At 72.0% G+C, this 55,261-nt stretch carries 55 protein-coding genes and 1 tRNA gene (2 of these 56 cut by a window edge); 27 read left to right on the top strand and 29 right to left on the bottom strand.

What is annotated here, in order from left to right; translation table 11 throughout:
* The 4 genes from ASC77_RS04995 to ASC77_RS04980 all read left to right on the top strand — a co-directional run.
* Window positions 1-409, top strand: partial view of an ABC transporter substrate-binding protein gene (locus ASC77_RS04995; protein ID WP_056149360.1) — the 3' portion only. Its footprint begins 617 nt before the window's first position; 409 of the gene's 1,026 nt are visible here — the last part of the coding sequence; the start codon falls outside the window, past its left edge; it ends in the stop codon at window positions 407-409.
* Window positions 410-441: 32 nt separating this feature from the next.
* A complete protein-coding gene (locus tag ASC77_RS04990) occupies window positions 442-1,506 on the top strand; it encodes an ABC transporter substrate-binding protein (RefSeq protein ID WP_056149359.1) in 1,065 nt (354 codons plus the stop codon).
* Window positions 1,507-1,607: 101 nt separating this feature from the next.
* Entirely contained in the window at window positions 1,608-2,519 is a 912-nt protein-coding gene (locus ASC77_RS04985) for an MBL fold metallo-hydrolase (RefSeq protein WP_056149925.1), read from the top strand.
* 34 nt (window positions 2,520-2,553) lie between these two features.
* Window positions 2,554-2,991: a hypothetical protein gene (locus ASC77_RS04980; RefSeq protein ID WP_056149357.1), complete on the top strand. Its 438-nt coding sequence runs from the start codon at window positions 2,554-2,556 to the stop codon at window positions 2,989-2,991.
* Here ASC77_RS04980 and ASC77_RS04975 read toward each other — a convergent pair.
* Genes ASC77_RS04975 through ASC77_RS04960 form a run of 4 tightly spaced genes read right to left on the bottom strand, consistent with a single transcriptional unit; the run spans window position 2,988 to window position 7,006 of the window.
* Window positions 2,988-4,013, bottom strand: coding sequence for an ABC transporter substrate-binding protein (locus ASC77_RS04975; protein ID WP_056149355.1), 1,026 nt, complete (start codon window positions 4,011-4,013; stop codon window positions 2,988-2,990). The genes ASC77_RS04980 and ASC77_RS04975 overlap by 4 nt on opposite strands.
* Complete coding sequence (locus ASC77_RS04970; protein ID WP_082574452.1) at window positions 3,997-4,854, bottom strand: ABC transporter ATP-binding protein; 858 nt, start codon at window positions 4,852-4,854, stop codon at window positions 3,997-3,999. The genes ASC77_RS04975 and ASC77_RS04970 overlap by 17 nt, the downstream gene beginning before the upstream one ends.
* Complete coding sequence (locus ASC77_RS04965) at window positions 4,851-5,966, bottom strand: FecCD family ABC transporter permease (protein WP_082574451.1); 1,116 nt, start codon at window positions 5,964-5,966, stop codon at window positions 4,851-4,853. Before ASC77_RS04965 ends, ASC77_RS04970 begins: the two co-directional genes overlap by 4 nt.
* Window positions 5,963-7,006 (bottom strand): FecCD family ABC transporter permease, encoded by a 1,044-nt coding sequence (locus ASC77_RS04960; RefSeq protein WP_056149353.1) that lies wholly within the window; start codon window positions 7,004-7,006, stop codon window positions 5,963-5,965. Before ASC77_RS04960 ends, ASC77_RS04965 begins: the two co-directional genes overlap by 4 nt.
* A 111-nt stretch (window positions 7,007-7,117) precedes the next feature.
* Between ASC77_RS04960 and ASC77_RS04955 the strand changes: the two genes are divergently transcribed.
* Complete coding sequence (locus ASC77_RS04955) at window positions 7,118-8,722, top strand: serine/threonine-protein kinase (RefSeq protein WP_056149351.1); 1,605 nt, start codon at window positions 7,118-7,120, stop codon at window positions 8,720-8,722.
* A gap of 156 nt (window positions 8,723-8,878) precedes the next feature.
* Complete coding sequence (cimA, locus tag ASC77_RS04950; protein ID WP_056149349.1) at window positions 8,879-10,459, top strand: citramalate synthase; 1,581 nt, start codon at window positions 8,879-8,881, stop codon at window positions 10,457-10,459.
* Here cimA and ASC77_RS04945 read toward each other — a convergent pair.
* Window positions 10,428-11,042, bottom strand: coding sequence for a TetR/AcrR family transcriptional regulator (locus ASC77_RS04945; protein ID WP_056149347.1), 615 nt, complete (start codon window positions 11,040-11,042; stop codon window positions 10,428-10,430). The two genes, cimA and ASC77_RS04945, sit on opposite strands and share 32 nt — an antisense overlap.
* Window positions 11,043-11,117: 75 nt before the next feature.
* Here ASC77_RS04945 and ASC77_RS04940 point away from each other — a divergent pair, with 75 nt between their 5' ends.
* The 5 genes from ASC77_RS04940 to ASC77_RS04920 are packed head-to-tail and all read left to right on the top strand — an operon-like array spanning window position 11,118 to window position 14,434.
* Window positions 11,118-11,669 (top strand): NAD(P)H-dependent oxidoreductase, encoded by a 552-nt coding sequence (locus ASC77_RS04940; RefSeq protein WP_056149344.1) that lies wholly within the window; start codon window positions 11,118-11,120, stop codon window positions 11,667-11,669.
* Window positions 11,670-11,704: 35 nt separating this feature from the next.
* Entirely contained in the window at window positions 11,705-13,102 is a 1,398-nt protein-coding gene (locus ASC77_RS04935) for an amidase (RefSeq protein ID WP_056149343.1), read from the top strand.
* Window positions 13,103-13,132: 30 nt separating this feature from the next.
* Window positions 13,133-13,306 (top strand): hypothetical protein, encoded by a 174-nt coding sequence (locus ASC77_RS04930; protein WP_156390913.1) that lies wholly within the window; start codon window positions 13,133-13,135, stop codon window positions 13,304-13,306.
* Between the two features lie 52 nt (window positions 13,307-13,358).
* Window positions 13,359-14,015, top strand: coding sequence for an SDR family oxidoreductase (locus ASC77_RS04925; protein ID WP_056149339.1), 657 nt, complete (start codon window positions 13,359-13,361; stop codon window positions 14,013-14,015).
* Window positions 14,012-14,434 carry an MmcQ/YjbR family DNA-binding protein gene (locus ASC77_RS04920; protein ID WP_056149337.1) on the top strand — a complete coding sequence of 141 codons (423 nt, stop codon included), beginning with the start codon at window positions 14,012-14,014 and terminating at the stop codon, window positions 14,432-14,434. The genes ASC77_RS04925 and ASC77_RS04920 overlap by 4 nt, the downstream gene beginning before the upstream one ends.
* Before the next feature lie 126 nt (window positions 14,435-14,560).
* On the opposite strand, the gene ASC77_RS04915 is transcribed toward ASC77_RS04920, so the two are convergent.
* The 3 genes from ASC77_RS04915 to ASC77_RS04905 are packed head-to-tail and all read right to left on the bottom strand — an operon-like array spanning window position 14,561 to window position 16,480.
* The gene (locus tag ASC77_RS04915; RefSeq protein ID WP_056149335.1) at window positions 14,561-15,172 is read right to left on the bottom strand and encodes a cobalt transporter; all 612 of its coding nucleotides are present in this window, start codon (window positions 15,170-15,172) and stop codon (window positions 14,561-14,563) included.
* A complete protein-coding gene (locus ASC77_RS04910; protein WP_056149333.1) occupies window positions 15,169-15,861 on the bottom strand; it encodes an energy-coupling factor ABC transporter ATP-binding protein in 693 nt (230 codons plus the stop codon). Before ASC77_RS04910 ends, ASC77_RS04915 begins: the two co-directional genes overlap by 4 nt.
* Before the next feature lie 7 nt (window positions 15,862-15,868).
* Window positions 15,869-16,480, bottom strand: coding sequence for a biotin transporter BioY (locus ASC77_RS04905; protein WP_056149331.1), 612 nt, complete (start codon window positions 16,478-16,480; stop codon window positions 15,869-15,871).
* A gap of 115 nt (window positions 16,481-16,595) precedes the next feature.
* On the opposite strand from ASC77_RS04905, the gene ASC77_RS04900 reads away from it, so the two are divergent.
* Together ASC77_RS04900 and ASC77_RS04895 are read left to right on the top strand one after the other, a co-directional pair.
* Window positions 16,596-17,165: a TetR/AcrR family transcriptional regulator C-terminal domain-containing protein gene (locus ASC77_RS04900; protein WP_056149329.1), complete on the top strand. Its 570-nt coding sequence runs from the start codon at window positions 16,596-16,598 to the stop codon at window positions 17,163-17,165.
* Window positions 17,162-18,151, top strand: a complete 990-nt coding sequence (locus tag ASC77_RS04895; RefSeq protein ID WP_056149328.1) for an aldo/keto reductase — start codon at window positions 17,162-17,164, stop codon at window positions 18,149-18,151. The genes ASC77_RS04900 and ASC77_RS04895 overlap by 4 nt, the downstream gene beginning before the upstream one ends.
* A gap of 11 nt (window positions 18,152-18,162) precedes the next feature.
* Here the strand turns inward: ASC77_RS04895 and ASC77_RS04890 are convergent, their stop codons facing one another.
* Window positions 18,163-19,395 carry a calcium-binding protein gene (locus ASC77_RS04890; protein ID WP_056149326.1) on the bottom strand — a complete coding sequence of 411 codons (1,233 nt, stop codon included), beginning with the start codon at window positions 19,393-19,395 and terminating at the stop codon, window positions 18,163-18,165.
* A 92-nt stretch (window positions 19,396-19,487) separates the two neighbouring features.
* Window positions 19,488-20,174, bottom strand: a complete 687-nt coding sequence (locus tag ASC77_RS04885; protein WP_056149324.1) for a VOC family protein — start codon at window positions 20,172-20,174, stop codon at window positions 19,488-19,490.
* 68 nt (window positions 20,175-20,242) lie between these two features.
* On the opposite strand from ASC77_RS04885, the gene ASC77_RS04880 reads away from it, so the two are divergent.
* Window positions 20,243-20,689, top strand: coding sequence for an iron chaperone (locus ASC77_RS04880; protein WP_056149322.1), 447 nt, complete (start codon window positions 20,243-20,245; stop codon window positions 20,687-20,689).
* On the opposite strand, the gene ASC77_RS04875 is transcribed toward ASC77_RS04880, so the two are convergent.
* From ASC77_RS04875 to ASC77_RS04825, 11 genes are all read right to left on the bottom strand, one after another.
* On the bottom strand, window positions 20,670-21,251 hold the full coding sequence (locus tag ASC77_RS04875) for a dihydrofolate reductase family protein (RefSeq protein WP_056149320.1): 582 nt from the start codon (window positions 21,249-21,251) through the stop codon (window positions 20,670-20,672). The genes ASC77_RS04880 and ASC77_RS04875 overlap by 20 nt on opposite strands.
* A 14-nt stretch (window positions 21,252-21,265) precedes the next feature.
* A complete protein-coding gene (locus ASC77_RS04870; protein WP_156390912.1) occupies window positions 21,266-21,715 on the bottom strand; it encodes a hypothetical protein in 450 nt (149 codons plus the stop codon).
* A 61-nt stretch (window positions 21,716-21,776) separates the two neighbouring features.
* Complete coding sequence (locus ASC77_RS04865; protein ID WP_056149316.1) at window positions 21,777-22,046, bottom strand: DUF2087 domain-containing protein; 270 nt, start codon at window positions 22,044-22,046, stop codon at window positions 21,777-21,779.
* The gene (locus ASC77_RS04860; protein ID WP_056149314.1) at window positions 22,043-22,609 is read right to left on the bottom strand and encodes a M23 family metallopeptidase; all 567 of its coding nucleotides are present in this window, start codon (window positions 22,607-22,609) and stop codon (window positions 22,043-22,045) included. Before ASC77_RS04860 ends, ASC77_RS04865 begins: the two co-directional genes overlap by 4 nt.
* Window positions 22,610-22,613: 4 nt before the next feature.
* Complete coding sequence (locus tag ASC77_RS04855; RefSeq protein ID WP_056149312.1) at window positions 22,614-23,033, bottom strand: VOC family protein; 420 nt, start codon at window positions 23,031-23,033, stop codon at window positions 22,614-22,616.
* Window positions 23,030-25,225 (bottom strand): GNAT family N-acetyltransferase, encoded by a 2,196-nt coding sequence (locus ASC77_RS04850; RefSeq protein WP_056149310.1) that lies wholly within the window; start codon window positions 25,223-25,225, stop codon window positions 23,030-23,032. Before ASC77_RS04850 ends, ASC77_RS04855 begins: the two co-directional genes overlap by 4 nt.
* Window positions 25,222-26,478 carry a lysine N(6)-hydroxylase/L-ornithine N(5)-oxygenase family protein gene (locus ASC77_RS04845; protein WP_056149307.1) on the bottom strand — a complete coding sequence of 419 codons (1,257 nt, stop codon included), beginning with the start codon at window positions 26,476-26,478 and terminating at the stop codon, window positions 25,222-25,224. The genes ASC77_RS04850 and ASC77_RS04845 overlap by 4 nt, the downstream gene beginning before the upstream one ends.
* The gene (locus ASC77_RS04840; protein WP_235547448.1) at window positions 26,475-27,899 is read right to left on the bottom strand and encodes a pyridoxal phosphate-dependent decarboxylase family protein; all 1,425 of its coding nucleotides are present in this window, start codon (window positions 27,897-27,899) and stop codon (window positions 26,475-26,477) included. Before ASC77_RS04840 ends, ASC77_RS04845 begins: the two co-directional genes overlap by 4 nt.
* Before the next feature lie 162 nt (window positions 27,900-28,061).
* The gene (locus ASC77_RS04835) at window positions 28,062-28,919 is read right to left on the bottom strand and encodes a hypothetical protein (protein ID WP_056149305.1); all 858 of its coding nucleotides are present in this window, start codon (window positions 28,917-28,919) and stop codon (window positions 28,062-28,064) included.
* A 30-nt stretch (window positions 28,920-28,949) separates the two neighbouring features.
* Window positions 28,950-29,576, bottom strand: a complete 627-nt coding sequence (locus ASC77_RS04830; protein ID WP_056149303.1) for a hypothetical protein — start codon at window positions 29,574-29,576, stop codon at window positions 28,950-28,952.
* The gene (locus tag ASC77_RS04825; RefSeq protein ID WP_056149302.1) at window positions 29,573-30,103 is read right to left on the bottom strand and encodes a SigE family RNA polymerase sigma factor; all 531 of its coding nucleotides are present in this window, start codon (window positions 30,101-30,103) and stop codon (window positions 29,573-29,575) included. Before ASC77_RS04825 ends, ASC77_RS04830 begins: the two co-directional genes overlap by 4 nt.
* Window positions 30,104-30,187: 84 nt before the next feature.
* Here ASC77_RS04825 and ASC77_RS04820 point away from each other — a divergent pair, with 84 nt between their 5' ends.
* The 5 genes from ASC77_RS04820 to ASC77_RS04800 all read left to right on the top strand — a co-directional run bounded on the left by ASC77_RS04820 (window position 30,188) and on the right by ASC77_RS04800 (window position 34,317).
* Entirely contained in the window at window positions 30,188-30,943 is a 756-nt protein-coding gene (locus tag ASC77_RS04820) for a M15 family metallopeptidase (protein WP_162249789.1), read from the top strand.
* A gap of 24 nt (window positions 30,944-30,967) precedes the next feature.
* On the top strand, window positions 30,968-31,777 hold the full coding sequence (locus tag ASC77_RS04815) for a fumarylacetoacetate hydrolase family protein (RefSeq protein WP_056149299.1): 810 nt from the start codon (window positions 30,968-30,970) through the stop codon (window positions 31,775-31,777).
* Between the two features lie 20 nt (window positions 31,778-31,797).
* The gene (gltX, locus tag ASC77_RS04810; protein WP_056149297.1) at window positions 31,798-33,240 is read left to right on the top strand and encodes a glutamate--tRNA ligase; all 1,443 of its coding nucleotides are present in this window, start codon (window positions 31,798-31,800) and stop codon (window positions 33,238-33,240) included.
* Window position 33,241: 1 nt separating this feature from the next.
* Window positions 33,242-34,216 carry a CPBP family intramembrane glutamic endopeptidase gene (locus ASC77_RS04805; protein ID WP_056149295.1) on the top strand — a complete coding sequence of 325 codons (975 nt, stop codon included), beginning with the start codon at window positions 33,242-33,244 and terminating at the stop codon, window positions 34,214-34,216.
* A 29-nt stretch (window positions 34,217-34,245) separates the two neighbouring features.
* A tRNA-Gln gene (locus tag ASC77_RS04800) sits at window positions 34,246-34,317 on the top strand.
* Between the two features lie 258 nt (window positions 34,318-34,575).
* Here the strand turns inward: ASC77_RS04800 and ASC77_RS04790 are convergent.
* Window positions 34,576-35,199, bottom strand: a complete 624-nt coding sequence (locus tag ASC77_RS04790) for a TetR/AcrR family transcriptional regulator (RefSeq protein WP_162249788.1) — start codon at window positions 35,197-35,199, stop codon at window positions 34,576-34,578.
* Window positions 35,200-35,268: 69 nt separating this feature from the next.
* Here ASC77_RS04790 and ASC77_RS04785 point away from each other — a divergent pair, with 69 nt between their 5' ends.
* From ASC77_RS04785 to ASC77_RS04765, 5 genes are read left to right on the top strand one after another with little or no spacing between them, the layout of a single operon-like run.
* A complete protein-coding gene (locus ASC77_RS04785) occupies window positions 35,269-36,729 on the top strand; it encodes a purine-cytosine permease family protein (protein WP_082574447.1) in 1,461 nt (486 codons plus the stop codon).
* Entirely contained in the window at window positions 36,729-37,760 is a 1,032-nt protein-coding gene (locus ASC77_RS04780) for an agmatine/peptidylarginine deiminase (protein ID WP_200944887.1), read from the top strand. The genes ASC77_RS04785 and ASC77_RS04780 overlap by 1 nt, the downstream gene beginning before the upstream one ends.
* A complete protein-coding gene (locus ASC77_RS04775) occupies window positions 37,757-39,706 on the top strand; it encodes an amidase (protein WP_056149289.1) in 1,950 nt (649 codons plus the stop codon). The genes ASC77_RS04780 and ASC77_RS04775 overlap by 4 nt, the downstream gene beginning before the upstream one ends.
* Window positions 39,707-39,718: 12 nt before the next feature.
* A complete protein-coding gene (locus tag ASC77_RS04770; RefSeq protein WP_056149287.1) occupies window positions 39,719-41,062 on the top strand; it encodes a flavin monoamine oxidase family protein in 1,344 nt (447 codons plus the stop codon).
* 34 nt (window positions 41,063-41,096) lie between these two features.
* Window positions 41,097-42,461 carry an NAD-dependent succinate-semialdehyde dehydrogenase gene (locus ASC77_RS04765; RefSeq protein WP_056149285.1) on the top strand — a complete coding sequence of 455 codons (1,365 nt, stop codon included), beginning with the start codon at window positions 41,097-41,099 and terminating at the stop codon, window positions 42,459-42,461.
* A gap of 179 nt (window positions 42,462-42,640) precedes the next feature.
* Here ASC77_RS04765 and ASC77_RS04760 read toward each other — a convergent pair whose 3' ends face one another.
* The 3 genes from ASC77_RS04760 to gabT are packed head-to-tail and all read right to left on the bottom strand — an operon-like array spanning window position 42,641 to window position 46,810.
* Window positions 42,641-44,140: an NAD-dependent succinate-semialdehyde dehydrogenase gene (locus tag ASC77_RS04760; protein ID WP_056149283.1), complete on the bottom strand. Its 1,500-nt coding sequence runs from the start codon at window positions 44,138-44,140 to the stop codon at window positions 42,641-42,643.
* Window positions 44,141-44,162: 22 nt separating this feature from the next.
* The gene (locus tag ASC77_RS04755; RefSeq protein ID WP_056149282.1) at window positions 44,163-45,461 is read right to left on the bottom strand and encodes a Glu/Leu/Phe/Val family dehydrogenase; all 1,299 of its coding nucleotides are present in this window, start codon (window positions 45,459-45,461) and stop codon (window positions 44,163-44,165) included.
* The gene (gene gabT, locus ASC77_RS04750) at window positions 45,458-46,810 is read right to left on the bottom strand and encodes a 4-aminobutyrate--2-oxoglutarate transaminase (RefSeq protein WP_056149280.1); all 1,353 of its coding nucleotides are present in this window, start codon (window positions 46,808-46,810) and stop codon (window positions 45,458-45,460) included. The genes ASC77_RS04755 and gabT overlap by 4 nt, the downstream gene beginning before the upstream one ends.
* A gap of 114 nt (window positions 46,811-46,924) precedes the next feature.
* Here gabT and ASC77_RS04745 point away from each other — a divergent pair, with 114 nt between their 5' ends.
* Window positions 46,925-48,415: a PucR family transcriptional regulator gene (locus tag ASC77_RS04745; RefSeq protein WP_056149278.1), complete on the top strand. Its 1,491-nt coding sequence runs from the start codon at window positions 46,925-46,927 to the stop codon at window positions 48,413-48,415.
* 25 nt (window positions 48,416-48,440) lie between these two features.
* Here ASC77_RS04745 and ASC77_RS04740 read toward each other — a convergent pair whose 3' ends face one another.
* From ASC77_RS04740 to ASC77_RS04730, 3 genes are read right to left on the bottom strand one after another with little or no spacing between them, the layout of a single operon-like run.
* A complete protein-coding gene (locus ASC77_RS04740) occupies window positions 48,441-50,045 on the bottom strand; it encodes an amidohydrolase family protein (protein WP_268788399.1) in 1,605 nt (534 codons plus the stop codon).
* Entirely contained in the window at window positions 49,964-51,118 is a 1,155-nt protein-coding gene (locus tag ASC77_RS04735; protein ID WP_056149274.1) for a DUF1214 domain-containing protein, read from the bottom strand. The genes ASC77_RS04740 and ASC77_RS04735 overlap by 82 nt, the downstream gene beginning before the upstream one ends.
* A complete protein-coding gene (locus tag ASC77_RS04730; RefSeq protein WP_235547446.1) occupies window positions 51,115-51,624 on the bottom strand; it encodes a TetR/AcrR family transcriptional regulator in 510 nt (169 codons plus the stop codon). The genes ASC77_RS04735 and ASC77_RS04730 overlap by 4 nt, the downstream gene beginning before the upstream one ends.
* A 101-nt stretch (window positions 51,625-51,725) precedes the next feature.
* Between ASC77_RS04730 and ASC77_RS04725 the strand changes: the two genes are divergently transcribed.
* A complete protein-coding gene (locus ASC77_RS04725) occupies window positions 51,726-52,955 on the top strand; it encodes a sulfotransferase family protein (protein WP_056149914.1) in 1,230 nt (409 codons plus the stop codon).
* 3 nt (window positions 52,956-52,958) lie between these two features.
* Here ASC77_RS04725 and ASC77_RS04720 read toward each other — a convergent pair whose 3' ends face one another.
* On the bottom strand, window positions 52,959-54,038 hold the full coding sequence (locus ASC77_RS04720) for an LCP family protein (RefSeq protein WP_162249787.1): 1,080 nt from the start codon (window positions 54,036-54,038) through the stop codon (window positions 52,959-52,961).
* Between the two features lie 151 nt (window positions 54,039-54,189).
* On the opposite strand from ASC77_RS04720, the gene ASC77_RS04715 reads away from it, so the two are divergent.
* Window positions 54,190-55,261: the 5' portion of a DNA-3-methyladenine glycosylase 2 gene (locus tag ASC77_RS04715; protein ID WP_056149268.1), read on the top strand. The gene runs 434 nt beyond the window's last position; 1,072 of the gene's 1,506 nt are visible here — the first part of the coding sequence; its start codon is at window positions 54,190-54,192; its stop codon lies beyond the right edge, outside the window.

Genomic DNA, 55,261 nt, shown 5'->3' with positions numbered 1-55,261 from the left:
GGCGACGTTCTCCCAGGGCGCGCCGTACGACGGCATCCTCTACGTCTACCCGCCGGGGCTGAGCACCGACTTCCTGACCCAGCTGGGCTTCACGATGACGACCGGCTTCGAGGACTACGCGCCGAAGGGCTCGCAGGCCGAGATCTCGGCCGAGAACGTCGGCCTGATCGATGCTGACGTGATCGTCTTCGCGACCGAGGACGCAGAAGGCTTCGACGCCCTCCAGGACTTCGGCACCGTCTCGTCCCTGCCGGCGGTGGCGGAGAACCGCGCCGCCTACACCGACGGCACCCTCGCCGGCGCCCTCTACTTCGACACCCCGCTGAGCCGGGCCTACGTCCTCGAGCACCTCACGCCGCTGCTCGAGCAGGCCGCCGACGGCAAGGCACCCCGTTCCTTCCCGTCCTGACCATCTCGGACCACCCCCCACCTAGGAGCACGATGAACCCCACCCGCCGCCGTTTCCTCGCCGGCCTCTCCGTCCTGGCCGTCGCGCCCGTCCTCGCGGCGTGCGGCAGCGACAGCGAGGGCGGCACCGCCGGCGCCGGCAGCTCGAGCCCGTCCGCCTCCGGCGGCCCGGAGGAGGGCGCCTTCCCGGTCACGATCAAGCACAAGTACGGCGAGACCACGATCGAGAAGGCTCCCGAGCGGGTCGTGTGCCTCGGCCTCACCGACCAGGACACCCTGATGGCCCTGGGCGTCGTGCCGGTCGGGATCACGTACTGGTTCGGCGACGAGAAGCTCCAGGGCGTCTACCCCTGGGCCCAGGACCACCTCGGCGACGCCGAGCTGCCGACCGTGCTCAAGGACACCAACGGCGTCGAGCTCGAGAAGGTCGCCTCGCTGGCGCCCGACCTGATCGTCGGCGCCTACTCCGGGCTGACCGAGCAGGACTTCAAGAAGCTGCAGGGGCTGGGCGTCCCGGTCGTCGCGCAGAACGGCGACTACGCCGACTACGGCACGCCGTGGGACGAGGCCGCGCTGATGCTCGGCACCGCCATCGGCCAGCCGAAGGCCGCCCAGGCGCTCATCGACGGCGCGAAGAAGCAGATCGCCGACGGGGCCGCCGCGCACCCGGAGTTCAAGGGGCAGACCGCCGCCGTCGCGACGCCGTACGAGGGGCTCTTCCTCTACGGTCCCGAGGACCCGCGCTCGCGGCTGCTCACCGACCTCGGCTTCGACCTGCACTCGCTGATCACGGACGCCGACGACAGCGAGTTCGGCGTCTCGGTGAGCGCCGAGCGGACCTCCGACCTCGGCGACGTCGGCGTCGCGGTCTGGTTCGACCTCGCCTCCTTGAAGCAGGTCGACTCCCTCTTCCAGGCCACCACGGCGGGCAAGGAGGGGCGCTGGATGGACATCTCGGAGGCCGACGGCTCCTTCTACGTCGCCCACAGCTTCGTGACCCCGCTGAGCATCCCCTACACCCTCGAGCGGTACCTCCCGATGCTCGCGGCCGCGGCCGACGGGGACCCGAAGACCGAGGTGCCCAGCCCGGCCGCCTAGTCACCCAGGCTTGTCCGCCGTCGTCGCCACAACCTCAGCGGACAACACGCAGGAGCCCGGCACTCGTCACGGGGAGCCGGGCTCCTGTCATGCTCACCCCCATGCGCCTCAGGCTCGGTCGCCCCGACATCGGCAGGTACGCCGGCCGCTTCGACGTCCCGGCAGCAGGTGGGCCCCTGGGCGTGACGTTCCTGGGCGTCGCGAGCCTCCTGCTCGACGACGGCGAGACCCGGCTGATGACGGACGGCTTCTTCTCACGGCCCGGGTTGGCGAAGGTCGCGCTCGGCACGGTGGCGCCCGACGTCGACCGCATCGACGCCGTCCTGGCGCGGGTCGGCGTCGACCGGCTGGCGGCCGTCGTCCCGGTGCACTCGCACTTCGACCACGCGATGGACTCCGCGGTGGTGGCCGACCGCACCGGCGCCGACCTCGTCGGCGGCGAGTCCACGGCGTACGTCGGGCGCGGCCACGGCCTGCCCGAGGACCGGATCCGGGTGGCGACGCCCGGCCAGCCGATGTCGTACGGCGCGTTCACGCTGACGCTCGTCGAGTCGCACCACTGCCCGCCGGACCGCTTCCCGGGCGAGATCACCGAGCCCGTCGTACCGCCGGTGAGGGCCGGCGCCTACAAGTGCGGCGAGGCGTGGTCGATCCTGGTCGATCACGCGAGCGGCGCGACCGCGCTGCTCCAGGGGAGCGCGGGGTACGTCGAGGGCGCGCTGGCCGGTCGGCGTGCCGACGTCGCCTACCTCGGCATCGGCCAGCTCGGCGTGCAGAGCGAGCACTACATCCGCACCCACTGGGCCGAGACCGTCCAGACCGTCGGCGCGCGCCGGGTCGTGCTGACGCACTGGGACGACTTCTTCCGGCCCCTCGATCGCGACCTACGCGCGCTGCCCTACCTCGGCGACGACCTCGACCACACCATGCGGGTGCTCGACGAGCTCGCGGCCGGGTCGGGCGTCACCGTCCACTTCCCGACCGTGTGGCGGCGCGAGGACCCCTGGGCCTGATCGGCCGGAGGGCGGTGTGCCAGGATCCCGGACCATGAACTCCTGGCGTGACACCGCATCGGCTTCCGCGCAGGAGGACCTGGACGGGCTCCTCAACCTGGTGCTGCCGCTGGCCCAGGAGCTGCTCGGCAAGAACGGGCGGTTCTACCCCTTCGGCGCCTCGGTCTCGACCGGCGGGGAGGCATCGCTCACCGCGGCCGACGCGGGGCTGGGAGATCACCCGCAGCCGGACCGGGTCCTGGCCGGCGTGTACGACGGAGCCCGTGCCGCCGCGGCCGAGACCCGGGCGGCGGCGTTCGTCTCCGACGTCCTGGTCGGGGGCTCCGACGCCGTCCAGGTGGAGCTCGAGCACCGGGACGGCATCGCGCTGGTCGTGCTGGTGCCCTACCAGCCCGCCACGTTCAAGCGGGTCCCCGCCTTCCGGGAGATGAGCGTCGCGCCCGGGACACAGCGGGTCTGGACCGCAGGCTAGGACGCGACGTCCTGGTCGGAGCCCAGCCAGCCCGCGAGCTCCTTCATGTACGCCGTCTGCGACGGGTAGTCCATCGAGGACGTGTCCCAGGGGTGGACCTGGCCGGCCTGGTAGGCCTTCAGCCGCGCGAACGTCGGCTGCTCGCCGAGCTGCTCCATCGAGTAGGAGTTGCGGGTCGCGTTGAGGAAGATGTCCGGCTCGTAGCGGTCGGCGTTCTCCCAGCTGAGGATCTCCCAGTAGTAGTCCTTGCCGCCGATCTCCGTGAAGTTCACGCCGATGTCCTGGTAGTACTTCAGCGCTGGGTCGTCGGGCGCCTTCGCCACGTACAGACCGTCGCCGTCCGCGTAGATCGGCTCGACCGTGAGGCCGCTCTTGGCGGCCTCGGTCAGCTCGTCGGAGGCCTCCTCGAACGCAGCCTTGTCCTCGGCCACCCGGCTGCCCTCGCCGGTGTCGACGCCGAGCGAGGCGACGAGCTCCTCGTTGGTCTCGATGACGTCCTTCATCGAGCCGACCTGCGCCACGGCGACGACCGGCGCGATCTCCTTGATCTTCGCCAGCTGGGTCTTGTCCTTGAAGCCGTACATCTCGTCGGCGGTGTCGCCGGTGTACGACGTCGCGACGATGATGTCGGGCTTCGCGGCGGCCAGCTTCTCGAGGCTGATCTCGCCGTACGTCTCACCGACGACCTCGGTCTCGGACAGGTCGAGGTCGTCGAACATGGAGTCCTTCGCCGGGTCCATCCAGGTGAAGATCGCCACCGGGGTGATCCCGAAGTGCCACAGCGCCGCCGCCGCGTCGCCGTACGCCGCGATCCGCACCGGCGTCCGGTCCAGCTCGACGGTCTGGTCGAGGTCGTCGGTGTAGGACCACGGGCCCGAGCTCGGGGTGGCGCTGCTGCCGGCGGCGGGAGCGTCGCTCCCGTCGCTGCCGCACGCGGCGAGCACGAGGGCGGCGCCCAAGGCGATGCCGCCGGCCAGGAGGCGGCGGCCGGTGTGGCGGCGGGGGTCAGGAGTTCGGCGCATCGGCGAGCTCTTTCTGGTCGGTGGTGGGGAACGCCTCGACCGTGGCGGCCGAGGAGGTGGGGACGACGATCGGGAGGCCGGTGCGCGGGTCGGGCAGCACGTCGGCGTCGAGCCCGAAGGTCTCGAGCAGCAGGGCGGGGGTGAACACCTCGTGCGGCGTGCCCTCCGTGACGATCACGCCGTCCTTCATCACGACGATCACGTCGCTGTAGCGCGCGGCGAGGTTGAGGTCGTGGAGCACCATCACCACCGTCCGGCTCCGCTCGCGGTTGAGGCGGGTGACCAGGTCGAGGACCTCCACCTGGTGGGCCAGGTCGAGGTACGTCGTGGGCTCGTCGAGCAGGAGCAGGTCGGTGTCCTGCGCCAGGGTCATCGCGATCCAGGCGCGCTGGCGCTGGCCGCCCGAGAGCTGGTCGAGCGGTCGGTCCCGCAGCTCCGCGGTGTCGGTCATCGCCAGTGCCGCGTCGACGATCCGCTCGTCCTCGGGCGACCACTGGCTGAACCAGCGCTGGTGCGGGTGCCGGCCGCGACCGACCAGGTCGCGCACCAGCAGGCCGTCGGGGGCGATCGGGCTCTGCGGCAGCAGTGCCATCGTCTTGGCGACGTCGCGCGTGTGCAGCTCGTGCAGGGGAGTGCCGTCGAGGTGGACCGTGCCGCTCGTCGGCTTCAGCAGCCGCGCCATCGTGCGCAGCAGGGTCGACTTGCCGCACCCGTTGGGGCCGACGATCGTCGTGACCTTGCCGTCGGCGAGGGAGATCGAGAGGTCGCGGACGACCGGCTCGGCGCCGTACCCGACCGTGACGGCCTCGGTGCGCAGCCGGGACCCTGCTGAGGTGCTCATGCGGAGACCTTTCGGTTGTTTCGGAGCAGCAGCCAGATCAGGTACGGCGCGCCGATGGCGGCCGTGACCAGGCCGGCCGGGAGAGGGAAGGGGATGACCACGCGGGTCACGAAGTCGGCGCCGACGACCAGGCAGGCGCCGAGCACCATCGAGGCGAGCATCGGCGGGCGGGAGCCCGCGGTCAGCCGCAGCGCGATCTGCGGGACGACGAAGGCGACGAACTCGAGCGGCCCGACCGCCGACACCGAGACCGCGACCAGGCCGACGGCCGCGACCAGCGTCATCAGCTGGGTCAGCTGGAGGCGTACGCCGAGGCCGCGGGCTGAGTCGTCGCCGAGCTGGAGCGCGTTGAGCGAGCGGGCCAGCAGGATCGCGACCGGCACCAGGACCGCGAGGGTCCACAGCAGCGGCGTCGCCTGCTCCCAGCCGCGCCCGTTGAGGGAGCCGTTGAGCCAGACCTGGGCGCTCGCGGCGTCCTCGATCCGCGCCTTGACCAGCAGCCACGACGTACCCGCCGAGAGCGCGAAGCTCAGGCCGATGCCGATCAGGACCAGCCGCTGGCCGTCGATCCCGCGCCGCCACGACAGGGCGTAGAGGAGCGCCGCGGTGAGGAGCGCGCCGGCGAAGGCGGCGACCGGCAGTCCGACCGTCTGCAGGGTGCCGGCGACCAGGCCGCCGCCGTAGCCCGAGGCGCCGGAGAGCACGATGACGCCGACTGCGCCGAGGGCGGCACCCTCGGTGACGCCGAGGATGTCGGGGCTGGCGAGCGGGTTGCGCGCGAAGGTCTGCGTGAGGGCCCCGGCGAGGCCGAGGGCGGCGCCCACCAGGATCGCCACCAGCGTCTGCGGGAGTCGCAGCTCCCGGACGATGAACTGCTGGCTCGCGTCACCGCCGCCGAGCAGCGTGCGTACGACGTCGGTCACCGGGATCTCGAAGTCGCCCATCGAGAGGTCGAGGGCGACGAGGCCGGCGAGCACCACGAGGGCGCCGACCACGACCAGGCCGGCGCGCACCGGCACCAGCCAGGACGCCGGCCCGACCCGCAGCGGGGTGCTCAGGGTGGGGGAGAAGCGGCGTGGACGCGCCTCGTCGGTCGCTCGCAGGACGCTCATATCCGCACCATCCGGGTCCGGCGGACGAGGTAGATGAAGATCGGGCCGCCGACCATGGCCATCACGATGCCGACCTGGAGCTCGCCGGGCCGGACCACGACCCGCCCGATGATGTCGGCGACGATGACGAGCAGGCCGCCGATCAGGCCGGAGTAGGGGATCACCCAGCGGTAGTCGACGCCGCCGAAGTGACGGGCGACGTGGGGCACCACCAGGCCGACGAAGCCGACCGGGCCGCACGCCGCGGTCGCGGCTCCGGTCAGCATCATCACGCCGAGCACGCCGATGATCTTGTGCCGCATCGGGTGCAGCCCGAGCGAGGCGGCGACGTCGTCGCCGAGCTGGAGCAGGTTCAGGGTGGAGCCGCTCATCGCGGCCAGCACCAGCCCGGTGACGATGAAGGGCAGCACCTGCCAGAAGACGTCCATCCCGCGGCCGGAGACCGAGCCGACCGCCCAGAACCGGTAGGCGTCCAGGGTGTCGATGTCGCGCAGGACCACCACCTGGGTGAGGGAGATGAGCAGCGCGCTGACGGCCGTGCCGGCGAGGACCAACGAGACGGGGTCGGGCCCACCGCGGGTCGAGCCGATCGCGAAGACCGCGGCGGCCGCCAACCCGGCGCCGGCGAGCGAGAACCAGGCGTACCCGGTCAGGTCGTGCACGCCGAACACGTAGATCCCGATCACGACCGCGAACGCCGCTCCGGCCTCGACACCGAGCAGCCCGGGATCGGCCAGGGGGTTGCGGGTGTGGCCCTGCATCAGGGCGCCTGCGACGCCGAGCGCGATGCCCACCGCCAGGGCCAGCACCGTCCGAGGGATGCGGAGGTCGTGGACGATCGTGGACGCGTCCGAGCCGTCGGGATGGAACAGCACGCCGACGACCGTGCCCAGGGAGATCGGCCGGCTGCCGATCGCGAGGCTGGCCAGGCCCGCCGCCGCCAGCAGCAGGACCAGCACGACGAGGCCACGGACGGAGCCGCGACGCAGCGCCGGCGGCGGCGCGGTCGGGGCGGCCGGTCGCGGAGTGGTGGTGGACATGGGTTCCTTCGGGTTCGGCAGGTAAGCCTTACCTTACTTCGATCGAGGCACGTGGCGTCAGGGGGTGCTCACCTCCCGGGCAACCGGCTCGCTCACGGGTAGCCTCGGGCCGTGACGACGTCCCCCTCACCCGACGGCTCGACCGACCGGTCGACCATCGGCGGGTACACCCTGCTGACCAAGCTCGGCGAGGGCGGGATGGGTGTCGTGCACCTGGCCCGGCGCGGTGACGGCGAGCGGGTGGCGCTCAAGGTCCTCCGGCCGCACATCGTCGGGGACGACGAGGCCCGGCAGCGACTCGCACGCGAGGTCGCGTCGCTCCAGCGCGTCACCAGCCCCTGGGTCGCCGGGATCGTCGACGCCGACCCGTGGGCGCCGGTCCCGTACGTCGCCACCCGCTACGTTCCCGGGCTGTCCCTCCACGACCTGATCGTCGAGGACGGGGCGATCGAGGGCCCGGACCTCTACTGGTTCGCCGCGGGGCTCGCCGAGGGCATCACGTCCGTCCATGCCGTCGGCGTGCTGCACCGCGACGTGAAGCCGTCCAACGTCCTGATGGAGGGCCGCACCCCGATCCTCATCGACTTCGGGCTGGCGCGGGTCGCCGACGACCCCAAGCTCACCCACACCGGCTGGCTGCTCGGCACGCCGGGCTACCTCGCGCCGGAGATCCTGTACGGCGAGGACGCCACCGCCGCCTCCGACGTGCACTCCTGGGCGGCGACCGTCGCCTATGCCGGCCTCGGCCACCCGCCGTTCGGCCGGGGGCCGTCGATGGCGATCATGGACCGGGTCCGGCGCGGGCAGTTCGACCTCACCGGGCTGCCGGACGACCTGCGGCAGGTCGTCGCGTCGGCGCTCGACCCCGAGCCGCGCAACCGGCCGACCCTCGCCCAGATCCTGGCCTGGCTGCGGCCGCTGACCACCCGGCGCGATGCGCCGCCGGTCGCGCCGCCCGCCGCCGTCGAGCACGATCCCTACACGGTCCCGCTCGCCCTCGCCTCCCAGGCGGGCGCCGACGACGAGACCGACGTCTGGCCCGGGCACGACACCCCGGAGCCCTTCACGCTGGCGCTGCCGCCCGAGGGCGCGACGGAGCTCGCGCCGGTTGAGTGGTCCGCAGGCGAGTGGCAGGACCCGCCGGTGCCGCTGGCCGAGCGGCTCCGACGGGGCAGCCTGCTCGGCGCACTCTCGCTCGCGGCCGGAGCCGGCGCCGCGGCGTACCCCTGGCTGAGCGTCGCCCTCCTGCTGGTCCTGACCTGGCTGACCCGCAGCATCTCCCTGGCCGCCTCGGCGCACGGCCAGCGCCGCCAGTTCCGCGGGCGCAAGTGGTACGACGGGGTGCAGCTGCTCGTCGCCGCGCCCTGGCACCTGGTGCAGTCGATCCCCGGGGCGGTGCTGCTCGGGCTCTGGGCGCTCGGGCTGGCCTCCGCCGCGGCGCTGGTCTGCTACGCCATCGCGACCGGCGTCGAGGTGGCGCTCTTCGTCTGCGGCCTGGTGCTCGCCGCCTCGCTGTGGTGGGGACCGGGCGGCTCGCGGCTGCGCGGGCCGGTCGGCTGGGTGGTCAACCCGCTCGCCGCGAAGCCACGACGGTGGGTGGTCGCCTTGGTCGTGGTGCTGATCGGCGCCGGCGTCCTCGGCTTCCGCGCGGACGTCAGCGGCGCGAGCTGGAGCCCCGCGAACGGTCGTCCTCATGCCGAGATCCCTGGTCGGTGACGCGGTCGGCGTGGCACGATGGCGACGTGCATCACAGCATGATCATTATTTCCTAGCGCGTCGCCGCTCCCCGAAACGGGAAGCCCGACGCGCCCACCTCTCGTACTCCGAGAGGTTTTTTTGTGCTCCGAACCAGCCCACACGAGAGCGACACCGATGGACCTGCACGGCGACTTCCACGTCTACGACACCACCCTGCGCGACGGCGCCCAGCAGGAGGGGCTGAGCCTCTCCGTCGCCGACAAGCTGTCGATCGCGCGCCAGCTCGACGACCTCGGGGTCGGGTACATCGAGGGCGGCTGGCCGGGGGCCAACCCCAAGGACACCGAGTTCTTCCGGCGTGCGGTCGACGAGCTCGACCTGCGCAACGCCCGGCTGGCCGCGTTCGGCGCGACCCGGCGCGCCGGGGTGCGGGCCGCCGACGACCCGCTGGTCGCCGCGCTGCGCGACAGCGGTGCGAGCGTCGTGACGCTGGTGGCCAAGTCGCACGACCGGCACGTCGAGCTCGCCCTGCGGACCACGCTCGAGGAGAACCTCGCGATGATCCGCGACACCGTCACCCACCTGCGCGAGGAGGGGCAGACGGTCTTCCTCGACGCCGAGCACTTCTTCGACGGCTACCGCGCCAACCGCGACTACGCGCTCGAGGTGCTGCGCACGGCGTACGGCGCCGGCGCCGAGGTGATCGCGCTGTGCGACACCAACGGCGGGATGCTGCCCGGCTGGGTCGCCGACGTCGTCCACGACGTCCGCGAGCACGCCCAGGTGCGGGTCGGCATCCACTGCCACAACGACACGGGCTGCGCCGTCGCCAACACCCTGGCTGCGGTCGACGCCGGCGCGACGCACGTGCAGGGCACGATCAACGGCTACGGCGAGCGCACCGGCAACGCCGACCTGGTCTCCGTGGTCGCGAACCTCGAGCTCAAGCTGGACAGGCGGGTGCTGCCGCAGGGCCTGCTGGGCGAGGCCACCCGGATCGCGCACGCGGTCGCCGAGGTGACGAACTTCCCGCCCGCGTCGCGGCAGCCGTACGTCGGCAGCTCGGCGTTCACCCACAAGGCCGGCCTGCACGCGAGCGCGATCAAGGTGGACCCGGACCTCTACCAGCACATGGACCCGTCGGGCGTCGGCAACGACATGAGGCTGCTCGTCTCGGACATGGCGGGCCGGGCGTCGATCGAGCTGAAGGGCCGCGAGCTCGGCTTCGACCTGTCCGGAGACCGGGAGCTCGTCACCCGGATCACCGAGCGCGTCAAGGTGCTCGAGAACCGTGGCTACACGTTCGAGGCCGCCGACGCGTCGTTCGAGCTGCTGCTCGTCGAGGAGGTGGAGGGCGCCCGCCCGTCGTACTTCGAGGTCGAGTCGTGGCGCGTGATCACCGAGACCCGGCCCGGGGCCGACGCCGTCTCGGAGGCGACCGTGAAGCTCCGGGCCGACGGCGTCCGCTACGTGCAGACCGGCGAGGGCAACGGCCCGGTCAACGCCCTCGACCAGGCGCTGCGCGAGGCGATCGGCCTGGCCTACCCGGGCGTCGCGAAGTTCGAGCTGATCGACTACAAGGTCCGCATCCTCGACCAGGGGCACGGCACCGACGCCATCACGCGGGTGCTGATCGAGACCACCGACGGCGAGGCGTCCTGGGTCACGGTCGGCGTCGGCGCCAACGTGATCGAGGCGTCGTGGGGCGCGCTCGTGGACGGCGTCACGTTCGGGCTGCGGCGCCAGGAGGCGTGACGATGCGACCGACCAGGTCGACCCAGCCGTCGTAGAAGCGGTCGACCGGGAAGCCGTCCAGCGAGACCTGCTCGAGGATCGGCAGCTCGAGCGGGGCCAGGATCGCGACCGCGAGCAGGGGTACGTCGCCGCTGACCCCGAGCTGCGAGAGCAGGTAGCGCACGTGGGTGGCCGCGAACGAGTAGGCGCCCGACGCACGCGCTCCGGACCGGCCGGCCTCCCGGATCAGCTCGGCGTGCAGCAGGGTGGTCTCGAGCCGGGTGCGGCCGAACGCGAGCAGCCGGTCCCAGGCGTCGGCGCCGGGGCCGAGCGGCGGCGGGCCGCTCATCACCCGTGCCTGCCACTCGGTCTCCGAGTGGTCGAGCACCGCCGCCATCAGCCCCTCCCGGGACTCGAAGCGGCGGAAGAGGGTGCCCTTGCCGACGCCGGCCGCGCTCGCGACCGCGTCCATGGTGACGGCGTGCGCGCCGACCTGTTCGACGAGCTCCTTCGCCGCGTCGAGCAGCCGTTCCCGGTTGCGCGCGGCGTCGCGGCGCTCCTGCGGGGGAGCGCCGAGGAGCGGGAGCAGGTGTGGCTCGGACATCGTCGGCCGAGCCTAGTGAGCCAGGCCACCCCGCGCCTCGGAATAGAAAACGGACTGCGGTCCGTTTTGATCGTCATGACCAACACCAGCATCGCCGTCCTCGTCGGCAGCCTCCGCAGCGACTCCGTGAACCGCCAGCTCGCCGAGGTGCTGCGCGCGCAGGCCCCGCAGGACGTCACCATCGAGATCATCGACGGCCTGGGCGAGGTGCCCTTCTACAACCAGGACCTCGACACCCCGGACGACATCCCCGCGACCGCCGCCCGGCTGCGCGACCAGGTCTCCCGCGCCGACCGCGTGCTGGCCGTCACCCCGGAGTACAACGGCCGGATGCCCGCCGTCCTCAGCAACGCCATCGACTGGCTCTCGCGGCCGTACGGCGCGGGCGCGCTGGTCGGCAAGCCGTTCGGCGTCGTGGGCGTGACCCCCACGCCGTACGGCGGCCAGTGGGCGCACGCGGACGCCGTCCGCTCCGCCGGGATCGCCGGCGCGAAGGTCGTCGAGGACGTCACCGTCTCGCAGTCGGCCCTCGAGGTCGACGTGCTGACCGACCCCGACGTGCTCGCCCGGCTGACCAACGCCGTGCGCGTGCTCGTCGACTACGACGCCGAGCAGGCCGCCGCCTGATATCGGCGCCCCCGGCAGGGGGCTAGCGTCGGGTCGTGGCCGAACTCCATGACCTGACCGCGCTCGAGCAGGGCGACCTGGTGCGCCGCCGCGAGGTGTCGCCGCTCGAGCTCACCGAGCACTACCTCGAACGCGCCGACCGGCTCGACTCGGTCGGCGCGTTCGTCACGCTCACCCCCGAGCTGGCCCGCGAGCGTGCCGCCGGCCTCGTGCCCGGGGGCGAGGACGGGCCGCTCTTCGGCGTCCCCACCGCGATCAAGGACCTCAACCCGACCGCGGGCGTTCGCACCACCTTCGGCTCGGCGGCCTTCGCCGACTACGTGCCCGAGGTCTCCGACGGCGTCACCCTTTCCCTCGAGGCGGCGGGACTGGTCAGCCTCGGCAAGACGAACGCGCCCGAGTTCGGCTCGCCCTGCTACACCGAGCCCGACGTGGCGCCGCCGGCCGTGACGCCCTGGGACCGCACCCGGACGGCGGGCGGATCGTCCGGGGGAGCGGCCGCGGCCGTCGCCGCCGGACTGGTCCCGCTCGCCCAGGGCTCGGACGGTGGCGGCTCGATCCGGATCCCGGCCTCCTGCTGCGGCCTGGTCGGCCTGAAGCCGACGCGCGGGCGGATCAGTGGTCACCCCATGTACGGCGACCCGGTGGGTCTGGCCACGGCCGGGCCGATCACGCGGACCGTGGCCGACGCGGCGGCGATGCTCGACGTGCTCGCCGGTCGTCGGGTGGGAGATCCGTCCTGGGCGCCACCTCCCTCCGAGAGCTTCCTGGCGGCCAGCCGCCGCGATCCGGGGCGGCTGCGGATCGGTCGGTTCATCACACCGGTCATCACCGACACCCCCGTCGACCCGGAGTGCCAGGGCGCCTGGGAGGACGCCTCCCGCCTCCTGGAGTCGCTCGGTCACGAGGTCGAGGACGTGCCGGTCCCGCTGCCACGCGAGGCGGTCCCGGTCTTCGAGACCTGCTGGGCGGTGCTGACCGCGCTCTCCGTCGTACCGCCCGAGAAGGAGCACCTGCTCCGCCCGCTGACCCGCTGGCTCTCCGCGCAGGGCCGGGCGGTGAGCGGACCCGAGTTCGGGCTCGCCATCGGCGCGATGCGACGCTTCGCCGCCGACGCCCTGACCGCGCTCGCGCCGTACGACGCGGTGCTGACGCCGACGCTGGCGACCCCGCCGGTGCTGGTCGGTGCGATGCGCGACGACGCCGACCCGCAGGCCGACTTCGACGCGCAGAAGGCGTTCACGCCCTGGACCTCCGCCTGGAACGTGACGGGCATGCCGGCGGTCTCGCTGCCGCTGCACTGGACCCCGGAGGGACTCCCCGTCGGCGTGATGCTCGCGGCCCGGCCGGCCGAGGAGGAGCTGCTGCTGGCGCTGGCCGCGCAGGTCGAGGCCGCCGCCCCGTGGGCGGATCGGAGGCCACCAGGATGGTGACCAGCGCGGCACGGGTGCATCATGGATCTCGTGTCCAGCGCAGCGCGCCTGCTGTGCCTGGTCGGGTACCACGTCCCCGGCAAGAGATTCAGGCGCGAGTACAACGACGAGGGTCAGGTCGTCACGCTCGTGTGCCCGCGGTGCGGGAAGCGCAAGGACCCCGGCTCGGGCGCGGCCTGGAACACTCCCATCGACTTCCGCTGATGACGTCCTGCACCGCAGGCACGACCGATCGCGCGGGTGAGAGGGTGGACGCATGAGTCGTCCCGTGATCGTGGTCGTCGGAGCAGGACCGGGCGTGAGCGGCTCCGTGGCACGCCGCTTCGCGCGCGAGGGGTACGACGTCGGGCTGCTCGGCATCGACGAGCAGCAGCTCGTCGACCTGGCGAGCGAGCTCGAGGCGCTCGGCGCGGCCGTCGGCCGCACGGTGGTCGACGTGACGGACGTGGCGGAGACGACGGCGGCGATCCAGCGGTTCGGCGGGTTCGCCGACCGGATCGACGTGCTCCACTTCAACCCCAGTGCCTTCCGCGAGAGGCACCCGCTCGAGCTCACGGTCGACGAGCTCCTCGACGACGTCGCGCTCGGCGTCGGCGCGCTGCTGACGGCGGTCCAGGCCGCGCGACCGTTCATGTCCGCGGGCGGGCGGGTGACGGTGACCGGCAGCATGGCCGCCGACAAGCCGTGGCACCAGGCGGCGTCGCTCGGCGTGCAGAAGGCCGGCGTACGCAACCTCGTGCACAGCCTCGACACGACGTTGAAGGACGACGGGATCCGCGCCGTGTCGGTGACGGTCCGCGGCACGCTTGCGCGGGATGGCGCGTTCACCCCCGACCGGGTCGCCGAGGCGATCTGGGCCGCGGCCCACCAGGACGAGGCCGACTGGCGGAGCGAGGTGCCCTACTCGGGATGAGCCCCCGGTCACGCAGGGCCCGGGTCCAGGACGTGCACGACATCGCCCTCGCGATGCCGCACGCGGTCGCCTACGACCCGGACGCCGAGCGCCCCGTCTACCAGGTGGGCGGGAAGTCGTTCGTGTTCTTCCGCTCGCGCCGGCCCGACGCGTTCGACCCCGAGACAGGGGAGCGGTACGACGACGTCATCGTCTTCTGGGTCGCCGACGAGGTCGACAAGGAGGCGATGGTGCTCGACGAGTCCACGCCGTTCTTCACCACGCCGCACTTCGACGGCCACCCGTCCGTCCTGCTGCGCGGCAGCCGCATCGGCGAGCTGACCCGCGACGAGGTCGCCGAGGTGGTCCAGGACGCCTGGCTCGCCCGCGCGTCGAAGCGGCGCGCTGCCGACTGGCTCGCCCAGCATCCGCCACACTGACCCGCGTGTCCTCGCGCTGGCTGGCCCTCACGGCCCGGCTGACCGGGCAGCGGTGAGCAGGCAACCGTTCTTGGGCGAGGGCGGGGCCGTTTCGGTTGCTGGCTCACCGCCGGCCGGCTCGGCCGCTCAGTCGTCGCCGATGCCGCGCGCGTGCAGGGCGTCGCCGGTCTCGTGGGCCCGAGCGACGACCCGGATCACGAACGGCGTGAGGAACGCCCGGGGGTGCCGGATCCCGCGCGCCCGGGCGGCGTCGCGGGTCTCGAGCGCGAGGGCGACGGTGCCGGGCAGGGCCTGGATGGCCAGGCCGAAGGCGAGCGCGACCCGTTCGGGGTCGACCCCGACGTGGCGCAGAGGCGTGATCCAGCGGATGAAGGCGTCGAGCATCGCGTTGACCGGCGACGTCGAGCTGACCACGATCGCGGCCAGCGCCAGCGCGACCAGGTCGACGAGCGTCTCCGTCGCCTTCACCGGTCCGTAGAGCAGCCACTGCAGCGCTGCGAAGATCAGCGCACCGATGAGCACCGGGCGCAGCGACCGGAGCAGCAGCCGGAGGTCGATCCGAGCGATGAGCGCGGCGACCACGGCGACCGCCAGGAAGCCGAACGCCGCCGGCATGCTCCGCACCAGCACCACGGCCAGGCTGAAGATCGCGAGCCCGCCGACCTTCGCCCCGATCCACGCGCGGTGCAGGGGAGAGGTGCCGGGCTGGTAGACCCCGAAGAGGTACGACGGGTTCATGGCACCGTCGAGACGTAGTCGGCGATCGCGTCCTCGGCCGGACCGTCGAAGCGCACCCGCGCGTCCTCCACCACCAGCACCCGGTCGCAGCGCCGGGCGAGGTCGAGGTCGTGGGTCACCAGCAGCAGCTGCTGGGGGAGTCCGAGGAGCACCTCCGCCACCCGCCGCGTGTTCGCGAGGTCGAGGAGGGTGGTCGGCTCGTCGGTCACGAGGATCGAGGGCTCGGTGGCGAGCACGCCGGCCAGGGCCAGGAGCTGGCGCTGGCCGCCGGACAGGCTGTGCACGCTCAGCGTCGCCTGCGGCCCCAGGCCGAACCGGTCCAGCACCTCGAGTGCCCGAAGGTGCCGCTCCGCGGCGTTGCGGACCGACCGGCGCAGCGACAGCTCGACGTCCTCGACGCAGGTCGGCATGACCAGCTGCGCCGAGGGGTCGGTGAAGCAGAAGCCCACCCGCCGGCGTACGGCGGCACCCTCGCGCGCGACGTCGAGCCCGTCCACGAGCACCCGGCCGGACGTCGGCGTCACGAGGCCGTTGACCAGCCGGACGAGCGTCGACTTGCCGGAGCCGTTGGCGCCGATCAGGCCGATCCGCTGCTCGGTGAGGTCGAGTGTCGTCGGCTCGAGGATGACGACGTCGCCGTCAGGGCCCGGGGCGGTGACTCCCGCCGCCTCGAGCTCGATCCGTGGCATCGAGTGTTCAGCGCCGCCCGAGCAGGCGCGGGAAGGCGCGGTGCACCTCGGCGGCGACGACGGCGACGAAGAGCGACTTGATGATGTCGCCGACCCAGAACGGCGCGTCGAACTTGATCGCGTCGCTCCACGTGACGTCGAGGTAGATCTTCATGCCGACGATCCCGCAGACGTGGTTGAGCACGGTGCCGGCCATCGCGGCGACGAAGACGAAGACCGCGCGGGTGCGGTAGGCGCCGAAGACGTACTGGACGAGGAAGCCGGCCAGCGCGGCTGCGAACGGGAACGACCACAGGTAGCCCGCGGAGACGCCGGTGAACACCGCGAGCCCGCCGGTGTGGCCGGCGAAGACCGGCAGACCGATCGCGCCGAGCAGCAGGTAGAGGCTGACCGACAGGAAGCCGCGGACCGCGCCCAGCACGCAGCCGGCGAGCAGCACGCCGAAGGTCTGCAGGGTGATGTCGACGCCGGCGCCCCCGACAGGGATGCCGCCGATCACGGCGCAGGCGGCGATCAGTGCGGCGAAGGCGGCGATCAGCGCGAGGTCGGTCGCGCTGGAGCGCTGCCGCGGGGCTGAGGTCGTCTCGGGGGAGGCGGTGGGCGTCTCGGACATCGTCATGCTCGGTTCCTTCGGACGGACCTGAACGGTGTTCAGGTGAACGCCGTTCAGGTTAGGGTTCGGACCGACCCCGGTCAATCGTGACCGAGGAGTAGTTCGACGGGAAGGGTGTGACGTGCGCTACCACCGCGACGACATCGTCGACCGGGCGCTGGCCGTGCTCGACACCTACGGCCTCGCCGACCTGACCATGCGCCGGCTGGGCGGCGAGCTCGGCGTCCAGCCGAGCGCGCTCTACCACCACTTCCCCAACAAGCAGCAGCTGCTCGCGGCCGTCGCCGACGAGATCCTGACGCGCGGGCGTCGTACGCCGAGGCCGTCCGCGTGGGACGAGCGGGTCGAGGCCGTGTGCACCGAGCTCCGCGACGCGATGCTCGCCTACCGTGACGGGGCCGAGCTGGTCGCGACCGTCCGCTCCTTCGGGCTCGGCGCCGCCACGCCGTACGACGAGCTGGCGGCTGCCCTGGCCGACGGCGGCCTCGACGCGGACCTGGTGCCGACCGCCGCGCGCACCCTGCTGCACTTTGTGTTCGGCCATGCCGTCGACGAGCAGACCCACCTCCAGGCGGGGTCGGTCGGCGCCATCGACGATGCGCCCCGCGACGACTCCGACTTCGACCTGGGGCTCACGATCGTCGTCGACGGGATCCGGGTGCTGGAAGGGGGTCCTAGGGTGGTCAGATGACCACGCGCACCCTCGGGAACGACCTCACCGTCTCGCCCCTCGGCCTCGGCTGCATGGGCATCAGCCAGAGCTTCGGCCCGTCCCCGGACCGGCCCGTGATGATCGACTTCCTCCGTGAGGCGGTCGAGCACGGCGTCACGTTCTTCGACACCGCCGAGGTGTACGGCCCGTTCGTCAACGAGGAGGTCGTGGGCGAGGCGCTCGAGCCCGTGCGCGACCGGGTCGTCATCGCGACGAAGTTCGGCTTCGCCGTCCACGAGGGCGACCACGAGGGCGGCGTGAACAGCCGGCCGGACCACATCCGCGCCGCGGTCGACGGCTCGCTGCGGCGGCTGCGCACCGACGTCATCGACCTGCTCTACCAGCACCGGGTCGACCCCGACGTGCCGATCGAGGACGTCGCCGGCACCGTCAAGGAGCTCATCGGGGCGGGCAAGGTCCGTCACTTCGGGCTGTCCGAGGCCGGCCCGACCACCATCCGGCGGGCGCACGCCGTCCAGCCGGTCACGGCGCTCCAGAGCGAGTACTCCCTCTTCTGGCGCGAGCCCGAGGACTCGGTGCTCGCCACGGTCGAGGAGCTCGGCATCGGGTTCGTGCCGTTCAGCCCGCTCGGTCGCGGCCTGCTGACGGGCCAGGTCAGCGCCGGATCCACCTTCGGCGACGACGACGTCCGCTCCACGCTGCCGCGGTTCACCCCCGAGGCCCTCGCCACCAACCTCGAGCTCGTCGACAAGGTCACGGCGATCGCCGCCCGCCTCGGCGCCACGCCGGGCCAGGTCGCGCTGGCCTGGCTGCTCGCGCAGAAGCCGTGGATCGTGCCGATCCCGGGGACCCGGCGGATCGAGCGGCTCGACGAGAACCTCGGCGCCGCCGACCTCGACCTCGCCCCCGAGGACCTGGCCGACCTGACCGCTGCGTCCGACAGCGTCAAGGTCGAGGGGGACCGCTACCCCGAGGCCATGCAGGCGATGATCGACCGCAGCTGATCGTCCGCCCGTCAGTCGAAGTACGACGTGTCCGTCGGGTCGAAGGGCTTGTCCATGAAGGCGCTGGTCAGGCAGCCCTCGACGAGCCGCTCGACTCCTTCGACCCAGTCGATGCGTCCGTCGTGGTAACCGGGCTGCGCCTGGTCGTACCCGGAGTCCCCGTCGATCCGGTCGTTGCCCTTGTCGCCGACCAGCCAGTCGTCGCCCGGTCCGCCGAACAGCTCGTCCGGGGCGCCGTCCATGAGCCCCGCGGTGTCGTAGCTGTTGCCCCCGATGGCGCAGAAGATCGCGCCATAGACCTGGTCGTTGCCCGGGCCGCCCTCGACGTAGTCGCTCTGCGACCATCCTTCGAGCACGTCGGGGCCGTCCCCGCCGTACAGGCGGTCGTCGCCCCACTCGCCGTTGGCGTAGTCGAAGCCGGGGCCGAGGTAGACGCGGTCGTCGCCCCCGCCGGTGGCGACCGCATCGGGTCCCGGGCCGGTGCGGACCAGGTCGTCGCCACCCCCCGAGGTGATGCCGTCCCTGGTGTCGGTCCCGACGATGACGTCGCCGTACCTGCTGCCGTGCACGCAATGGAAACCGATCACCGTGTCCTGCCCCTGGCCGCGAGCTCTGCCCGCCTCGAGGTCGACGTGCACGGGGCGCCGGGCGTGGCGGTAGGTGAGGCAGGGTGCGTTCTCGGGATAGCCGTGAGGCTGTCGGGCCGAGACGGCGCGCAGGAAGTCCTTCCCAGGGCCTCCGGAGAACGAGCCTGATCCGCGAACGACGACGATGCGGTCTGCGCCAGGACCTCCGAGGGTGTCCACTGCCTCGATCATCCGGACCTGGTCGTCCCCGGGTCCGAGGTCGATCTCATCGGTGCTCCATGTCGCACGCGTGGCATCGACCCTGTCATCACCAGGTCCGGCGCACACCCGGTCGCGGGGTCCCAACCTGTCGATGACGTCGTCGCCCCCGAGGGACGCGATGACGTCGCGCCCGCGCGTTCCGTGGAGGTGATCGGCACCCGACGTGCCGATCAGGGTCGCCCGCCGGTTGCCGCAGAGCACCCTCACCGGTCCGGCACGCGCCGTGGTCGCTGTTCCCTCGGGTCCCGAGGTGGCGACGGCGGTCGACGGCAACCGGTCCCGTGACGCCCCTCGCTTCTTCGTGTCCTCCTCCGAGCACCCACCGAGGCCGGCCAGCACCGCGGCGAGCCCGGCGATCGACACCGTGAGGACACAGCCACGCGTCCGAACGCCCATGCCCGAGCCTCCTTCGTCAGAAGAGACCAATCACTCATGATCTCCCCGAGGCACGCGAGTGCTCCATAGCCCGTCCGGGCTGCGCGGGTTGGTCAGGCGCCGACATGCTCGTCGGTGCCTGACAGGTGGAGCTCGTTGCCGTCCGGGTCGGCGTACGTCGTGCCGTCGACGTGGGTCGCACCCAGGTCGAGGAGTCGGTCGACGTCGGTCACGGCAAGGACGGGGCGCAGGCGGTTGGCGCCGGTCTTGGCCCGGTCCTGCGGCCCGCCCCAGCTGATCTTGGAGCCGCCGCGGGGCGACTGGATCGCGGTCTCCTCACCTTCGTCCCAGACCAGCGGCCAGCCCAGGATCTCGTGCCAGAAGAGGCCGACGGCTCGGCTGCCGTCGCACGAGAGGCAGCCGATGACTCCCGTGTCGCGGAGGAAGCCGTTGTCGGGCCCGACGACGCAGAACTCGTTGCCCTCGGGGTCGGCGAGCACGACGTGGTCCTCTTCCGGGAGCTGACCGACGTCGAGGTGCCGGCCGCCGAGATCGAGCGCTCGCTCGACCGTCGCCTGCTGGTCCGCCAGCGACGAGCTGGTCAGGTCGAAGTGCATCTGGTTCGGGCGCACCTTCGGCTCCGGGTTCGGGACGAAGCGGATCTCGAACCCGGGATCCCCGTCCGGCAGCAGCGTGACGCCGTCCGGAGCGATATCTCGGCCCAGGACGCCGGCCCAGAACCGGGCGAGCCGGCCCGCATCGGCGGCGTCGAACTCCAGAGCCACGAACGCTGCGGTCATCGCTCGACGCTAGCGAAGCGGTCAGGAATCGAGAAGCGAGTTTCCGACCGCACTTCTAGCGTCGGAGCATGACCACTGACACGAAGACCACGAAGCAGACCGGGTTCACCGACGCCGAGAAGGCGGCCATGAAGGAGCGCGCCGCAGAGCTCAAGGCCGAGGGCAAGAAGGGCGCGAAGAAGGCCGACGACCTGCAGAACCAGCTCGACAAGATCGCCGAGATGGAGGACGCCGACCGGGTCCTGGCCGAGCGCATCCACGCGATCGTCACCGCCGTCGCGCCGGAGCTGGACGCCAAGACCTGGTACGGCATGCCGGCGTACGGCCGTGACGGCAAGGCGATCGTCTTCTTCAAGCCGGCGGCGAAGTTCGGCGCCCGCTACGCCACCCTGGGCTTCAACGACGGCGCCCGGTTGGACGACGGCACGATGTGGCCGACGGAGTACGCGATCACGACGCTCGACGACGCTGGCGCGACGAAGATCGAGGCTCTGATCAAGAAGGCTGCCGGCTGACGTCGTACGTCAGGAACGCCAACCCGTCCCCGATGACCCGGCAGTCGACCAGCCGCACCGGCACCGGGGACGTGGTCTCGCCGAAGAGCCGCAGACCGGCGCCCAGCACGGTCGGGAGCACGATCAGACGGATCTGGTCGACGAGGTCGTGCTCGAGCAGCACCTGCACCAGTTGCCGGCTCGCGTAGACGACGACCTCGCCGTCGACCTCGTCACGCAGTCTCTTGACCGCCTCGACCGGGTCGCCGTCGAGGACGGTCGTGTTGTCCCAGACCAGGTCGTGGTCGCTCGACGTCACGACGTACTTCGGCGCGGCGCGCAGCCGGTCGGCCCATGGCCCGGGTCGTTCCTGCCACCGCCGGGCGAACCAGTCGTAGCTGCGGCGGCCCATCAGGATCGCGGCGGTGGCCTCCGCCTCGGCGGCCTCGACCTCGGCCCAGGCGGCGCGGTCGGCCCCCATCGTCGAGTCGAACCAGCCGCCGCGGTCGAGTCCCTCCTCGCCGGTCGGGTCCTCGACCACGCCGTCGAGCGTCAGGTTGGTGTTGATCACGATCGTGCCCATGTCAGCCTCTTTCGTCAGGAGTTGGCTTGCACGGGTTGTGATCCCGAGGACTCCTGAGACTGATCGGTGCGCAGGGACCACCACGAGACAGCGAGCGCGGCGATACCGTCGAGGACCAGCACGAGGGCGGCAACGGTCGTGGGGGTCAGCAGATGGGGCTCGGTCGACGGCCCTTGCCAGCGTTGACGCTCGACGGTGATGAGGGTTCCGCAGGACCCGATCGCAAGCACGATGATCGCTCCGACGGCCGCGAGATGTCGCGGCGCTCGCAGCCAGGTCGCTGCCGCGAGCCAGACGACCGAGACAGCGAGGAACACGACGCCGAGAAGCGGCGCGAGGAGCAGCGTGCTGTCCCAGTCCGACGTGGCGATCACGAAGCTCGCGCCGCCCTGCACGTCCCGGAGGAACTGGTAGGTCACCCACTCGTCGTGCAGGCGCAGGCCTCCGAGGACGATCGCGAGCACGCCCCACATGACGGCACCGACCGCGTACGCCGTGAGCGCTGCCGGCCGGAAGCCACCCATGTCAGACCTCGAACTTCCCGCCGCTGCGCCAGTAGATGCCCGCCTCCCGGGTCAGGAAGTCGTTCTCGACCAGGTAGCGCCGCAGCGCAGCGTAGTCGTCGTGGAAGCGGCGCAGGACGAGATTGACCTCGGCCTCCTCGTAGCGCTGTCCGGGCTCGAACGACTGCGCGAGGTGGTCGAGCACGACGAGGAGCTTCGCGTGCTTGGACGGGATGGTGTGCAGGCGGCCGTCGGCGCCCAGGAAGTGGGACAGGACCCGCTCGTCGCTCACGACTTCTGGTGCGGGGTGAGTGCGAGCAGCGGCCGCGGCCAGGTTGCAGTGGACAGCCCACCGCCGACGGCGCGCTGCTCGAAGTGCAGGTGGCAGCCGTCGGGCGCGCCGCTGTCGTTGGCGCGGGCGAACAGGGTTCCGCGCCTCACGACCTGGCCCTCGCGCACGTAGACCTTGCGGGTGTGGCCGATGACCAGGTCCCAGCCCAGCTTGCGGTTGCGCAGCAGCAGCGGGTTCACGCCGTACGCCGGTCCGAGCGAGTCGTTCGACACGACCCGGAACGGGCGACCGGCGTACAACGGCGTGCCGCAGGGCATCGCGATGTCGAGGCCGTGGTGGAAGCCGCGGTCGCCGCTGCACCGGGAGTCGGGGGAGTAGTACGGCGCGCTGGTGCACCCGAACGGCACCATGATCCGGTGCGCGCCCTTGAACCAGGGCGACTCGTAGCGGGTCTTGTCGTTCGAGTAGAAGACCCACCGCGGATCGGCGTGCACGGCGGTCGTCAGCGAGCCGACGAGCACCAGGCCGAGCAGGGCGGCGAGCAGCAGGCGTCCGAGGCGCATCCCCCTACCCTAGGTCGAACTCGCCCGGCGCCAGGCTGCGCAGCACGCAGAACTCGTTGCCCTCCGGGTCCGCCAGGACCACCCACGACTCGTCGCCGCTCTGACCGACGTCGGCGCGGGTCGCCCCGAGGGCCTCGATCCGGGCGATCTCCTCGGCCTGGGTGCCGTCGACCGGCGAGACGTCGAAGTGCAGTCGGTTCTTGACCGTCTTCGCCTCGGGCACGCGAGCGAGGAAGATCGTCGGCGGCACCGGTCCACGGCGGACGGCGTCGAGCAGCTCGGCGTCCGGCCGGTCCGGGGGACCGATCTCGACCAGCCCGTCCTCCCGGTCGAGCACGGCATAGCCCAGCACGCCGCACCAGAAGTCGGCGAGCCGGTCCGGGTCGGCGCAGTCGATGCTGATCTCGGTCATCCGGGAGCTCATGCGATCGGATTATCCAGCGTCCCGGCGTAGATGAGCGACTGACTCTGGTCGGCGATGTCGACCATCTCCAGGGTGTTGCGCAGCTGGAGCCGGTTGAGGCAGCTGTGCCGGAAGGTCGGGCGGAAGAAGTCGTACGCCGCCGCCGCGTCCGCGAGCTCGGGATGGTCCGCGGCGTGCCGGCGCAGGCGACCGGCGACCTCGGCCCAGAACTCGCCCTCGTCGAGCACGCCGTCGACGTGCAGGATCGCGGCGAGGTGACGCAGCACCCCGTCGAACACGTCGGTGTGCAGCGCGAGCGCCTTCACGTCGGGTTCGACGTCGACGCGGATCCGCTCGACGTCGTCCGGCAGGTCGCGGTCGAGGGACATGACCGCGACCTCCTCGCCGATGTCCTTCATGACCGCGCGCACGGGCACCTGGTCGCGCAGCACCAGCACGAGGTTCTCGCCGTGCGGCATGAACGCCAGGTCGTGCGCGAGCAGGCAGTGCGCGACCGGCAGCAGGTAGGCGTCCAGGTAGCAGCGCACCCAGGCCCGCGCGTCCAGCGTCGAAGACTCGATCATCGCCGCGGCCAGCGAGCGGCCGCCGGCGTCGCGGTGCAGGAGCGCGGCCATCGTCGCGAGCCGCTCGCCGTCCGCGAGTGCCGGGACCGGACTCTCGCGCCAGAGCGCCGCGATCATCTTCTGGTACGCCGAGCGCCCGGCCAGCCGGTGGTAGGCGTCCCCGGTGTAGCCGACCGCCGCACGCTCGCGCAGCACGGTGAACCCGAGCGCCTGCAGGGTCGGGTCGGCGGCGACCAGCGCGTGCACCCAGTCGTTGATCGCCGGCGTCGCCGCCATGTAGCGCGGCGACAGGCCACGCATGAACCCCATGTTCTGGATCGACAGTGCCGTCTTCACGTACGGCGCGGTCGGGTCGGTCGTGTTGAAGAAGGTCCGGATCGACTGCTGGGCGCGGTAGTCGTCCGGCCCCTCGCCCAGGTGCACGAGGTCGCGTCGCGCCAGGTCCGGCGCGAACGTGATCGCGATCTTGTTGTGCCACTGCCACGGGTGCACCGGGATCAGCACGTACTCCTGCGGATCGAGGCCGTGGTCGACCAGCACCCGTTCGTCGTACGGCGTCGCCATGCCCTCGCCCAGCGACAGCCGGGTGTGCTCACGGCGCGCCGCGAGCCAGTGCAGGCGGACGGTGCTGCCGGTCTCGGGCGCGTACGCCGCGTAGTCGTCGGCGCCGAACCCGACCCGGCCGTTGTTGGCGACGAACCCCGGGTGCCCCTCGGTCATCGCCGCCTCGATCGCCTGGTAGTCGGCGGACAGCAGGTCCTCGGCGGTGACGGTCGAGTGCTGCAGCTTCCAGCACGTCGAGGCGAGGGTGGCGGCCAGCTCCTCCAGGTAGGTCGGCAGCAGCGCGTCGGGGATGCCGAGCACCTCGGCGAGCTCGGCCACGAGCTCCTGCACGTCGAGGTCGGCCGGCTCGTCCTTCAGGGTCCGGACCACCGATGCGGCGTCGACAGCCCAGTGGTCGAGCGCGAGGCGCTCGGCGGTGAAGGTGTACGTCGTGTCGCCGGCTGGGGTGGTGACGAGCCACGTGTCGCCGTCGGCGACGGGTGTGAGCAGCCGCTCGTGGGCGTACTCGCTGATCGCCTTGGTGACCAGGTGCCGCTGGGCAGCGGCGAGGTTCTCCGGAGTGAGGTGGTCGCTCTCGAGGACGGACAAGGTCGCCTCCTTGGTCGGCAGGGTGATCGTGCGCAGCTCGCGGAAGCCGAACTCCCGGTTGAGCGCGCGGATCCGCTCGTTGCGGGCGTCGGGCTCGACGACGACGCGGCGTACGGCGGGGTCGGCGAAGCAGTGCGCCAGCACGGCGGCGAACACCTGGCGGGTGAAGCCGTGGACGGGGGAGTCGGTCGGTGCGACGAGCACGTGCATGCCGAGGTCGCCGGGGCGCAGCTCGGGCAGGCCCGCGAGCTCCGAGTGCAGCGGGTCGTAGGTCTCGGCGAGGAAGGCTGGCGCTCCGTCGACACGGCCCAACCACGCGTGGTGGTGGGGGTTCTCCTCGATCAGCCGGTACTCCGAGGCCACGTCGGCGACGGTCGCGTCCTGCATCTCCCAGAAGACGCTGCGGGGGTGCGTCACCCAGGTGTGCAGCAGCGGCAGGTCGGCGTCCAGGTCGATCGGCTCGATGGTCGTCCTCATCGCGGCACCCCGAAGCTCTGCACGGCGATCCGCTTCTCGATCGGGTAGACCTCTCGCCCGGTCAGCGCGGCGATGATCACCGAGTTGCGGTAGGCGCCCATGCCCAGGTCGGGTGCGGCCAGCCCGTGCGTGTGCTCCTCGGCGTTCTGCACGAAGATCTCGCGGCCGGCGCGGTCGATCGTGTAGTCGCGGGCGACGTCGTAGCGACCTCGCTCGTCCCACCGGATCCGGTCGCGGACCGGGTCGAGGAAGTCCGGCACCTGCGCGGCGTACCCGGTCGCGAGCACGAGTCCCTCGGTGCGCAGCGTGAAGTCCTCGCCGGTCTCGTCGTGGTGGCAGGAGAGCTCGTAGGCCCCGTCGCGCGCCACCCCGGTGACGGTCGTGTTGGTGACGAGGGTGGTGTGCGGGCCGTCGCCCTGGACCCGGAGCTGGTAGTGCAGGTCGAAGATCTCGTCGACCAGGTCGCGGCTGATGCCCTTGTAGAGCGACCGCTGCTCGCGGGAGAGCCGCTCACGGGTGGCGGCCGGGAGGTCGTGGAAGTACGACGTGTACTCCGGCGACGTCATCTCCAGCGTGAGCTTCGTGTACTCCATCGGGAAGAAGCGCGGGCTGCGGGTCAGCCAGGTGAGGCGGTAGCCGTGGTCGGGGCACTCGAGGAGCAGGTCGCGGTAGATCTCGGCCGCGCTCTGGCCGCTGCCGACGATCGTGATCGACCCGAGCCGCTGCAGCTCGCGCTTGTGCAGCAGGTAGTCGGCGGAGTGGACCCCGACGCCCTGCAAGGGTTCCGGCGCGTACGGCGTCGTGCCGACGCCGAGCACGAGGCGGCGACCGAGGTGCTGCTCGCCGGTCGACGTGGTGACGACGTACGCCGTCCCGTTGTGTTCCACGGCCGTGACTGCCTGGCCGAAGCGGACGCTGTCGAGGCGCTCGGCGGCCCAGCGGCAGTAGTCGTCGTACTCGCGACGCAGCGGGTAGAACGATTCCCGGATGTAGAACGGGTAGAGGTTGCCGGTCTCCTTGAGATAGCTGAGGAAGGACCAGCGCGAGCTCGGGTCGGCCATCGTCACCAGGTCGGCGAGGAACGGGACCTGGAGCGTCGCGTCGTCGAGCATCATCCCCGGGTGCCAGGCCAGCTCGTCGCGGGCCTCGAGGAAGACGCCGTCGAGCTCGTCCAGCGGGTCGGTGAGGCAGGCGAGGCCGAGGTTGAAGGGGCCGAGGCCGATGCCGATGAAATCTCTCGTGCGGCCACTCATCGCGCCACCGCCGCACCGCGCAGCTCGGCGACGATCGCCAGGACGTCGTCGACCGTGGCCAGGGGGTTGAGCAAGGTGAGCTTCAACCAGCGGCGTCCGTCGACCCGGGTGGCGGCCACCATCGCGCGGCCGCTCTCGTAGAGCCGGGTGCGCAGGGCGGGCAGGAGCACGTCGGCCTGCTGCTCGGTGAGACCGGCGGGGCGCAGGACGACGGTGCTCAGCTGCGGGCGCGCGGCGAGCTCGATGTCGGGGTCGGCCTCGAGGACGCGACCCACCTCGGCGGCGAGGTCGACCACCCGGTCGACGTACGCCCCGATGGTGTCGGGCCCCATCACCCGCAGCGTGAGCCACAGCTTGAGCGCGTCGAAGCGACGGGTGGTCTGCAGGCTCTTGTCGACCTGGTTGGGGTGGCCGGTGCCGTGCGGGTCGTGCGGGTTGAGGTAGTCGGCGTGCCAGGTCACGTGGCCGAGGTGACGGGCGTCGCGGACGATCAGTGCACTCGCCGACACCGGCTGGAACCAGGTCTTGTGGAAGTCGACCGTCACCGAGTCGGCGCGCTCGATGCCGGCCAGCCAGGCGCGGCGCGTGGGGGAGACCAGCAGGCCGCCGCCGTACGCCGCGTCGACGTGCAGCCAGGTGCCGTAGCCCTCGCACAGCGCCGCGATCTCGGGCAGCGGGTCGATCGCGCCGAAGTCGGTCGTGCCTGCCGTGGCGACCACGGCCATCGGCGTCAGCCCCGCGTCGGCGGTCTCGGCGAGGGCACGGCTCAGGGCCCCGAGCTCCATCCGCCGGTCGCCGTCGGTGGCGACGGTGACGACCGCGGCGTCACCGAGCCCGAGCAGGCGTGCCGCCTTCTGCACGCTGAAGTGCCCGTCGCGGCTGGTGAGGATCCGCAGGTCCGTCGCCGCCGCGCCGAGTGAGAGCGCGTGGTCGCGGGCGAGCAGCAGGGCCTGGAGGTTGGACTGCGTGCCCCCGCTGGTGAAGATGCCGTCGGCGCCCGGCCCGAAGCCGATCCGGCCCGCGGTCCAGTCGACCAGGTGCCGCTCGACGAACGTGCCGCCGACGCTCTGGTCGTAGGTGTCCAGGCTCGGGTTGACCGCGCTCACGAACAGCTCGGCCAGCAGGGCGGGGATGACGACCGGGCAGTTGAGGTGGGCGGCGTACGACGGCTCGTGGAACCAGATCGTGTCGTCGAGCCAGAGCCGGCCCATCTCCTCGAGCGCGGCCCGCTGGTCTCCGAGCGGGCGGTCGAGGTCGACGTCGGTGACCGCCTTCGCGGCCGCCTCGGGGAGCACCCCGGTCGCGGGGCCGTCGACGCGGCGCAGGGTGTCGGCGAGGAAGTCCACGCCGAGCCGCATCGCCGCGACGTACTCCTCGACCTGGTCGGGGTGGAAGACGTGCTGGGCAGGGGGACGGGGCACCGTCGATCCTTCCGAGATTGGGATGTAGGTAAGGCTTACCTAACTCACTCTCGCGGTCGATCCGCAACCCGGAAGTCGCCATCTGGGACGTTTGTCACAGCACTCCGAGTCGGTGGTTGAGGTGCGAAAGGCCGCCAGGCCTGAGCCTCGAAACCACCACCCTCAGACGAGCAGCAGCCGTGCGCACTCCTCGATCAGGCGCGCTCGCAATGGCTCGCCCCGGGACGCGAACACCCGCTGGGCCTCGGCGTACTCGGCCTTGCCGGCTGCGGTCTCCACCCGGACGGGCGAGTAGCCCAGGTCCGCGAGGTCGTACGGCGCCGCGCGCATGTCGAGCTCGCGGATGTCGCGGGCCAGCTCGAAGCAGTCGGCGACCAGGTCGGAGCTGATCATCGGCGTCAGCCGGAAGGCATGCTTGTACAGGTCCATGCCGGCGTGGAGGCAGGCCGGCTGCTCGAGCTCGACCCGGTCGGCCGACGTCGGCGACAGGGTGTTGAGCGGCGCGGCCGCCGGGGTGAAGAAGCGGTAGGCGTCGAAGTGCGAGCAGGCGATCCGGTGCGACTCGACGACCTCGTCCGTGCCCGCGGGACCCAGCCGCAGCGGCCAGTCGGCGTGCCGGGTCTCGTCCTCCGAGAGCCGGTAGACCATCGCCCACTCGTGCATGCCGAAGCACCCGAAGTTCGCGGAACGACCGGCGGTCGCCCGCAGCAGGCGTGACAGGGCGAGAAGCAGGGGCTGCTGCGAGGCGACGTACGCCGCGTCGACGGCGGTCGAGCCTGCCGAGACGCCGTAGCCCTTGAGCTGTGCGTACTCGGGCGCGTCGGCCAGCGCGACGCCGTACCCCGGGTGCCAGCGGCGCAGCTGGGCCGGGCGCTGCGAGTAGTAGGTGAAGAGGAAGTCGTGGACCGGGTGCTTCACGCTCTCGGAGCGACGCGCCAGGTGGGGCGCGACGAAGGCGTCGACCCGCGCGGCGTGCGCGTCGGCCGACGCCTGCCACGACTCGCGCTCCAACACCCGCACAGCCGCCAAGGCTAGGCGAGGAGGAGCGGCTCAGCCCAACCCGTGACGGGCCCCCGGGCCGACGTGCACGCTCGCGAGGAAGTCGACCATCGAGGCCTCGTCCCAGCCGGCGCCCTTCGGGTACTGGATGCGCACCACACCGGACGGCTCGCCGGGCGTCGTGCGGGTGGCGAGGGTCGTGTAGCCCGAGTCGCCGGACACCCAGAAGCGCCGGCCGTCCCGGTCGACGACGCGACCGTCCGGAGGGTTGGCGTCGAAGAGGATCACGAGCTTGCCCACGAAGACGTCCGGGTCGCTCGACGTCGAGCCGTCGTCGGGCACGATCGTCACCGCCGTCGGCTGCTGCGCCTGCACCGACCAGCCGCGCGGCGTCAGGTCGAAGGTGTACGGCGTCGCCTCGAACGTCTTCGCCACCAGTTCGACGCCGGACGAGGCGATCACGGTGGGCGCGCCCGGCCCGTCGTCGTCGACGACGACACTCACGCCGACGGCCAGCACGGCCACCGAGGCCACGCCCACGAGGCCGGCGCGGAAGCGGCGACGGGTACGTCGGCGCGCGGCGCTCCGGGCGCGCGCCAGGTCGGCAGCGGGGTCCGTGGCGGGACGCTCGGTCGCGGCCACGGACTCGAGCGCGTGCTTGAGGTCGTCGGACGTCACGAGACCTCCAGGGTCAGCCGGTCGAGCGTGCCGAGGTGCTCGCGCAGGTGGGCCAGCGCCCGGGCGTTCTGCGACTTCACGGTGCCCGTGGAGCAGCCGAGGATCCGTGCGGTCTCGGCGACGTCGAGGTCGTGCCAGTGCCGGAGCACGACCACGGCGCGCTGCCGTGGTCCGAGCGAGGCGAGCGCGGCGCGCACCAGCTCGCGGGTCGCGAGGTCGGCGGTCGCGGTGGCCGGCTCGCTCGCCAGCGCGAGCGCGGGGTCGGCGACCACCGACTCGCGGCGCCGGTGGGCGCGGCGCGCCTCGTCGATGAAGACGTGCGTGAGGCTGCGTCGCGCGTACGCGAGCGCGCTGTCGGCACGTCGTACCCGGCCCCAGGCCAGGTAGAGACGGGTCAGGGTGGTCTGCACGACGTCCTCCGCGAAGGCCTCGTCCCCGGCGCACAGCAGGGCCGCCGTCCGCATCAGGTCCGTCCGGTGGGCGCGCGTGAACGCCACGAACTCACTCGATCGCTCGTCGTCGCGCACGCCACTCCTCTCACCCTGATGACGGGTCCTGCCAGCAGAAGGGTTGCATGCAACCTCGGGTCGCCGTGCACCCGTCAACGGGGCGTGAGGACGAGAACGGCGCTCTGCGCCCTGGCCATCTGGGTGGGGGCCGTCCTCGTGGTGACCGGCTGCGCCGCCCCGAGCCACGAGCGGTTGACCCACCAGCAGCCGACCCGCCCCGAGGCCGTGGCGCCGACCCCGGCGGCGATGACCGTCGGGGGGCCGGCGCGGGTCTTCGACCGCACGCAGCACTCGACGACCGATCCCGCCAGCATCTGGGTGGTCGTGAACAAGAAGCACCCGCTCCCGTCCGACTACCGGCCCGCGATCTCCCTGGTGCGCGGCTACCAGGTCGCGACGCCGGCAGCGGGCGAGCTCACCCGCCTGCTCGACGCCAGCGACGACGCCGACCTCGGCTTCAAGATCGCGAGCGCGTTCCGGTCCTACGACTACCAGGCCGGCGTCTACGCGAACGTCGTCACCAGCAGCGGCCAGGAGGCGGCCGACCAGGTCTCGGCGCGGCCCGGCCACAGCGAGCACCAGACCGGGCTCGCGGCGGACCTCGTGACCCCGGCCAACCCGGCCTGCGACTTCGAGGCCTGCTTCGCCCGGACGCCCGGCGGCCGGTGGCTCGCGCAGCACGCCTGGGAGTACGGCTTCATCTTGCGCTACCAGCCCGGCTCCACGGCCGTCACGGGCTACTCGCCGGAGCCCTGGCACCTCCGGTTCGTCGGCCGCGCGCTCGCCGCCGAGCTGCGGCGCACGCACGTCGCGACGCTCGAGGAGTTCTTCCACATCAGCGGCGGCGACTACCCGTAGTCCGGGGGTCGATAGGCTCGGTGGGTGCGCATCGCGAGATTCACCACGGGCGAGGACCCCATGTACGGCGTGGTCACCGGCGAGCTGGACGAGTTCGGGCAGCCGGACCCCGACAGCGTGGTCGTGGCCCTGGCCGGCGACCCCCTGTACGTCGGGGTCAAGCTGCTCGACCAGGAGCACAAGCTGGAGGACGTGCGCCTGCTGGCGCCGGTGCTCCCGCGGAGCAAGGTGGTGGGGATCGGCCGCAACTACGCGGCCCACGCCGCCGAGATGGGCAACGACGTCCCGACCGAGCCGCTGATGTTCCTCAAGCCCAACACCAGCGTGGTGGGCCCGGGCGACCCGATCTTCTACCCGAAGCAGACCAACAACCTCCACTTCGAGGGCGAGCTCGCCGTCGTCATCGGGCGGATCTGCCGCGACGTCCCGCCCGAGCAGGCGACCGACGTCATCCACGGCTACACGATCGCCAACGACGTCACGGCCCGCGACCTGCAGAAGAGCGACGTGCAGTTCACCCGGGCGAAGGGCTTCGACTCGTTCTGCCCGCTCGGCCCGTGGATCGAGACCGACCTGGACCCGCACGACTTCGCCGAGGGCCGCAGCATCCAGACGCACCTCAACGGCGACCTCCAGCAGGACGGGTCCACCAAGGACCTGATCTTCGACATCCCGACGCTGATCTCCCACATCACCAGCGTCATGACGTTGCTGCCCGGCGACGTCATCCTCACCGGCACCCCCGAGGGCGTCGGTCCCATGCAGGTCGGTGACGAGGTCGAGATCTCGATCGCCGGTCTCGGCACTCTCACGAACAAGGTGGCCCAGCGTTGAGCACCCCCGTACGCGTCCGGATGGCTCCGAGCCCGACCGGCTCCCCGCACGTCGGCCTGGTCCGCACCGCTCTCTTCAACTGGGCCTTCGCCCGCCACCACGGTGGCACCTTCGTCTTCCGCATCGAGGACACCGACAAGGAGCGCAGCACGCAGGAGTCGTACGACGCGATCCTGGACCTGATGCGCTGGCTCGGCCTCGACTGGGACGAGGGCCCGGAGGTCGGCGGCCCGTACGCGCCGTACCGCCAGAGCGAGCGCAGCGACCTCTACACGGACGCCCTCGCCAAGCTCGCCGCGTCGTCGTACACCTATGACTGCTTCTGCACGACCGAGGAGGTCGACGCGCGCCGCAAGGCGACCGGCTCCAAGGTGATGGGGTACGACGGCTTCTGCCGCGACCTCGACCCCGCGCAGCGCGCGGCGTGGGAGGCGGAGGGCCGCTCGTCGGTGGTCCGGTTCCGGATGCCCGAGGGCTCGATCACCTGGCAGGACCTGGTGCGTGGCGAGGTGACGTTCGAGACGCAGTACGTCCCCGACTTCGCGCTCTGCCGCGCCAATGGGGACCCGCTCTACACGCTGGTCAACCCGGTCGACGACGCCCTGATGCGGATCACGCACGTGCTGCGCGGTGAGGACCTGCTCTCGAGCACGCCGCGCCAGATCCCGCTGCACGCGGCGCTGATCGAGCTCGGCATCGGCACCGTGATGCCGGAGTTCGGCCACCTGCCGTTCGTGATGGGCGAGGGCAACAAGAAGCTCTCGAAGCGCGACCCCGAGGCGCACGCCCTGGCCTACCGCGACCAGGGCTTCCTGCCCGAGGGGCTGCTCAACTACCTGGCCCTGCTGGGCTGGGCCATCGCGGCGGACCGCGACGTCTTCTCGATGGAGGAGATGGTCGCCGCGTTCGAGATCGGTGACGTGAACCCCAACCCCGCGCGCTTCGACCTCAAGAAGGCCGACGCCATCAACTCGGCCCAGATGCGGCTGCTGTCGGTCGACGAGATCACCGACCGCGCGCTGCCGTTCCTCAAGGCGGCCGGTGTGGTCTCCGACCCGGTCAGCGACGCCGACGCGCAGCTGCTGGAGCAGGCGATGCCGCTGGTCGCCGAGCGCATCAACAAGCTCACCGAGGCCGTCGACATGCTGGGCTTCCTCTTCGTCGACGAGGCGGCGTTCGTCGTCGACCCGACCGATGCGGAGAAGCTGCTCAACGACGACGGCCGCGCCGTCGTGGCTCGTGCGATGAGCCGTCTCGAGACCCTCGAGAGCTGGTCGACCGCCGCGATCCAGGACGCCCTCCAGGCCGAGCTCGTGGACGGCATGGGACTGAAGCCGCGCAACGCGTTCGGTCCGGTGCGCGTCGCCGTGACGGGTCGCCGGATCTCCCCGCCGCTCTTCGAGTCGATGGAGCTGCTCGGCCGCGAGCGCTCGCTGGGTCGGCTCCAGAGCGCGCTCGGCTGACATGCCGGCGCTGCCAGGCCCCGGCCTGCCGTACCACCTCGTCCAACGGGGCGGCCGGCCCGGCGTGTGGCGGGTGTTCGCCGGCGTCTTCCTGCTGGTCGCGTCGTTCCTCGTCCTCGTGCCGTTCCTCGTCCAGCTGCCGTTCGCCGTCGGGTTCGCGGTGGCCGGCCGGGACGTCGGCGACCAGCTCGCCCGGATCACCGACTTCGATCACCCGACCCCCTTGGGGCTCGCGTACCTCAACCTCGCGCTCGCGGGCGCCATCCCCGTCGCCTGGCTGCTGACCCGGGCACTGCACGGCTTGCGTCCCGGTTGGCTCGCCTCGATCGCGCCGCGGATCCGGTGGCGCTGGCTGCTGGTCTGCTTCGGGCTCGCGTTCGTCGCCCTGTTCGCGACCCTGGTCGTCTCGGCGCTCGTGCCGTCCTCGGCGGACGACCCGCAGATGAGCGGGCACCTCAACGACTTCACCAGCACGACGCGGGACTACCTGCTCGTCATCCTGCTGCTCACGCCGCTGCAGGCCGCGGGGGAGGAGTACGCCTTCCGCGGCTACCTGACCCAGGCCTTCGGCAACCTCTTCGGCAACGTGCTCGGCGGGGCCTGGGCGGCCGTGTTCTTCCCGGCGCTGCTCTTCGCCCTCGCCCACGGGAGCCAGAGCGCCCCGGTCTTCTTCGACCGGTTCGCCTTCGGCATCGTCGCGGGACTGGCCGTGGTGCTCACCGGCGGGCTGGAGGCGGGCATCGCGATGCACGTCCTCAACAACTGGCTCGCGTTCGGCCTGGCGCTCGCCTTCAGCGACATGGCGTCGACGCTCAACCCCACTGGCGACAGCTGGTGGACCATCCCGGTGACGCTGACGCAGTCACTCGTCTACCTGGCCCTGGTCCTGCTCCTGGCCCGCAGGATGGGGGTCCGCACGACCACCGAAACGCCCGCTGGAGCAGGCGTTTTGGTCGGCTCCGGACCTCGCGTGTAAGGTTTCTTCTCGGCCCGGAGACGGGCCATTGGGATATGGTGTAATTGGCAACACGACTGGTTCTGGTCCAGTTATTCTAGGTTCGAGTCCTAGTATCCCAGCGGAGATCGCGGCCCCCGAGGTTGCTCGGAAGAGCCGCGATTTTGTGCGTCACGAAGGCTAACGCTAGAGTTTCGCAGGTTGCTCGGGAGGACATTCCAGAGCACACGCCCCCGTTGTGTAGCGGCCTAGCACGCCGCCCTCTCAAGGCGGTAGCGCCGGTTCGAATCCGGTCGGGCCTCGGCCAGCGGAGACGCTGGCCGAGGCCCTTGCTGCATTTCCCGGCAAGCCCGTCGCGGGCAACGCCCGCCTGCGGCCCCTCAGCCCAGGGTGCCGCGAGCCAGGCCGAGCTCGCTCTCGGTGACGAGGAAGACCAGTTCCTCGACCGAGGAGTAGTCGAGGGTCTCGCGCATCACGGTATGGACCGTGAGGCCGTCGACGACCGCCATGATCCGGGCCGCCGAGACGCGCGGGTCGGGGCAGTCGAAGTCGCCGTCGGCGGCGCCGCGGGCCAGGAGGCCTGCCAGGCGTCCGTTCCAGGCCGCGGTGAGCCGTCGTACCGCCTCGTTGAGGGCGGGCCGGCGCCGGCTGGCGTGCCAGGCATCCACCCACAGCGTGTTCATCCCGTCGCGCGCCTGGTCGACGAGGGCCGCGAGGTAGCCGCGCAGCGCGGCGACCGGCTCGGGTGCCAGCGCCGCGAAGGTCTCCTCGAGCTCGGCCTCGGCGGCGCCGCTGAACGCCTCGGCGAGGAGGTCGTCGACAGCGGGGAAGTAGTGGCTGACCAGGCTCCCGGTCACCCCGAGGTCATCGGCGACCCGGCGCAGGGTCACCTGGTCCAGTCCCTCGCTCAGCGCGATCCGGATCGCCGCCGCCACGATCTCGGCCCGGCGGTCCGCTGCTGACCGGCGGATCCGAACTTTCTGCTCGGTAACCCTTGACGTCACGTAGATCACATTATTGACTTCCTGCTCAACAAGCAATTGATCTGATGCTCAATAAGCACGGAGGCCACCATGGCAGCGGACGGAATGACAGGCGCCGACCAGTTCGGGCACATCGAGGCGCGTGGCATCGACTACGTGCCGGCGTCGGAGCGCCACGGCCGGCCCCGGGAGCTCTTCTGGGTCTGGGCGGCTGCGAACGTCAACTACCTCTACATCGTGCTGGGTGGGCTGCTCATGGTCCTCGGGCTCAACGTGTGGCAGGGCATGGCCGTGGTGCTGGTCGGCAACCTCTTCTGGGTCGCGATCGGCGTCCTCGCGACGAGTGGCCCGCCGGCCGGCGCCCCGAGCAGCGTGATCTCGCGCAGCATGTTCGGGGTCCGCGGCAACCGGGTCTACACCGGGCTCTTCAACTGGCCGTCGTTCATCGCCTACGAGGCGATCAACCTCTGCCTCGGTTCGCTGGCCGGCTTCGCCCTCGCCGACCACCTCGGACTCGCGACCGACCGGCCGACCAAGTTCCTCGTGGTGGTCGCGACCGCCGCGGTCACGCTCGTCATCAGCGTCTACGGTCACGCCACGATCCTGCGGATGAGCGGGGTGTTCACCGCCGTGCTCGCCGCGGCGATGGTGGTGCTCGGCGGGTACGTGGTCACCCAGGCGGACTGGGGCTACGTCGCCGACGCCTCGATCCGGCCGAGCGGCGGCATGCTCTGGGGCACGATGCTGCTCGGCATCACCGTGATCGCGTCGTCGCCGCTCTCGTGGGGCATCTCGGCCGACTACGCGCGCTACCTGCCGGCTGATGTCTCCAAGCCCGCCGTCGCGGCGTTCACCACGCTGGGCGGGTTCATCCCGGCGGTCGCCCTCGGCTGGATCGGCGTGCTCGCCGGGAGCCTGGTCGACATGAACGACCCGCAGACCAGCCTGGCCGAGGTGCTGCCCGGGTGGTTCTACCCCGTCTTCCTGCTGATGATCGTGCTCGGCTGCGTCACCAACAACATCTTGACGATGTACAGCTCGGGCCTCTGCCTCCAGGCCGTCGGCATCCGGCTGCCGCGCTCCATCACTGTCCTCTTCGACGGCGCCCTGGGCGTCGCGCTGGCCTGCTACGCGCTGTTCGTCTCCGACTTCACCTCGACGCTGAACAACATCCTCGAGCTCTCGGTGGCGCTGCTCGGGCCCTGCATCGCGATCTACCTCGCCGACATCACGCTGCGCCGCAACAGCTACGACGGCCGGCTGCTCCACGAAGAAACGCCGGACAGCCCGTTCTGGTTCCACGGTGGGGTGAACTGGGCCGGCTTCGCCGCGCTCGGTGCCGGCACCTTCGCCGCGTCCCTGTGGCTGAACACGACGTCGTACGTCGGTCCGCTCGCGGCTCGCTTCGACGGGGCCGACCTGTCGAGCCTGGTCGGCCCCGTGGTCGCGATCGGGGTGTACGTCATCCTGGTGAAGGTCCTCTATCCGGAGCACATCGTGCGACCGGTCCCGACCGTGGTCCCGGCGAAGCAGATGGCTGAGGTGGCGTGATGAGTGTCGACGGCCAGCAGTGGCGGATGCCCGCGGAGACCGCGGAGCAGGAGAAGGTCTGGATGGGCTTCCCCCCGGAGGACCTCTATGACGACGACCCCGAGGTGGCTCGGCAGACGTGGTCGGCCGTGGCCAACGCGGTCTCGGACTTCGAGCCGGTCACGATGCTCGTCGACCCCCGCGACCGGGACCGGGCGCGCCGCTACGTGAGCGACGCGGTCGAGCTGGTCGAGGTGGGCATGGACGACGCCTGGCTCCGTGACATCGGCCCGTCGTTCGTGCTGGACCAGGCCGGCAGCCTCGGCGCGGTCGACTGGGTCTTCAACGGCTGGGGCCAGCAGCCCTGGACCCGGTGGGACATGGACGCCCAGGTGGGACGGACGGTCGCCGACCTGTCCGGGGCCACCACCGTGACGAGCGCCCTGGTCAACGAGGGCGGCGGCTTCCAGGTCGACGGCAACGGCACGGTCCTCCTCACCGAGACTGTCCAGCTCGACCCCCTGCGCAACCCCGGCGCGACCAGGGCCGACGTCGAGGCCGAGCTGGCCCGCACGATCGGCGCCACGCACGCGGTCTGGCTGCCCCGCGGGCTCCACCGCGACGCCGGCCACTTCGGCACCAAGGGCCACGTGGACATGGTCGCTGCGATCTCGTCGCCGGGCCGGCTGCTGGTGCACGTGCAGGACGACGCCTCGCACCCGGACCATGCGATCACCCGCGAGATCCTCGCGGTGCTGCGCGAGGCGCGCGACGTGGACGGCAAGCCGTTCGAGATCGTCGAGCTGCCCGCACCCCGGACGCTGACCGACGACGAGGGGTGGGTCGACTACAGCTACATCAACCACCTGGTCGTCAACGGCGGCGTCATCGCGTGCGGCTACGACGACCCGAACGACACGGACGCCCGGGCGATCCTGGCGGAGGCCTACCCGGGCCGCGAGGTGGTCATGCTCGACGCCCGGCCGATCCTGGCCCGCGGCGGCGGCATCCACTGCATCACCCAGCAGCAGCCGAAGGCGGTGCGGTCGTGATCGACGTCGTCGAGGTGAGCATCGCCGACCTGGGCGCGGCGCTCGAGGCGGGGGAGACCACCAGCGTCGAGCTGGTCGCGGCCTACCTGAACCGGATCGCCGCCTACGACCGTGCCGGCATCGCGCTCAACTCCGTCCCGGTGCTCAACCCGTCGGTCTTCGCCGACGCCGCGGCCTCCGACGCCCGCCGGGCGCGGGGCGAGGCCAGGGGCCCGCTGGACGGCATCCCGTACACGGCCAAGGACAGCTACCAGGCCGAGGGCCTGACGGTCGCAGCGGGATCGCCCGCCTTCGCGGACCTGGTCGCCCAGCGCGACGCGTTCACCATCGAGCGGCTGCGGGCGGCCGGTGCCGTCCTGGTCGGCCTGACGAACATGCCTCCGATGGCCAACGGGGGCATGCAGCGCGGCGTCTACGGCCGGGCCGAGAGTCCCTACAACGCGGCGTACCTGACGTCCGCCTTCGGCTCCGGATCCTCCAACGGGTCCGGCACCTCGACGGCCGCCAGCTTCGCGGCCTTCGGTCTCGGCGAGGAGACCTGGTCCTCCGGCCGGGCGCCTGCCTCCAACAACGCGCTGGTCGCCTACACGCCGTCGCGCGGGGTGATCTCGATGCGTGGGAACTGGCCGCTGGTGCCGACCATGGACGTCGTCGTGCCGCACACCCGGACGGTGGACGACCTGCTCGCCGTGCTCGAGGTGGTCGTCGCCGACGACAGCGAGACCCGGGGCGACTTCTGGCGGGTGCAGCCGTGGGTGGAGCTGCCCGCCGCCTCCGAGGTGCGGCCGACGGACTACGCCGGGCTCCGCGACGGGGGAGCCCTGGCCGGCAAGCGGCTCGGTGTGCCCCGGATGTACATCGGCGCGGACGGCGGTGCCGATCGCCCGATCGAGACCGCCGACGAGGTCGTCGCGCTGTGGTCGTCGGCGCGCAAGCAGCTGGAGGCGCTGGGTGCCGAGGTCGTCGAGGTGGACTTCCCGGTGGTGTCGAACTACGAGAACGACCGACCCGGGACCCGGTCGATGGTCGATCGGGGACTGGTGCCGGCGGAGTTCGCCGAGCACGAGATCTGGGACCTGTCGATGCTGGCCTGGGACGACTTCCTCGAGGCCAACGGCGACCCTGCCCTGAACCACCTGGCGGACGTGGACGGGCCGGCGATCTTCCCGCAGCCCGACGGCGCGCTGCTCGACCAGTACGGCGAGCACGACTTCGACGTCGCCGACTACGTGACCCGGGCCCGGGCCGGTCTGCTGCCCCTGGCGGAGATCCCGACGATCGCCGAGGGGCTGCAGGGCCTGGAGGCCACGCGCCGCCTCGACTTCGAGGACTGGCTCGACGACCTGGGCCTGGACGCCGTCGTCTTCCCGGCCGTCGCCGACATCGGACCGGCGGACGCCGACGTGGACCCGGACTCGGCCGCGCTGGCGTGGCGCAACGGCACCTGGGTGGCGAACGGCAACCTCGTCGTGCGGCACCTGGGGATCCCCACGGTCACCGTGCCGATGGGGACCCGCGCCGACATCGGCATGCCGGTCGGGCTGACGATCGCGGGCAGGGCCTACGACGACAGCAACCTGCTGCGGTACGGCTACGCGTTCGAGCAGTCGTCGCGCCTGCGCACCCCGCCCGCCCGCACGCCCCGCCTCGCGACGTCCGCCCCGACCCTCCGAGACGGAGCGCCGGGCGACGGACCGGTGTCGCTGAGCCTGACCGCCGTCGAGCGCGACGGTGCGGTCCACGTCGAGGCGCGGACCGACCGCCCGGCCGACGTCGCCGTCTTCGTGGCCGGCGTCCCGGTCACCAACTGCGCGGCCGTGCCCCTGGCGCCCCAGCCGCCGCACAGCCAGTGGCGCGCGCCGTACGGCGCCCTGGTCGTCGCCCTCGCGCGAACCGCCACCGGCCACACTGCTGGTGCGCTCTGCGTCTCGTCCGGCCCCCTCTAAGGAGCACACACCATGGAACCCCAGTACGACGTCATCGTGATCGGCGCCGGAGTCACCGGGCTCACCGCGGCGTACCGGCTCGAGCAGGCCGGCCGCTCGGTGCTGGTGCTCGAAGCACGCGACCGCGTCGGCGGCCGGCTGAGCACCGAGACCCACGACGGCGTCGCCTTCGAGGTCGGCGGGCAGTGGGTCTCGCCCGACCAGGACGCCCTGATCGGCCTGCTCGACGAGCTGGGGCTGGGGACCTACCCGCGCCACCGCGACGGCGCCTCTCTCTACGTGCCCCGCGACGGCGGGCCGCGCCGGTTCGAGGGACCGGACATCCCGGTCAGCCCCGGGACCGCCGCCGCGATGGCGCACGTCACCGAGCTGCTCGACGACCTCGCCCACCGGATGGACCCCGAGCGACCCTGGGAGATGCCCGGTGCCGCCGAGCTCGACCGCACCACCTTCGCGGCGTGGCTCGAGGCGAACTGCGCCGACGAGGAGGCGCGGGACAACATCGGTCTCTACATCGGCCCGGCGATGCTCACCAAGCCGGTGCACCAGATCTCGGCGCTGCAGGCCGTGCTGATGGCGGCCAGCGCCGGGACGTTCAGCAACCTGGTCGACGCCGACTTCATCCTCGACCGGCGGGTCGTCGGCGGCCTCCAGTCGGTGCCGCTGGCGCTGGCCGAGAGGCTCGGTGACCGGGTCCGGCTCGGTGCCGACGTCACCGGCATCACCTGGTCCGAGGACGGCGCGGTCGTGGTCGTCGACGGCGCCGCGCTGACCACGTCGAACGTGGTCGTCGCCGTGCCGCCGACCCACGTGCAGCGGGTGCGCTTCACCCCGTCGCTGCCGCCGCTGCACACGCAGGCGCGGATGCACCAGTCCTTCGGCTTCGTGCTGAAGGTGCAGGCCCGGTACGCCGCGCCGTTCTGGCGCGACGGCGGGCTGAGCGGCACCGGCTTCGCGCCGTACGAGCTGGTGCACGAGATCTACGACAACACGCTCGACGGCGACGCCGGAGGCACGCTGGTGGGCTTCGTGTCCGACGTGCACGCCGACGAGCTGGCGGTGCTCGACACCGACGAGCGCCGGTCGCGGGTGCTCGCGTCCCTGGCCGTCTACTTCGGCGACGAGGCCCTGGAGCCGGTGAGCTACGTCGAGAGCCAGTGGCACACCGAGGCCCTGACCGGCGGGGCCTACGGGACCAGCTTCGGTCCCGGCGGCATCACGCGCTTCATGCCGACCCTCAAGCAGAGCGTCGGCCCGCTGCACTTCGGGAGCAGCGACGTCGCCGGGCTCGGCTTCCAGCACGTGGACGGTGCCGTCCGGGTCGGGACGCAGATCGCCGGACGACTGATCCCCTGAGACGCTTGGCCCACCTACCTTGAGGAGCTGCACCATGGCTGACTACGCCGTCACCGATCCCGCCACCGGCGAGGTCGTCCGGGAGTACCCGACCGCGACAGACGTCCAGATCCAGGAGGCGCTCGCCGCTGCCGCAGACGCCCGCACCTGGGGCCGGGCCTCCACCACCGCCGAGCGCGCCGCGCTGGTGCGCCGGGTCGCCGAGCTGCACACCGAGCGGCGCGAGGACCTGGCCGCGATCATCACCCGCGAGATGGGCAAGCCGGTCGAGGAGGCGCTGGGCGAGGTCGACTTCGCCGCGGAGATCTACGGCTACTACGCCGACCACGCCGAGGAGTTCCTGGCCGACGAGCAGGTCGAGCTGCTCGCCGGCGACGGCTCGGCCGTCATCCGCCGGTCGCCGTACGGCGCGCTGCTCGGGATCATGCCGTGGAACTTCCCGTACTACCAGGTCGCTCGGTTCGCCGGCCCCAACCTCGCAGTCGGCAACACCATCCTGCTCAAGCACGCGCCGCAGTGCCCGGAGTCGGCCGCCGCGATCCAGCAGATCTTCACCGACGCCGGCGTCCCGGCGGGCGCCTACGTCAACGTCTACGCCACCAACGACCAGGTCGCGACGATGATCGCGGACCCGCGGGTCGCCGGGGTCTCACTGACAGGCTCCGAGCGCGCCGGTGCCGCCGTGGCCGAGCTCGCGGGACGGCACCTCAAGAAGGTCGTGCTCGAGCTCGGCGGATCCGACCCGTTCGTGCTGCTGTCGACCGATGACCTCGACGCCACCGTCGAGGCCGCCGTGGAGGCACGGCTCGACAACGCCGGCCAGGCGTGCAACGCCGCGAAGCGGTTCATCGTCGCCGAGGACCTCTACGAGCCGTTCGTCGAGCGGTTCACGGCCGCCGTGCTCGGGCGCGGCGACGCCGTCGCGCCGCTGTCCTCCCTGGCAGCGGCCGAACGACTCCAGGACCAGGTCGACCGGGCCGTCGCCGCCGGCGCAGAGATCGCGACCGCCGGGGCACGGTCCGGCGCGCACTTCCCGCCGGCCGTGCTCACCGGCGTCCGGGCCGAGCACGACGCCTACCACGAGGAGTTCTTCGGCCCGGTCGCGATGGTCTTCTCGGCCGGGAGCGAGCAGGCCGCGATCGAGCTCGCCAACGACACCCCCTACGGTCTCGGCTCCTACGTCTTCACGACCGACCCTGAGCAGGCCGCCCGCGTCGCGGACGCGATCGACGCCGGCATGGTGTTCGTCAACGGCGTCCTGCTCGACGGCGTCGAGCTGCCCTTCGGCGGCGTCAAGCGGTCCGGCTTCGGTCGCGAGCTCGGGCGCTTCGGCATGGAGGAGTTCGTCAACAAGAAGCTGATCCGCAGCGTCACCCCGCTGCCGGGCGCAGCGGGGTGAACGTCGTGCCGGAGTCCGGGCGCTCGGCCTGATCTGCCGTCCGCGTGAGTTTCATCGGTCGGCCGATGAAACTCACGCTTGGACGACAAAGCTTCATCGTCCAAGCAACAGCTTTGTCGGCCGGCCGATGAAACTCTCGCGTCCCGCCGCTGGCGAGCTGACGTCGGCTGCGAGCGGTCTCAGGTCCAGTCGACCGAGAAGTACTGCGTCTCGGTGAACGCCCGGACGCCCTCGCGGGCGCCCTCACGGCCGAGGCCGCTCTGCTTGACGCCGCCGAACGGGGCGGCCGGGTCGGAGACCACACCGCGGTTGATGCCGACCATGCCGGCCTCGATCCGCTCGGCGAGCCGCAGCGCCCAGCGCAGGTCGCGGGAGTAGACGTAGCTCGCGAGCCCGAGCTCGGTGTCGTTGACCTGGCGGAGCAGGTCGGCCTCGTCGCTCCAGGTGACGACGGGTGCGACGGGTCCGAAGGCCTCGGTGCGCACGACCTCCGCGTCCGGGGGTACGTCGGTCAGCAGGGTCGGCGGGTAGAAGTGCCCGGCCAGCGTGGTGCTCGGCGCCCGGTGGCTGATCCGCGCCCCGCGGGCGATCGCGTCGTCGACCAGCGACGTCAGGTTGCCGACCGCCTTCGCGCTGATCATCGGGCCGATCGTGGTGGCCTCGTCGAACGGGCTGCCGACCACGAGGTCCTCGATCGCTGCTCCGAAGCGCGCCACGAACTCGGCCGCCACGTCGGCGTGCACGTAGAAGCGGTTGGCCGCCGTGCAGGCCTGGCCACCGTTGCGGAACTTGGCGATCATCGCGCCGGCCACCGCCGCCTCGATGTCGGCGTCGGCGGCCACGACGAACGGGGCGTTGCCGCCGAGCTCCATCGAGGAGTTCACCACGCGTTCGGCGGCCTGGCCGAGCAGCAGCCGGCCGACGCCGGTGGAGCCGGTGAAGGAGATCTTGCGGACCCGGGCGTCGGCGAGCCAGGTGCCGACGATCGCGCCAGGATCGGTGCCGGTGACGACGTTGACGACACCGGCCGGGACTCCCGCCTCCTCGAGGATCCGCGCCACGGCGAGGGCGGTCAGCGGGGTCTCGGTGGCAGGCTTCAGCACGACGGTGCAGCCGGCCGCGAGGGCCGAGCCGATCTTGCGGGTCGCCATCGCCGCCGGGAAGTTCCACGGGGTGACCAGCGCGGCGACCCCGACCGGACGGCTGGTCACGATCGTCCGGGTGCCGCCGTTCGGCGACTCGGCGTAGCCGCCCTCGGGACGGACCGCCTCCTCGGCGAACCAGCGGAAGAACTCGGCGGCGTACCCGACCTCGGCGCGGGCGTCGGTCAGGGACTTGCCGTTCTCGGCGGAGATGAGCGCTGCGAGCTCCTCGCGACGCTCGGTCATCAGGGCGAAGGCGCCGTGCAGGGCATCACTCCGCTGCCGGGGCGGGGTGGCGGCCCAGGCCGGGAAGGCGGCGGCCGCCGCGTCGACGGCCGCGATCGCCTCGGGAGCGCCGCCGTCCGCGAAGGTCGCGAGGTGGGCGCCGGTCGCCTTGTCGAGGACGGCGAAGGTACGGCCGTCGACGGCCGCGAGCCCGTCGCCGTCGAGGTGCTGTCCGTGGCCGGGGTCGAGCGCGCTGATGGTGGCGTGCACGGAGGCGGGGACCAGGGAGGTCGCGTCGGTGGTGATCGTCATGAGGAGGTCTCCGGTCGGTCGGTCACGGGTAGAGGCCACGGAGCAGGTGCGCCTGGGCGACCCGCTCGACGGCGAGGGCGGTGGCGGCCGCGCGCAGCGGTACGCCGAGCCGGCGGGCGTGCGCGTTGACGGCGCGCCAGGCGATGTCCATGCGGGTGGCGAGCCGGGCCTCGACCTCGTCGGCGCTCCACCAGAAGGCCTGGTTGGCCTGCACCCACTCGAAGTAGGAGACGACCACGCCGCCGGCGTTCGCGAGGATGTCCGGGGCGACCAGGACGCCGTTGCTGCGGAACACCTCGTCGGCCTCGGGCGTGGTCGGGCCGTTGGCACCCTCGACGATGACCTTCGCCCTGACCCGGTGGGCGTTACCGGCGTTCAGCACGCCCTCGACCGCCGCCGGGACCAGCAGGTCGACGTCGAGCTCGAGCAGCGCGGCGCTCTCGAGGACGTCGGAGCCGACGAAGCCGACGACCGAGCCGGTCGCGTCGACGTGCGCCTCGAGCGCGACGACGTCGAGGCCCGCCTCGTCGGCGATCGCGCCGTACTGGTCCGAGACCGCGACCACCCGCACGCCGGCCTCGGCGAGGAACCGGGCGGCGTACCGGCCGACCTTGCCGAAGCCCTGGACCGCAGCAGTGGCGCCGGTCGACGCGATGCCGCGGTCGGCGAGCGCGGCGAAGGCGACGTGGGCGACGCCTCGCGACGTGGCGGTGGCCCGGCCCAGCGAGCCGCCCAGGCTGATCGGCTTGCCGGTCGTGACGCCGAGGACCGTGTAGCCCTGCTGGGCCGAGTAGGTGTCCATCATCCACGCCATGGTGCGCTCGTCGGTGCCGATGTCGGGCGCGGGGATGTCTCGCTCGGGCCCGATCAGCGGGCTGATCTCGGAGGTGTAGCGGCGGGTGACGCGCTCGAGCTCGGCGGGCGAGTAGCCGCGCGGGTCGATCCGTACGCCGCCCTTCGCGCCGCCGTACGGGACGTCGAGCAGGGCGCACTTCCAGGTCATCCACATCGCCAGGGCGCGCACCTCGTCGAGGGTCACGTCGGGCGAGTAGCGCAGGCCGCCCTTGGCCGGACCGCGGGAGAAGTTGTGCTGCACCCGGTGACCGACCAGCACCTCCTGACTGCCGTCGTCGCGGCGCAGCGGGATCGAGACGGTGACCTCGCGGCGCGGCGTCGCCAGCATCGCGTAGACGCTGTCGTCGTACTCGAGCACCTCGATCGCGGCGGCCAGCTGCGAGCGGGCGTCGGCGAGGACGGTGGCGCCGTCGGCGACCTCCGGCTGGAGGGACACGCTCGTGGGTGCGTCGAGCAGCGTCGTCATCGGGTGACCTCGAAGACCTCGTCGAGCACGTCGCAGGCTTCCTCGAGCAGGGCGTCGCCGATCGACAGGGGCGGTAGGAAGCGGAGCACGTTGCCGTAGGTGCCGCAGGTGAGGACGACGACGCCGCGCTCGTGGGCGGCGGCGGCCACCCGCTTGGCGAGGTCGGCGTCGGGCTCCGTGGTTCCGGGCCTGACGAGCTCCACGGCGAGCATCGCACCGCGGCCGCGGACCTCGCCGACGCGTGCGTCGCGCTCGCTCAGGGCGAGCAGCCGTCGGGTCATCAGGGAGCCGATCTTGACGGCCCGCTCGACCAGGTTGTCGGTCTCGATCGTCTCGAGCACGGCGAGCGCCGCGGCGCAGGCCAGCGGGTTGCCCCCGTAGGTGCCGCCGAGGCCACCCACGTGGGCGGAGTCCATGATGTCGGCGCGGCCGGTGACGGCCGAGAGCGGCAGCCCGCCGGCCAGGCCCTTGGCGGTCACGACCAGGTCGGGGACGACTCCCTCGTGGTCGACCGCGAACATCTCGCCGGTGCGGGCGATGCCGGTCTGCACCTCGTCGGCGACGAAGACGACGTCGTTGGCGCGGCACCAGGTCACGAGCGCGGGCAGGAACCCCTCGGCCGGGACGATGAAACCGCCCTCGCCCTGGATCGGCTCGATCACGATCGCGGCGAGGTTGTCCGCCCCGACCTGCTTCTCGATGACGTCGATCGCCCGGGCCGCGGCCTGGGCACCGTCGACCTCGCCGTCCCGGAACGGGTAGGACAGCGGGGCGCGGTAGACGTCCGAGGCGAACGGGCCGAAGCCGCTCTTGTAGGGCATGTTCTTCGCGGTCATCGCCATCGTCAGGTTGGTGCGGCCGTGGTAGGCGTGGTCGAAGACGACGACGCCCGTCTTCCCCGTGTGGGTCCGAGCGATCTTCACCGCGTTCTCCACGGCCTCGGCGCCGGAGTTGAAGAGGGCCGTGCGCTTCTCGTGGTCGCCCGGCGTGATCGTGTTGAGTGCCTCGGCGACCTCGACGTACCCGGCGTACGGCGTGACCATGAAGCAGGTGTGGGTGAACGCGGCGACCTGCTCCTGGACCGCCGCGACCACGCGGGGCGCGCTGTTGCCGACGGTGGTGACCGCGATGCCGGAGCCGAGGTCGATCAGCGAGTTGCCGTCGACGTCGACCAGCACGCCGCCACCGGCCGCGGTCACGTAGACCGGCAGGGTGGTGCCCACGCCGGTCGCGACCGCGGCGGACTTGCGTGCGTGCAGCTCCTGCGACCTCGGACCCGGGATCGCGGTCGCCAGGCGACGCTCCTGGGGCAGGGTCGGCCCGCCGGTGGTCGTGGTCCTCGTGGTCATGCTGTCCTCCGCGTGTCGCTGTCCGGTACAGCGACGACGGTAGGGTCCGGAGCTCGCCCTGCCCTATGTCATTCCTGCACAATCTCCGTCATGGAGTTGTGCGATCATGTCATCGTGACCGTCCTCGCCGACCTGCTCGACGACGCCGCTCTGCGCCTGGTCCCGATCGTCGACGAGCGCCGGGAGGAGCCCGTGAGGTGGGTGGCCACCAGCGAGCTCCACGACCCGGCGCCGTTCCTCGAGGGCGGCGAGGTCCTGCTGACGACCGGGTTGGACACGGCCGGCTGGACGCAGGAGTGGGAGGGGTACGTCGGCCGGCTCGCCGGCGCCGGCGTGGTCGCGATCGGCCTGGCCGTGGGGCTCACCTACTCGGCGGCCCCGGTGGAGCTGGCCGACGCCTGTCGTCGGCACGGAGTCGACCTGTTCGAGGTCCCTCGCGACACCCGGTTCGTGACGATCAGCCGGACCCTCGCGGCCCAGCTCCAGCGCGAGGAGGCGTCGGCGGCCGTGGCGGCGCTCGAGTCCCAGCGCACGCTCACCCAGGCCGCCCTGCGCGAGGACGAGCCGCAGGTGCTGCTCGGCGCGCTGGCCCAGGTGGGAGCGATGGCCGCGATCGTCGGCCGCGACGCCCTCCCCGTGCTCGGACCGCTCGGGGCTCGGCCGGAGCTCTTCGACGCGAGCGCCGTCGAAGGCGCGGTGGCGAAGGTGCGCCGCGAGGGATTGCGGGCGGCGGCCAGCCTGACCACCCCGGGCGGCACCGTGCTGCTGCATCCCCTCGGCGTGAAGGGCCGGCCGGACCGCTACCTCGTGGTCGGGTTCCTCGGTCGGGTCGCGGACGCCCAGCGCAGCACGATGACCACCGCCGTCGCCCTGCTCAGTCTCGCCGAGGAACGTCGGCGGGCGGGTCGCGAGGCCGAACGGCGGCTCCGCACCCGGGCGGTCGAGCTGCTCGTCGCCGGCGACGACCGCACCGCCAAGGTGCTGCTCACGACCGGGACCGGTTCGCGCGTCCGCCTGCCCCGGCGGGCGACCGTGCTCCGTGTCGCGGGATCCCCGGCCGGGCTCGAGGACGCCTGGGGCCGCCACGAGGCGGCGCCCGAGCTCGCCGCGATCGTCGCGACCGGGGACGGGGAGCCGGAGCTCGTGGTCGTGCTGCCGGCGGCTGCCGACGTCGCGGCGGTCGCACGCGGCCTGGCCGACGACGGGTTGCGGGTGGGCATCGGCGAGCCGGGCACCTCGGTGGCCGCCAGCCACGAGACGGCCGGTCACGGTCTCCGCCTGACCACCGCCGACGCGCCCGTCGTGTCGTGGTCCGAGGGGATCCGGCAGGGCGTGCTCTCGCTCCTCGACCCGGCCAGCGCGCAGGCGTTCGCACGGTCGTACCTCGCTCCGCTCGAGGGCGACCGGGAGCTCGTCGAGACGCTCGAGTCGTACCTGCGACACCACGGCTCGCTGCTCAAGGCCGCCGAGGACCTGGGAGTCCACCGCAACACGGTGCGTCATCGGGTCGCTCGGATCGAGGGGCTGCTGGACAGGTCGCTCCTGGACCCTCAGGTGCGCGCGGACGCCTGGGTGGCGCTGCGCGCCCAGCAGAGCCCGGCCTAGTGGCCGTCCTGCCTGGTCCGTCGGGTCAGCGCATCTCCCCGCGCACGGCGCGTCCCGGGTAGGCATCGGGATCGAGCTCGCCGTCGCGGATCACGAAGCTGCCACCGACCAGCAGGTGACGCACCCCGGCGGACGGCCGGACCGGGTCGGCGACCGTCGCGTGGTCGGTGACCGCGGCGGGGTCGAGGACGACGAGGTCGGCGTCGGTTCCGGCCGCGAGGCGGCCCTTCGTGCGCATCGCCGGCGCCACCTGGTCGAGGACCCGGGCGGGCAGGTAGGAGCAGCGCCGGAAGGCCTCGGGCCAGCTCCAGAGCTCGTGCTCGAGGACCATCAGCCTCAGGCTGCGGGCGAAGGTACCGGCGGTGCGCGGGTGCGTCGAGGCACCAGGCGGGAGCGGCCACTCGCGGGTGTCGGCGCGGTGGTCGGGCCACTCCAGCGGCATCGCGTCGCTGGCGACGATCGCGTCGGGGAAGGCCAGGGCCCGGCGGAGCAGCTCCCGGTCCCGCTCGTCGCGCTCGTCGAAGAACTCCACGATGCAGGTCGCGCCCGGGTCGAGCGTCCGGACCTCCTCGAGGCGGCGTACGTCGGCGATCCGCTCGCCGGTGCCGACCAGCACGATGCTGGACGGGACCAGGCCCCAGGCAGGGAGCCGGTCGGGCGCCAGGAAGAAGGCGCCGACGCTCGTGCTGCCCATGCCGTAGGGGTACGCCTCGACCGTCACCCGCGACCCTGCGGCGCGGGCGTCCTCGAGGGTGCCGAGCACCCGGTCGACGTGACGACGCGAGGTGCTGTTGACGTGGCAGTGGTGCATCGCGGCGCCGGTCTCCGCTGCGGCGATCGCGACCTCGCGGGACCCGTCGATCGGTGTGGTCGGGTCGGCCTCGACCAGCTCGCGGACGTGGGTGAAGGTCGGCGCTCCGGCGGCCGCGGCGAGCCGCGCGACCGCGAGGTACTCCGCCGGGTCCGAGCGCGGCGCGTAGCCCATCAGCACGCCGATGCCGAGTGCGCCGGCGGCGAGCTCGCCCTCCAGCAGCTCGAGCCAGGCGGCGAGCTCGGCCGGGGACGAGGTGCGCTGCCAGTCGAGGTTGCCGAGCAGGTCGGTCGAGCTGTCGAAGCGGGCGTTGGGGACCACGCCTGCCAGCACCTGGCCGCGGGCGTCGGACCACGACGCCGAGAAGCCGTAGTTGAGGACGCGCCCGGCCGCGGCGGCCTCGGCGTACGCCCGCTCGATCGGCATCAGCCCGGCCTCGAGGTCCAGGTTCGTCGTCACCCCGTCGAACGCCTGCAGGCGCTGACCGGCGATGGAGTGCACGTGGCTGTGCAGGTCGACGAAGCCCGGCCCCACCACGAGGCCGCTGACGTCGACGACGGTGGCGTCGGCATCCAGGACGGGCGTCGTCGAGATCTCCGCGACCCTTCCGTCGCGGACGACGACGTCGGCGACGGACTCCGTCCCGGCCTCGGGATCGATGACGCGGCCGCCTCGCAGGATCGTCGTGGTCATGCCGCGATTCTCAGGCCTGCCGAGCCGTCGCGCTTCGGTGGGGCCTACAACACGGTGGTGGGCGCCTCGTCGATCTTCACCAGGCGCACGTCCGGCGGCTCCGGGACGGCGTCGGCGAGGAACCAGCGGAAGGCCAGGTTGCCGGCCTGCTGGTCGAGGGTGCTGATCGCGTTGGGGTGCTCGAGCTGGGAGCGGGCGATCACGGTCGTGACCGTGCCGTCGGCATTGGGTACGGCGGTGCCGTGGTTGATCGAGATGCGGCCGTCGGTGACGTTGTGGCCGGCCATGAACTGGTTCCACGCGATGACGTTCCAGAAGCGGCAGGTCGGCGGTCGGTGGGTGACGACCAGGGCCTCGTCGGGCTCGAGGTCGTAGCTGCCGAAGGAGTAGCAGGCGTCGGTCGCCGACCAGCCGAAGTTGAAGTCGGGCACCTGGTACGGCGTCCCGAAGGTGTTCGCGACCTGGGCGATCTCGTGGCCGAGGTCGTGGCGCTCGTCGTCGTTGCGGACCCCGACCGCCAACGGCACGATCGAGAACGTCGTGCGCATCCAGGTCAGCGTCGAGCGCAAGGCCTGCGCGGTGTCCGCGTCCGTGCGCCGGACCGGGTCGGGCTCGTCGAGGGCCTCGACCTCCCACTCCACGCGACGTCCGGTGAGCGGGTCGACCTGGTAGTCACGGGTGAGCGCGACGGCGGCATCCGGGGCGAGCTCGACGAAGACGCCGGCGTACCCCTCGGGACGGGACGGCCCGAAGACCATCTCGAAGCGCCCGTCGGCGTCGAAGGTCAGGTCGCTGTCGTTGACGACGCCGATCACCCGGTCCGACCAGGCTCCGGGGGAGGGCTCGTTGTAGACGGTGATGGAGAAGTAGGCACTGTCGCCGCGGTGACCGTGGATGCGGTACGTCCGCGTCGGGTCCAGCACGACGTACGCGTAGTAGGAGTCGGTGTTGTCGCCGCCCCAGCGCCGGTCGCGGCGGAACGGCGTGACGGTGTCGACGAAGACCGGGCGACTCGGCTCGGCGTACAGGTAGGTGTCCAGGCCGACGCCCAGGATCGTCGTCAGCATCCGGTAGCCGTCGACGACCGCTCGCTCGCCGGACACGGCCCGGTCGCCGGCGAGGAAGCTCTGGTCGAGCTCCCTGAGGCCGTCGAGCAGCTCGTGCCAGGCCTGCGTGGACTCCCACGTCTCTGCGCTCATGGGGCGATGCCTTTCAGGAGAAGGGTGGTGGTGCGGTCGATCCAGGCGTCGTCGAGGTCGTCGCCGCCGCGGAAGAGGAGTGCGAGCAGGGTCGTGCCGGCCATGGCCTCGATGACGGCATCCGGATCGGTGGCAGCGCCGGCGAGCCGGTCACGCGCCGTGCCCAGCGGCCCGTCCGCGAGCCGCTCGACGAGCGCCGCGTGCAGGGTGCGGTCCGCCGCGAACTCCGCGATCAGGCCGGGCACCGCTGCCCGCGCGACCGGATGGGCGAAGACGTCGACACAGGCGCGCACCATGGCACGCAGGTCGGTGTCCAGCGAACCGGTCGACGGCACCTGCACGCGGTCCGCGTCGGTCGGGAAGGCGGCCTCGTGCACCAGGTGCGCCTTCGAGCGCCAGCGCCGGTAGATCGCGGGCTTGGTCGTGCGTGCCCGGTCGGCCACGGCGGCGATCGTCAGGTCGGCGTACCCGACCTCGACGAGCAGCTCGGCGGTCGCGGCGAGCACGGCGCTGTCGATGCGCCGATCACGTGGTCTACCGGGGGCTGTCGTCATTACGAAACCGACCGTAACGTAATCGCCGTCACACCGACAGAAGGGTGCACCTCATGTCCATACGGCTCGACGACCTCGACCACCCGTCGTTCTCGCCCGAGATCGACGAGATCCGCGCACTCATGGACCAGATGGCCGAGGCCTGTCCGCTCGACTCGGCGGCGCTGCACGCGCAGGCACGTGCCGAGACCGGTCTCAGCGACTTCGGTGCCCGGGACTACGAGGAGCGGCTCGACCTCCTTCTCGCCGCGATGCGCGACATCGACGGTCTCGACGGGCCGGGGCGGCTGAACCTCCACTCCCAGCTGCTGCAGATGCTGCGCAACCGGCTGCTGCTCACCGACCTGCTCGCCCGGCACCCGGAGATCCACGAGATCGAGCTGGTGCCGCCGGTGGTGATCGCCGGTCTCCCGCGCACCGGGACCACCCACCTGCACAACCTGCTCGCGGCCGGTCCGACGTTCCGCACCCTGCCCTACTGGGAGAGCATGGAGCCGTTGCCCCTGCCGGCGGAGGTGGGTCTCGAGCCGGACCCGCGGCGTACGCGCTCGGACCTGGCGGTCGACTTCATGAACGCCGCGATGCCGCACTTCGCGCTGATGCACGAGATGACGACGGACCACGTGCACGAGGAGATCCAGCTCCTGGCCAACGACTTCTCGACGATGTTCTTCGAGACCGTCGCCGAGGTGCCGGCGTGGCGCGACTACTACCTCGACCACGACCAGACCCCGCACTACCGCTACCTGCGGACGCAGCTGCGGGCGCTCCAGCACGTGCGCGGCGGACGGCGGTGGCTGCTCAAGTCGCCGCAGCACCTCGAGCAGCTGCCGGTGCTGGACGCGGTGTTCCCGGGCCTCACCGTCGTCGTCACGCACCGCGACCCGGTGCCGGTGACGGTCTCGATGGCGACGATGGTCGTCTACTCCGCGCGGATGCACCGGGCGCCGGTGCCGGCCGCCGAGACGGGCCGCTACTGGCGCGACCGGATCGACCTGATGCTGACCTCGCTGGTGCGGGACCGCGAGGTCGTGCCAGCCGAGCGGTCGGTCGACGTCCGCTTCGACGAGTTCATGGCCGACGACCTGGCGACGGCCGAGCGGGTCTACGAGCTGGCCGGCGAGCCGGTGACGGGGGAGGCCGCCGCCGCGATGGCCGCCTACATGGCCGGTCACGAGCGCGGCCGGCTGGGCACGATCGACTACCGGGCCGAGGACGTCGGGCTCGACGTCGACGAGCTGCGCGAGCGGTTCGCGCCGTACGTCGCCCGGTTCCTGGCGTAGCCGTCAGGAGCAGAGGCCGTTCGCCGCTGCCTCCGCCTTGTCGCCGCTCTGGTTCTTCCCGCTGATCGCGCCCTTGCCCAGGCTGCCGAGTGGCTGGTCCTTCTTGACCTTCGCCCACAGGGCCTGGGCATCGGGGGTGAGCTGGAGCCGGCCCCAGTTCGGGTCGTCGATCGGGAAGTCGGTCGTCGGCGCGGTGACGAACTTGATGTGCGCCAGGTTCGCCCCGCGCAGCGACGTCGCGAGCTTGACGAGCTTGCCGACGCTCGCGATCTCCGGGTTGGTCTCGATGGAGCCGCCCAGCGCCTTGGCGAACTGGTAGACCTTGTTGGGGTTGGTCAGCGTGCCGGCGGACATCACGGTGTTGAGCATCGAGGAGATGAAGGCCTGCTGCCGCTTCATGCGCCCGAGGTCGGAGTTCGCGGTCGAGTGCCGCTCGCGCACGTACTTCAGGGACTCGTTCCCGTCGAGCGTCTGGGTGCCCGCGTCGAAGTGGATGTGCGCGACCTCGTCGTCGACGTCCTCGGGGATGCAGACCTCGACGCCGCCCACGGCGTCGACCATGTCCTTGAAGCCGCCGAAGTCGACGGTGATGTAGTCGTTGACGTAGATCCCGGTCAGCGCCTCGAGCTGGGCGACGGTGCACGCCGGGCCGCCGAGGGCGAACGCCTCGTTCCAGGTCGCGTCCTTCGCACCCGGGACGGTGTTGCCGTCGACGGTGCAGTCGGGACGGTCGACGAGCGTGTCGCGCGGGATCGAGATGCCGTACGCCGACTTCCGACCCTTCGCCACGTGGATCAGGATCGTGGTGTCCGACCCGCCCTCGCCGGTCTCGCTGTCGATGCCGCAGCCGTCGCAGTTGCGGGCGTCCGAGCCCATCACGAGGATGTTGATCGCCGAGGTCGGCAGCGGCTTCTCCTCCGGCGGCGCGACCTGGTGGGGGATCTTGTCGCCCTCGGTGATCCCGCTGTTGACCTGGTTGTAGGCGAACACCACGGTGGCGCCGGTGACGAGAGCGATGACCAGCTCGGTCACGATGACGACTCGCAGCACGGTACGTCGTTGGTGGCGGGTCGCCTTGGCCAAGACCGGTCCTCCTGAGGATGGGTGTCCCCGAGACACTTCCCGCCAGCCTACGTGGACTGCGGAAGACACCTGGCCGGTTCGGCGCGGACGGTCCGATGGCGGTGTCCGATTCCCGCCAGATCGTGTCGGTGGCGTGGGGGAGGATGGGGACATGAGCCCGACCCCTGAGACGCGGACGGCCCCCCAGGTGGCCCTTCACCTGGAGAGCGAGTCCTGCTACCGCGCGGTGAAGTCGCGGGACCGCCGGTTCGACGGCGTCTTCTACACCGCGGTCCGCACCACCGGCATCTACTGCCGGCCGTCGTGCCCGGCGCGCACCCCCGCGTTCCACAACGTCACGTTCCACCCGAGCGCCGCCTCGGCCCAGGCCGCCGGCTACCGCGCCTGCAAGCGCTGCCTGCCGGACGCGACGCCGGGCAGCCCGGACTGGGACGTCGCCGCGACCGCCGCCGGTCGCGCGATGCGGCTGATCGCCGACGGCGTCGTCGATCGCGAGGGGGTCGAGGGACTGGCCGACCGGGTCGGCTACACCTCGCGCCACCTCGGGCGGATCCTCACCGCCGAGCTCGGCGCCGGGCCGCTCGCCCTGGCGCGGGCCCGCCGGGCGCAGACCGCCCGCATCCTGATCGAGACCACGGACCTCACGTACGCCGACGTCGCCTTCGCGGCCGGCTTCTCCAGCGTCCGCCAGTTCAACGACACGGTCCGCGAGGTCTACGCGTCCTCGCCGACCCAGCTCCGCGGGCGCCGGGGCGGGCAGCCGGCCACCGGCACGGTCGTGATGCGGCTCGCCGTGCGGACGCCGTACGCCGGGAGCCGGCTGCTCGACTTCCTCGCGCTCCGTGCGGTGCCGGGCGTCGAGGCCGCGGGGGAGGGCTGGTACGCCCGGACCCTCGCCCTCCCGCACGGCACCGGCACGGTCCGGCTGGAGATCCCGGACGAGCCGGCGCCCCAGCAGACCGCGTTCGTGACGGCGTCGTTCGCGCTCGAGGACCTGCGCGACATCAGTGCGGCGACCGAGCGGGTGCGCCGGCTCCTGGACGCCGACTGCGACCCGGTTGCGGTGGGCGACGCGTTCGCCGGCGACCCGCTGATCGGTCCGCTGGTGCGGCGCTGGCCGGGACTGCGGGTGCCCGGTCACGTCGACGGACACGAGGTCGCGGTGCGCGCGGTGCTCGGTCAGCAGGTGAGCGTCGCCGGCGCCCGCACCGTCGCGGCGCGGC

The organism is Nocardioides sp. Root1257 (assembly GCF_001425175.1).
Classification (GTDB): domain Bacteria; phylum Actinomycetota; class Actinomycetes; order Propionibacteriales; family Nocardioidaceae; genus Nocardioides.
The sequence above is the reverse complement of the archived record's forward strand: the minus strand, read 5'-3'. Positions and strand labels throughout refer to the sequence as shown.

Coding starts and splice junctions, on each gene's coding strand:
- ASC77_RS04990 (WP_056149359.1), top strand. CDS start 442: ATGAACCCCACCCGCCGCCGTTTCCTCGCCGGCCTCTCCGTCCTGGCC.
- ASC77_RS04985 (WP_056149925.1), top strand. CDS start 1,608: ATGCGCCTCAGGCTCGGTCGCCCCGACATCGGCAGGTACGCCGGCCGC.
- ASC77_RS04980 (WP_056149357.1), top strand. CDS start 2,554: ATGAACTCCTGGCGTGACACCGCATCGGCTTCCGCGCAGGAGGACCTG.
- ASC77_RS04975 (WP_056149355.1), bottom strand. CDS start 4,013: ATGCGCCGAACTCCTGACCCCCGCCGCCACACCGGCCGCCGCCTCCTG.
- ASC77_RS04970 (WP_082574452.1), bottom strand. CDS start 4,854: ATGAGCACCTCAGCAGGGTCCCGGCTGCGCACCGAGGCCGTCACGGTC.
- ASC77_RS04965 (WP_082574451.1), bottom strand. CDS start 5,966: ATGAGCGTCCTGCGAGCGACCGACGAGGCGCGTCCACGCCGCTTCTCC.
- ASC77_RS04960 (WP_056149353.1), bottom strand. CDS start 7,006: ATGTCCACCACCACTCCGCGACCGGCCGCCCCGACCGCGCCGCCGCCG.
- cimA (WP_056149349.1), top strand. CDS start 8,879: ATGGACCTGCACGGCGACTTCCACGTCTACGACACCACCCTGCGCGAC.
- ASC77_RS04945 (WP_056149347.1), bottom strand. CDS start 11,042: ATGTCCGAGCCACACCTGCTCCCGCTCCTCGGCGCTCCCCCGCAGGAG.
- ASC77_RS04940 (WP_056149344.1), top strand. CDS start 11,118: ATGACCAACACCAGCATCGCCGTCCTCGTCGGCAGCCTCCGCAGCGAC.
- ASC77_RS04925 (WP_056149339.1), top strand. CDS start 13,359: ATGAGTCGTCCCGTGATCGTGGTCGTCGGAGCAGGACCGGGCGTGAGC.
- ASC77_RS04920 (WP_056149337.1), top strand. CDS start 14,012: ATGAGCCCCCGGTCACGCAGGGCCCGGGTCCAGGACGTGCACGACATC.
- ASC77_RS04915 (WP_056149335.1), bottom strand. CDS start 15,172: ATGAACCCGTCGTACCTCTTCGGGGTCTACCAGCCCGGCACCTCTCCC.
- ASC77_RS04910 (WP_056149333.1), bottom strand. CDS start 15,861: ATGCCACGGATCGAGCTCGAGGCGGCGGGAGTCACCGCCCCGGGCCCT.
- ASC77_RS04905 (WP_056149331.1), bottom strand. CDS start 16,480: ATGACGATGTCCGAGACGCCCACCGCCTCCCCCGAGACGACCTCAGCC.
- ASC77_RS04895 (WP_056149328.1), top strand. CDS start 17,162: ATGACCACGCGCACCCTCGGGAACGACCTCACCGTCTCGCCCCTCGGC.
- ASC77_RS04890 (WP_056149326.1), bottom strand. CDS start 19,395: ATGGGCGTTCGGACGCGTGGCTGTGTCCTCACGGTGTCGATCGCCGGG.
- ASC77_RS04885 (WP_056149324.1), bottom strand. CDS start 20,174: ATGACCGCAGCGTTCGTGGCTCTGGAGTTCGACGCCGCCGATGCGGGC.
- ASC77_RS04880 (WP_056149322.1), top strand. CDS start 20,243: ATGACCACTGACACGAAGACCACGAAGCAGACCGGGTTCACCGACGCC.
- ASC77_RS04875 (WP_056149320.1), bottom strand. CDS start 21,251: ATGGGCACGATCGTGATCAACACCAACCTGACGCTCGACGGCGTGGTC.
- ASC77_RS04860 (WP_056149314.1), bottom strand. CDS start 22,609: ATGCGCCTCGGACGCCTGCTGCTCGCCGCCCTGCTCGGCCTGGTGCTC.
- ASC77_RS04855 (WP_056149312.1), bottom strand. CDS start 23,033: ATGAGCTCCCGGATGACCGAGATCAGCATCGACTGCGCCGACCCGGAC.
- ASC77_RS04850 (WP_056149310.1), bottom strand. CDS start 25,225: ATGAGGACGACCATCGAGCCGATCGACCTGGACGCCGACCTGCCGCTG.
- ASC77_RS04845 (WP_056149307.1), bottom strand. CDS start 26,478: ATGAGTGGCCGCACGAGAGATTTCATCGGCATCGGCCTCGGCCCCTTC.
- gltX (WP_056149297.1), top strand. CDS start 31,798: ATGGCTCCGAGCCCGACCGGCTCCCCGCACGTCGGCCTGGTCCGCACC.
- ASC77_RS04805 (WP_056149295.1), top strand. CDS start 33,242: ATGCCGGCGCTGCCAGGCCCCGGCCTGCCGTACCACCTCGTCCAACGG.
- ASC77_RS04785 (WP_082574447.1), top strand. CDS start 35,269: ATGGCAGCGGACGGAATGACAGGCGCCGACCAGTTCGGGCACATCGAG.
- ASC77_RS04780 (WP_200944887.1), top strand. CDS start 36,729: ATGAGTGTCGACGGCCAGCAGTGGCGGATGCCCGCGGAGACCGCGGAG.
- ASC77_RS04770 (WP_056149287.1), top strand. CDS start 39,719: ATGGAACCCCAGTACGACGTCATCGTGATCGGCGCCGGAGTCACCGGG.
- ASC77_RS04765 (WP_056149285.1), top strand. CDS start 41,097: ATGGCTGACTACGCCGTCACCGATCCCGCCACCGGCGAGGTCGTCCGG.
- ASC77_RS04760 (WP_056149283.1), bottom strand. CDS start 44,140: ATGACGATCACCACCGACGCGACCTCCCTGGTCCCCGCCTCCGTGCAC.
- ASC77_RS04755 (WP_056149282.1), bottom strand. CDS start 45,461: ATGACGACGCTGCTCGACGCACCCACGAGCGTGTCCCTCCAGCCGGAG.
- gabT (WP_056149280.1), bottom strand. CDS start 46,810: ATGACCACGAGGACCACGACCACCGGCGGGCCGACCCTGCCCCAGGAG.
- ASC77_RS04735 (WP_056149274.1), bottom strand. CDS start 51,118: ATGAGCGCAGAGACGTGGGAGTCCACGCAGGCCTGGCACGAGCTGCTC.
- ASC77_RS04725 (WP_056149914.1), top strand. CDS start 51,726: ATGTCCATACGGCTCGACGACCTCGACCACCCGTCGTTCTCGCCCGAG.